The organism is Staphylococcus taiwanensis (genome assembly GCA_020544305.1).
Classification (GTDB): domain Bacteria; phylum Bacillota; class Bacilli; order Staphylococcales; family Staphylococcaceae; genus Staphylococcus; species Staphylococcus taiwanensis.
Genome location: CP058667.1, coordinates 461,370 through 519,040, shown reverse-complemented (window position 1 = coordinate 519,040; position 57,671 = coordinate 461,370). Strand labels below are relative to the sequence as shown.

Here is a 57,671-nt window from a genome sequence, read left to right as displayed (position 1 = left end):
ACCCAATGCTTTTAAACGATATAACATACTTTTATTAGTTATATTTATTTCTTTGATTTTATAATTTCTATTTTTAACGCCAGTTGTTAAATTTTGCATAAACTCACGCTTTCTACATTCATTTGATAATCATTATCATCAAAGTCATCTTATACCTCCCTTATCTTTTAAACAATATCTATTTGATTGAAAATTTGTCGATTTAATGAAAATAATTCTCAATATCATCATTTTAGTCAATTAAAATAAAAAAGCCATACAAGGCATGCATATTTTGCAACATGCTTTGCCTTGTATGGCTCGTGATCAAAAATTTAATTTAAAATTTTAGAACATTTCTGAAACTACTTTTTGTTCTAAGAAGTTTAATAAGTAATCAGGGCTACCTGTTTTAGCATCTGTACCTGACATTTTGAAACCACCGAATGGATGGTAGCCAACTACGGCTGCTGTACAACCACGGTTAAGATATAAGTTACCTACATCAAATTCATTTACTGCTTTAATCCAGTTTTCACGATTATTTGTGATTACTGCACCTGTTAAACCGTAATCTGTATCGTTAGCAATTTCAATTGCTTCTTCAAAGTTATCAAATTTAGTGAAACCTACGACTGGACCGAAGATTTCTTCACGCATTACTTGGTCAGATGATTTCAATCCTGAAATGATTGTTGGTTTAATGAAGTATCCAGTTGAATCGTCAGCATCACCGCCGATTTCAATTTTACCTTCTTTACCACCAATTTCGATATATTTTTTAATTTTATCGAATTGTTTTTTATTAATAACAGGACCCATAAATGTATTATCTACAGTGTTACCAACTGTTAATTCTTTTGTAAGTTCAATTGCTTTTTCTAACACTTCGTCATACACAGAACTATGAACAATCGCACGTGAACATGCTGAACATTTTTGTCCAGAGAAACCGAATGCTGACGTTACGATTGATTCTGCAGCTAAGTCTGTATCAATATTTTCATCTACGACAATCGCATCTTTACCGCCCATCTCAGCGATAACACGTTTTAAGAAAGTTTGGCCTTCTTGAACGACAGCACTGCGTTCATAAATACGTGTACCAGTTGCACGAGAACCAGTGAAAGTCACAAAGTGTGTATGCACAGAATCTACTAAGTAATCACCTATTTCTTTAGGATCACCAGGTACGAAGTTTACAACACCTTTAGGAAGACCTGCTTCTTCTAAAATTTCGATTAATTTATAAGCAGTTAATACTGTGTCTTCCGCTGGTTTTAATAATACTGTGTTACCTGCTACTACAGGAGCTAGCGTTGTTCCTGCCATAATTGCGAATGGGAAGTTCCAAGGTGGAATTGTAACACCTGTACCAATTGATTTGTAGAAGTATTTATTATGTTCACCTTCACGATCTAATACTGGTTTACCATCAGCTAAATCCATCATTGAACGTGCATAATATTCGATAAAGTCGATACCTTCTGCAGCATCACCAACTGCTTCATCCCAAGGTTTACCTGCTTCGTAAACCATTACTGCTGAGATTTCTTCTTTACGACGACGAATAATCGCAGCGACACGTAATAATAACTCCGCACGGTCTCTGTGTGACCACTTGCTCCATGCTTTGTATGCTTTATTTGAAGATTCAAAGGCTTTATCCACATCTTCTTTTGTTGCTTTAGAAACTTTAGCAATTAATTCAGATGTATTCGCCGGATTAATTGAATCGAATGTATCATCTTTAGTGATATGTTCTCCGTCAATCACGATTGGAAGTGTTTGACCTAATTCGCTTTTAACTTGTTCAAGCGTTTTTTGAAATCTTTCTACATTTTCTTGTACTGAAAAATCAATCCCAGGTTCATTCTTGAAAGGTACTACCATTCTTAATTACCCCCTATGTATTTGTGAGAATTATAAAATCAGTAAAACATTGACTTACTTAGAATGATAATTTGTATCATTAATTTTATTCTACTATGCTTCGGGTTGTTTTTGCAATCGCTTACATCTATATTATCTGAAAAGTTTTACTTTTTAATTTAACTGTATATTCAATCTAAATACGTCGTTAGCATTTTATATATTGATAAGCCTTAAATTGATTCAATAATTTTAAATACATTATTTACTCGATAAACACAAATAAACCTTTAAGTGTTTGCCTAAATCTTCATTGGCAAATGCTTAAAGGTTGGTCGTAAAATGATTAAATTTAATAATTAGGTGCATCATCTTCATTTATTTCTCTAATCACTTTGGCTGGTACACCTGCAACTAAGCTATTAGGTGGTACATCTTTAGTGACGACTGACCCTGCTGCGATAACAGAACCATCACCAATGGTTACACCAGGCGTCACTACTACATTGCCACCAAACCAAATATTACTGCCAATCGTAATAGGCTGTGCTAGTTCTAAACCTTGATTGCGTTCTTTATACGTAAGCGGATGATGTGCTGTATAGAAACCACATGATGGTCCAATAAAAACATCATCACCAATCGTAATACCTCCACCGTCCATAAAGTAGCAATTACTATTTACAAAGACATTCTTTCCTAGTTTAACATTCCATCCATAATCGGTATCAAACGGACTATTAATGGCTATATTTTCTAATTCATACCCAAATAATTCAGTTAATATTTCGGTACGTTTCTCTGCTTCGCTAGGTCTCGTTTGGTTAAAATCAAAGCATAAATCTTTAGCACGAACGCGATCTTGGCTTAATTCGTCATCGAAATTGGCGTCATACCAGACATTGGCTAACATTTTATCTTTTTCAGTCATCACTATCCCTCATTTCTATATACTATATAACTTAATTTTAAATAAAGTTAATTTTATTCGCACGAAAAAAGGTCATTCATAAATAGGCTATATATTAAAATATGCCCCCTACATAACCGACTGTCTTCGTAGGGAGCATACTATATAATCCTATTCAATTCGGTTCATTGCTACTTAATGGCAATACTTACGTTGTAATGTAGTCGCCACCATTTACATGAATAATTTGTCCTGTAATATAAGAACTATCGGCATTTGTAGCTAAAAAGACATAGGCAGGTGCAAGTTCAGCTGGTTGACCTCGTCTACCCATAGGCGTATCTCCGCCTTGGTTTTCAACTTTCTCTTCATCAAATGTGGCTGGAATGAGTGGTGTATAAATCGGACCCGGCGCTACGCCATTGACACGAATATTTTTCTCCATTAACGTTGTAGCTAATGAACGTGTAAATGATACGATGGCACCTTTCGTTGATGAATAATCGATTAAGTGTCCTGAACCACGGTAAGCTGTAACACTTGTTGTGTTGATGATTGCATCATTTTCATGTAAATATGGAACAGCCGCTTGTGACAAGAAGAACATACCAAAGATATTCGTTTCAAATGTTTCTTTAAACTGTGCTGGTGTAATGTCCATAAAACTATCCTGTGGAAATTGCACTGCACCATTATTTACTAGAATATTTAATCCACCAAAATCATTCACCACGTTTTCAACTAATTGTTTAGATTGCTCGGCATCTTTTAAATCATGTGCATAGGCTTTAGCTTCTACGCCAATGTCTTTTAAGCGATTGACAGTATCTTCAGCGTCTTCATGTTCATTATAATAACCAATAGCAACATTTGCGCCTTCTTTCGCAAATAAAATCGCAACTGAGCGGCCAATGCCAGAATCGCCTCCAGTTATTAAAGCTACTTTCCCTTTTAATTTACCTGCCGCTTTATATTCATCCAACTCTGATACAGGTTTAGGGTTCATATCCTTTTCTGTACCTGGTTGATGCGCTTGAGTATAACCTTTAATTTGTTTGTGAAATTCTAATAAATTCATTCATACTCACTCCTCTATTGTTTACTTAACCGTTCCCATTAAAGTTCATTTTGAAACAAATCATTCAGTTATTATTTGTAATTGACACATTTAAGTCTGCACTATTCAAAGTTATAAGCAATCGTTTTGATTCCATTTTTTTATACTTTTTTAATCAACATCTATTTACAACTTTAGAACCATTGAATGTCGGTACTCTAGACGCATGATATTTCACTATAAACACTTTATAATTGAATTAAATTCCCAATATTTATAGCCCAAACGACATTCGCGAGAAAACATAGATAAAGGAGTGCAATTTTAAATGAGAGGTATTATAAAAGGTATTATCACTTTACTCATTATTCTTGGCATCGTTAAAACTGTCCAAGATCACGATATTATAAATGAAGCAAACAACTACTATAATCAAGCCAAAAGCGGTGAGCTTGTTCAAACGATAAGTAATCATGAATTTAATAATTTTAAAGATTTGAATTTAGAGCACTTCAAACCTTCAGACTTTTTTTAATTAAGTCATTCACATTCTTTTATATCAAAAGTTTATAAATTTGATAGTTATTAAGTATCTAGAAAACAATAGGAACAAGACAGCATTCATCTCGAATTCGTTGTCTTGTTCCTTTTTTAATTTCACTTATTTGTGTTTATACGTACCTCTTTTCAAAATAAAAACATAATCATTGACTCCAATACCCTAAGGGGGTATATTGATAATGAAATGTATCGGAGGTGTAATGATGAGTGAGCGACGTAAAACAACTTTAGACATTACTGGTATGACTTGTGCGGCTTGTTCTAATCGTATTGAGAAACGATTAAATAAGATGGACGATGTAACGGCTCAAGTCAATTTAACGACTGAAAAAGCAAATATTGAATATGATGCTAATGAGCATTCCGTAAGTGACTTCGTCAATACAGTTCAAAAATTAGGCTACGACGTCGCAACGGATAAAACTGAACTAGACATTACTGGCATGACTTGTGCAGCTTGTTCTAATCGTATTGAAAAAGTGCTTAATAAAACGGCTGGCGTCAAACAAGCTTCAGTTAACTTAACTACTGAACAAGCATCTATCGACTATTATCCTAGTCAAACCAATATTGATACGCTCATCGAACGTATTAGAAAGTTAGGTTACGATGCCCAACCAAAACAAACTGAAGCTGAACAAGCCTCACGTAAAGAATTAGAATTAAAACACAAACGAAATAAATTAATTGTTTCTGCTATATTAGCATTACCATTGCTTATGACCATGTTTGTTCATCTTTTTAATATGCACTTACCAGACATATTGATGAATCCGTGGTTTCAATTTGTACTTGCCACACCTATCCAATTTATCATTGGTTGGCAATTCTATGTAGGTGCCTATAAGAATTTACGTAATGGTGGTGCCAATATGGACGTCCTCGTTGCTTTAGGTACGAGTGCAGCGTATTTCTATAGTATTTATGAAATGGTTAAATGGCTTATGGGTACTACTCATATGCCACATCTTTATTTTGAAACAAGTGCTGTATTAATTACGTTAATTCTTTTCGGAAAATATTTAGAAGCACGTGCAAAATCACAAACTACCAATGCACTAAGTGAATTGCTCAATTTACAAGCTAAAGAAGCACGTATTATAGCTGAAGATGGTAGCCAACAGATGATTCCATTAAATCAAGTTAACGTTGGTGATACTTTATTAGTTAAACCAGGCGAAAAAATTCCCGTTGACGGTCAAATTATTAAAGGCGAAACTGCAGTAGATGAATCTATGTTAACAGGTGAATCAATGCCAGTTGATAAACAAATGGACGATAATGTTATTGGTTCAACGATGAATACAAATGGTGCCATCACTGTCAAAGCTACAAAAGTAGGGAAAGACACTGCTCTATCAAATATTATTAAAGTGGTAGAAGAAGCACAAAGCTCTAAAGCACCTATTCAACGTTTAGCAGATATAATCTCAGGCTATTTTGTACCCATTGTCATTGGCATCGCATTGTTAACGTTCCTCATATGGATTATATTCGTACATCCTGGACAATTTGAAGATGCGTTGATTGCTTCTATTTCTGTACTTGTCATCGCTTGCCCATGTGCGCTTGGTCTTGCTACACCAACGTCTATAATGGTAGGTACAGGACGCGCTGCTGAACATGGTATTTTATTTAAAGGTGGCGAATATGTGGAACGTACACATCAAGTTGACACTGTTGTATTTGATAAAACAGGTACGTTAACACATGGCAAACCTGAGGTAACTTATTTTCAAGGAGAAAAAGACATGCTAGCCTTCGTCGCGTCTGCTGAAAATAACTCAGAGCATCCTTTAGCAATGGCAATCGTCAATTATGCTAAAGATCAAGGCGTTGATTTCGTAGATGTAACGAACTATCAAACGATGCCTGGTCATGGCATTCAAGCAACAATTCATCACCAAACATTGTTAGTTGGTAATCAACAATTAATGCTTAATAATGATATACCTATCGATAACATTCAATCGCAAAAAGAGCATATGGAAAGCAATGGCCATACAGTAATGTTAATTGCTTATAATGGCCAATTAAAAGGTATGGTAGCTGTAGCAGATACTGTTAAAGCGTCTGCGAGAGAAGCCATCCAAACGTTAGGACATATGAATATTCGTACCGTGATGTTAACGGGTGATAATCAACGCACCGCTCAAGCGATTGCTCAAGAAGTCGGCATTGATCAAGTCATTGCTAACGTCTTACCTGAAGACAAAGCACAACATATTGCACACTTGCAAGAAAATGGTCATAAAGTTGCCATGGTTGGCGATGGTATCAATGATGCACCTGCACTAGTCAAAGCAGATATCGGCATCGCTATGGGTACTGGTACAGAAGTCGCTATTGAAGCAGCTGATATTACCATTCTTGGTGGCGATATCAATTTAATTCCAAAAGCAATCCATGCAAGTAATAAAACGATTCGCAACATTAAGCAGAATTTATTCTGGGCATTCGGTTATAATGTTGCAGGCATTCCGATTGCAGCAATGGGCTTATTAGCACCGTGGATCGCAGGTGCTGCGATGGCTTTAAGTTCCGTCAGCGTAGTAAGTAATGCGTTACGTTTAAAACGCATGAAATTGTAGAATTTAGTTTAATAATTTTAAAAAAAGAGTAGAATATGGGTATATAACTAATGAGGTACTTCGGAGGTGACAATGATGATTAATGAAGTAATTAACGTAGAAGGTATGAGCTGCGATCATTGCAGAAATGCTGTTGAATCAGCATTAGCTAAATTAAATGGCGTAACTTCAGCAGAAGTAGATTTAGATAAAAAACAAGTTAGAGTTGATTATGATGAAAATAGAGTTTCTTTAGAACAAATGAAAGAAGCCATTGAAGATCAAGGCTACGATGTAAAATAAGGTCTGGACTAATGAGGTTTGGATTTGGACGAAACCGAAAAGTGAGCAAAACTGCTTTTCAAGTTTTGACGAACTTTGAGTGCTTTCGACAAAAATCCTGCATTAGGTAAGCCGTCAATAAGGTCTGAACTAATGCGGTTTGGATTTGGGCGAAACCGAAAAGTGAGCAAAACTGCTTTTCAAGTTTTGACGAACTTTGAGTGCTTTCGACAAAAATCCTGCATTAGGTAAGCCGTCAATAAGGTCTGGACTAATGCGGTTTGGATTTGGACGAAAATGAATGGAGTGGAAGTAGGATGATGAATTCTATATGAGTTCAGTCCCACTTCCACTCTATTTTTTAATTTACTCTTAATTGAGTCGTTCCAGTCTCAAGCACTTCAATCGTTGCATCTAAAGCATCGACAATTAAATTTTTCACAGCTGCATCAGTATAAAAAGCAATATGTGGCGTTAACCATATATCCTCACGTGCAATTAACTCATCTAATAAATCATCATTTAATGCTTTGCCTCTGTAATCTCCTGGGAATAATCCTCGTTCATATTCATACGTATCGAGTGCTGCGCCTTTGATATGTCCATTATCAATGGCTGCGAGTAACGCTTTTGTATCAACAATAGATCCTCTCGCTGCGTTGACAAATACTGCATCCTTTTTAAATTGTGCAAACATCGTTTCATCAAATAAATGTGGATTATATTTTGTAGCTGGAATATGTACTGAAACAATATCCGCTTCAGCTAATGCTTCAGTAATGGTATCTTTATAGTCCACGTATTTTGCTACATTTTCATTAGGAAAAGGATCATAGGCTACTACTTTACTATCATAACCTTTAGCAAATATCTTAGCCGTTATAGAACCAATGCGTCCTGTGCCAATCACAACAACGGTTAAATCACTAATCGAACGTGAAAGAATTGACGGTTCCCATCGAAAATCATAGTCATGGAGTTTACGTTGAATATCATTTTGATTTCTTACAATATTAATGGCTTGTGTAACTGCAAACTCTGCAATTGAACTTGGTGAATATGACGGAACATTAGATATGATGATGTCATATTTCGTAGCAAGGTCTAAATCATACGTATCAAACCCCGCACTGCGTTGGGCAATTTGTTTAATCCCAAAGCGTTGTAACGTCGCAAATACCTCTTCTGAAATTGGATGTTGTTGCGATAAAGATAAACCATCAAATCCTTGTACACTGTCAACATTATCTTCTGTTAAGATGTCTTTATTTAATTCTACTTCTACATGATGTGTCTCCGCCCATTCTTCAATATATGGAATATCTTCATCTCTTACACTCATAATTTTGATTTTAGTCATAACTTATCATCCTTTCTCATGTTGCCTTTTTATTGCTCATTATATAAATATGATAGTGAGGCTAATCGTTTAGCCGCTTCTGCCAATTGTTCATCATCTAATGCGAGCGAAATGCGTACATAATGACGGCCATTTTCACCGAATGGTATACCTGGTGCAACTAATATCGATTGTTCTTTTAATAAGTATTGTTCAAATTGCTCGCTATCATAACCTGGTGGCGTTTGGAGCCATGAGTAAATACCACCTTTAGAATGCACAAATGGTAGCTTGGCTTCGCTTAAACGTTGTTCAAACGTATCTCGTCTACGTTTAAAAGTAACGTTCTGCTGCTCTAAGAAGTCATCATAATGGTTTAAGGCGTATGTGGCAGCATCTTGTAAAGCACCAAACATACCTGCGTTCGTATGTGTTTGATACTTTTTCAAAGCTTGAATCATCTCTTTGTTGCCTACCGCAAATCCCACGCGAAATCCTGACATATTATAACCTTTAGATAATGAAAAGATTTCAATCGCGACGTCTTTGCCATGTTCAGAAGCTAAAATACTTGGATTTTTGGCATCAAAGCCAAAGGCACTATATGCAAAGTCATGTACAATTTTGGTCTTAGTATTCCTAAATTTCTCAATTGCCTCATCAAATACTGCTTGTGTTGCAGTTGAACCGGTTGGATTATTAGGGTAAGTTAAATAAACTAATGCTGTATTTTCAAGTATATCTTGATCTAATTGATTCCACTCAGGTAAATAATCCGGAGGCGCTAAGTTAAGTGGTATTGGATGTGCATCTGCCAACATGACCCCAGCTAGATAGTCTGTATAACCAGGATCAGGTAATAATACATTCTCTCCTGGATTGACAACGCATGTCGGTAATGCGACTAAGCCATTCTTAGTTCCATAGAGGATACATACTTCTTCATCTTTATCTAACGTCACACCATATTGACGTTGATAAAAATTGACAATGGCTTCTTTAAAGGATTCTTTTCCATGGAACGCACCATATTTCTGATTCTCTGGAATACGGATCGCTTCTGCAAAATGATCAACAATACCTTTAGGTGTTTCGCCATCAGGTATACCTACTGCCATATTAATAAGTGGTAATGGACCGTGCTCGACTTTACGTCCCATTGTTTTACCAAAATAACTATCTGGAATCGCTTCTAATCGTTTTGAAATTGACATGCTTTACCTCCTTAAAATTTAAAAAAGCTATACACCACTTTCTCATAAAAGTGACATATAGCTTAGCTATGTATATGACACTTATCTTTGAGGTACAACCTCTTTGGAATTAGCACAGTGCTTTTATCTTTTAAGTCTGTTGCTGAAGTTTCATCGGGCCAAATCCCTTCACTTCTCTAGATAAGTCTATCGAATTAATATTCATTGTATCAGTTCGACAATTATTGTCAATATTTAAAATTTTCTGATATATGTATAATCGTAGAGATTACACCCTACGATTAATATCTTCTAGCATTGCTTCTGCAGTAATCTTGGCACTTGTTAAGACAATCGGAACGCCTGCCCCTGGGTGTGTGCTTGCCCCTGCAAAATATAAATCTTTATATTCTTTTGAAACATTTGCTGGTCGATAATAATTACTTTGTGACAGTGTTGGCATTAAACCAAAGGCAGTACCAAATTTCGCATTATAGCGGCTTTCAAAGTCTAGCGGTGTAAAGATTGTCTCTGATACAACATCTTTTCTCACATCTTTGAGTGCCTCAATAGTCTCAATCTTGCTATATACAATGTCTTTAGCTTGTTCAATCGTTGCTGGATTCGTCCAATCAATGTCGCCCGTTTTCAATTCAGGTACTGGCATAAGCACGTACATCCCTACCTGTCCTTTAGGTGCTAATGCTTCATCTTCTACCGCAGGGAAATAAAGATATAATGAAGGATCATGTGGCATTTTACCACCAAAAATATCATCTATATTACCTCTAAAGTCTTCAGCAAAGACGACATTATGTACATGTACTTTATCACGTAATTCTCTATCAATGCCTGCATAAATTAAGAATGCAGAACATGAATAATCCATATTATCTACCTTTTCAGGAGGATATTGTTTTAAAGGTGAGTGAGCTGGCATTAGATGTTGTGCCACATATGGAAAATCAGCTGTACATAATACTTTATCAAAGCGGTGAATATTATCATTAACACGCAATCCATCAGCACGTTTGAATTTAGGATCGATGATAATTTCTTGAACATCTGCATTTAACTGCACTTTAACACCTAAATCTTGACCCAGTTTAAGTAAACCTTGCGCAAATCCATACATACCGCCTTTAATATAATGAACACCATGTACCATCTCAATCATTGGAATAATTGAGTAAATGGATGGACCTTGCTTAGGATCAATACCGATATACAACGTTTGGAATGCAAGCAGTTTACGAATCTTTTCATTTTCAATGTAATTATCAATCAGCTGATTCGCTTTATTAAATGTCTTTAATTTTAGCCCTCGATATAAAGTAAGCGGATTATAGAATTCACTTGGTTTACGAAATGTGCGTTCTAAAAAATACTTACGTGCGACTTCATATCGTTTATACACATCCGTTAAGAATTGCATAAATCCTTGTGTCGAACCTGGCTCAATTGCTTCTAACGTTTGACTTAATTGTGCCAAGTCAGTCGATACACTTACTTTATCTTTATCTGAGAAATAAATATCAAAGATATGTGTGAGCGGTCTCATATCAATATAATCTTCGTAATGCTTACCACTTTCTTCAAACACTGCTTTATACACATCTGGTACCATAGCAATGGTTGGACCCATATCAAAGGTGAATCCATCCTTTTTAAATTGACTCATACGTCCGCCAACTTGTTCATTTTTTTTGAAGATTGTTACTTGATGACCTTGAGAAGCTAACCTTGCAGCCGCTGCTAAACCAGTCACACCTGCACCCACTACAGCTATTTCCATATATGACCCACCTATGATTTATATTTTTTCTTTAATTTGCGGTTGATTTTATGTTTCTTCCATTTTGAGACATATACACGCTCGTTTAGTGTATAATTCGCTTTTCGCACTTCTGTCAAAATGCCTCGATATACTTGAGCTGCTAATTCAATAATCATGCGTGATTCTTCATTATAGACATACAAATGGTTAAGTACCTCATCATAATCATTGTCAGCTAACGTAGCATAGTATTCCCATATTTTAATATAATTATCAGAAGGCTTATCTCTTTGAACTTCTTCTTCAATCGATACATCGAACTCATTTAAACGTTCAATACTAAAGTAAATACGTCCATTATGATAATCTTCACCGACATCTCTTAAAATATTTGTTAATTGCAGTGCTTCACCGAGTTGTTTACCATAGTCATAAGCTTCATCTGTAGGCGGCGTAGATAAAATAGGTATTAGTAATACACCCACTGTACCAGCAACACCATAACAGTAATCTAATAACCCACGATCTGTCTCAAACATTTCGAAATGTTGATCCGCTTCGACCGTATCAATCAAGTCGTAGAGGGCCTGATAATTCATTTGAAAATGTGTAGCAGTATCGGCAAACGCCGTCATTATACGTTCATCACTTTCAAATGTAGTAGGCAAATGGGTTTGTTGTTCTATTGACTGAACATCTCTACGAATTTTATGTAAATAGTCCACATCTTGATGAATATCGATACTGTCATCAACAATGCGACATACGGCATAAATCGCCCATACAGCTTGTCGTTGTTGCTCTGGTAGCATATCAAAGGCATATGAAAAACTTTTCGAATATTCTTTCATAATTTGATGACAATATTGATAACTTTCTTCTAATGTTCTCATGGAGAACCCCCTGTTAAACGTTAATTAATAGTATATATTCGTCCCTTCCATTTTACCTGTTTTGTAAGATGAATGTGACGAAATGAATTGATAAATATTAAAATAAATACTATAAACAAAATTGGATTAACTGTTAAATACATCAGTGAAAATCGGCCAACCCGTCGATGTAATTTTATAAATTGTAATGTGTATAATCCATATGATACACATAATCGTCTCGTTGACAATGATTTCACTTTTAAACTCGTGATGATTGCAATGGTTGAAGTGACAATACCTAACATCCATATAATAATAAGCATCATAATACGACTTTGCGTTTCAGTAGCTCCTACCGCTAAATGCTTAGTCCAGCCTTCAATGAAAGATTTTGGTCCTTCTTCATACATTCTAAAGCCTACATAACCTTGACCTTCATATCTTGTGACTGGCAATTGATGTTGATGAAACGCTTGTCCTAGGGCAAAACCTTCAATAATATGTGCTTGAGCATTAAGATGCCCTTGCGTGATAGTATAATCGGTTTGGTTCATAACAGTAACCGGACCAAACGCTAATGTTTGTGACGCTTTACACGCGACCGATGAAAATGTATTCATCCCTACAATGGTCATTAAATTAAATAAAGCTGACATTTGTTCATATGGTTTATGTACAATGTGATATGGTTGAACACTAAGTAACCCTCGATATTGTTGTTCAGCATAGGTTTGTATGATTGCTTCAAGTGCATAGTGACTTAATAATTCTACATCCGCATCCATAAATATCAATATGTCTGAAGTAGTGTACTTTACACCTTGATAACAGGCATACGATTTGCCATACCATTTCTCACCTTTTTTATTAGAAGGTACACGGTATACTTGAGCACCAAATTGTTGTGCAATTTTTGCAGTTTCATCTTGTGAATCATCATCCATAACGATGACTTCTGCTTGTACTGTTTGCTTAGTTAAGCTTTGTAACAATCTATGTATCCGCTGTGCCTCATCTCGAGCAGGAATAATCACACTAACGGCCTGTGATTTACTTTTTATTTTATCCTTTTGAAAATGTAACAAATGACGTCTATTATACATCAAATAGCCACTTAAACATGAAACGCCTATCGCACCATGTAGCAGTGCTTCTAATTTTCTCATAAGCGACTCACCCCTAGACCACTAATCCTTATTATTATTTTGTTCAAGACTATTTATTTTATCTGCTACTTGTTGACCACTGAGCGTTACCATTGGCATGCCACCTCCAGGATTTACAGACCCACCAACAAAAAATAAATTTTTGAAATACTGACTTTGTTTTGGAAATTTGAAGCCTTTATTCTTCTTTCTATCAGCTACAACACCGTATATTGCACCTTTATTCGAACTATACTCATTTTCAATATCATGTGGCGTCCAGACATCTTCATAAACGATATGATGGCGCAAATCACTAAGGCCCATATATTCCAACTTATTTAAGACACGTTCGCGAAATTCTTTATATTGCATTTCTGTAAATGGTTGCTCCTGAATATATGGAATATGTGGTAATATTTTCAAATTCTCATGCCCGGATGGTGCTTGCGTTTTATCCGTTTTATTCGTATTCACTAAATAAATAGTTGGATCTTGAGGTAATATTTTATCATGAAAGACTTCATGGTAATTTCGCTTAGAATCACTAGAGAAGAAGAAATTATGATGCGCAAGTTGAGGATACGCTTTATCAACACCTAAGTGCATGACATAACCTGAACTAGCCGGTTCGTACTTTTTCTCTAATTGTGCTAATTTTTTCTCGGAAAAATGGAGCAAGTCTCGATACGTAGGTATCACTTCTCTATTTGAAACAATATAGTCCGCTTCAACATGAGCGCCATCATTTAATCTCACACCTATAACTTGATTGAAATACGTATCAATGCTTTTAACATCAGTATTAAAATGTATCTCAACACCCTCTTCTCGTGCTAAACGTTCTAATGCTTCTGCAAGTAAATGAATACCACCTTTAACGTACCATAATCCTTGTTCATGTTGCATATGAATTAACATTGTTAATACGGCCGGTGCATCATAAGAAGATGAGCCTACATATTTGATAAAATAACCTAACATATCTCGTAACGTTTGTTTTTTGACGTAACGATTAATCGCTTGTTGCATAGTTGAAAAGTAATCTACACCTTTTAGTGAACGAAATGGACCTTGATATTTAATAACCTCAGATACTGTATCAAGTCCTAGCGCAAAATAGCCTTTTTCAGTGAAACGATGAATATGCGCTGCATAATCTAAAAATTGTTGTATTTGATTGATATCCTCTTCCATTAAATTAGTGTTGTTCGAAAGCATTTGACCTAAATCTTCATATAAGTCTATGACTTCACCGTTTGTAAAAAAACTACGCCATTGCAATGGCAAACGTTCAATTGATACATAATCTGACATGTTTTTATTGCTGTAATGGAATAATTTTTCAAAAATGTAAGGCATCGTGAGTATAGAGGGACCTAAATCAAAACCGAATCCACATTCTTCAAGGCGATTGACCTTTCCACCAATATGACTATTTTTCTCATACAGTTTAACGTTATAACCACTTTGTGCTAGACGAATAGCAGCTGAAATACCACCTAATCCGCCACCAATAACAACGATATTTTTATTAGTCAGAGTGCTCGCCTCGTTTCTTTCTTAACATATAATACTTTTCTAATCTCGGACGATTATAGCGTTGTGCTATTATGATTGGTCCATTAGATAAAACGACATAACATAAATTAATAACTTTAATATAGCGTGGTGCCTTAATAAAGACACCGATTGGTAACATTGAAACCCAATGCATACATCCTGCACGTCGCATTTCTACAATCATATGATGTATATCTTTCATTTTAAATGAAGTTAAGTGCTTTTTATTATAAATATTAGGATTCAAACGACTACCTTCAGGAATATATTTTTTCCATTTATTAATATGACATATCTTATTCCATATGGTCCCGTTCTTTTCCCAAGCATACGTTTTAAATAGAAAGTGATATTCACTAAATAACGTGGCTGGAATTTTATTGAAAAAATGGGCTAAAGTTAATTGTGTCAAAGACCAAAATAGGCTATGAAATAAACTTAACTTTAATATTTTATTAACCATATAACGACAGCACTTCCATAATAATAGTATTTCATATTTCCCTAATAAGTACTTTCGCAAACGTGATATAAAGCTTTTTACAACAAAAAAAGAGGCCGACAAATGTCGACCTCTCCTCTCGATAACTCGATGTACTATCCAGTTATCTTAGTAAATCCTACCACCAACCGTGGCTAGCACGGAATGCAATTGCTGCATCTAATGAACCGTAACGGCTGTTAGCGTAGTTAATCATACCTTTAGTTTGTTGAGCTACTGAACCAGTACCCCATGATTCCATAGTTTGACCTAAACCTCTGTAACCAGCTGGGTTAACTGCGTTAGGGTTACCGCCTGATTCTGGCATTACGATTGCGTTCCAAGCAGCTTCAGTACCACCATTAGCTAAGAACTGTTGATAAGTTGAACCACCAGTTGAAGCTGATGATGAAGCACTTGAGTATGATGTAGTTTGTGGAGCTGAGTATGAGCTAGTGTTAGAAGTATTGCTTGTTGGAGCAGATACTGCTTTCACGTTAGTGTTGCTAGCTTGTTGGTTTGAACTTACTGATTGGCTTGAAGCTTCGTTGTTGTAAGAAGCTGAGTAGTCAGTAGTTTGAGCTGATTGTGAAGCTTGAGTAGTTTGTGTAGTTGAAGCTGTGTCAGCTGCACCGTTTGCACTAGTGTAGTTCCAAGACCAGTTTTGACCATCTGAAGTGAAAGTATATTTGAAACCATCTTTAACGAATGTGATGTTGTATGCACCAGCTTGTACTGGGTGAGCATTTAATTCTGATGGGTTGTTTTGAGCTAAGTTAGCTAATTGATCATAGCTTGTGTTTGATTCAGATGCGTGTGCACTGTTATCTGTAGTTAATGCATAACCTGTTACTCCTAATGCTACTGCTAATGACGATGCGATTACTGTCTTTTTCATAATAAATAATTCCTCCAAAATGTGATTTTATATTTTCGTAAATTAAATTCTTGAGTTATTGTGTTTTGTTCTGTGTTTAACTTTTGACAATAAGTACTATATCATAAAAAAACCAGAATAGTATTACGCTTATCTTACAAAAAATTACAATAGATACCCATATTTGTAACATTGAAACATTACTGTCGTCTCTTGTAACAATCATTTTGTGGGTTGAATGTTTAATTTTTCATTATGGTATAAGGTTTTACATTACTTTTTTAAGAAATTTACAATCGTTTTACACTAATCGTAATATTACAAATTGCCATTTCGTTACAATACTGTAATATTTCTAACTTTTTAGAACCATTGATTTTCTTTATATAAAATAAGAAAAACCAAGAAATTTATTTATAAAATAACTTCTTGGTTTTCATTTCAATTATTTTTTTCGATGCAATTTTAGCACGTCAACTAAAAAATGCTTTTAATGAATGATAGCGATTTTCTATTTTCTTCTATATTAATAGTCTTTAACGCCCCATAATACTTGTTCACATTTACGGATAATGTATTTTAGTATTTCAATACGAGAAGTTTTCTTATGATCTGCTGGCACGACAAGCCATGGTGCATAATGTGTATTGGTTTCTTTAACCATATCGTGACTGGCTTCTACATATAAATCCCATTTTTCACGATTTCGCCAATCTTCATCAGTAATCTTCCATTGTTTGTCTACATTTTCTTGTCGATCTTTAAATCGCTTTAATTGTTCTTCTTTGTCTAATGTTAAGAAGAATTTTAGAATGATGGCCCCTTCATCAGTCCACATCTTTTCAAAGGAATTAATCTCTTGATATGCACGAGACCATTCTTTAGTCGTCGCGAAACCTTCGATACGTTCTACTAACACACGTCCATACCAACTTCTATCAAATAATTCAATGTGTCCACTTCTAGGCATATCTTTCGCAAAACGCCATAAATAATGATGCTTGACTTCTACGTCTGTCGGTGCACTAATACCATTCACTTCATAGCCAGTAGGATCTAATTTTTCTCTTATCCGTTTAATGTTACCACCTTTACCTGCAGCGTCCATACCCTCAAAGACTAAAATCAATGGAATCTTTCTATCATATAATGCAAATTGTATTTCTCGCATTCGTTTTTGTAATTCTACTATTAAAGACTTATATTCTTTTTTAGAAACTTTATCAACCTCAACATTAAATAAATCTGTTTCAAAATGAGATGAAAATGCGCCATCACGTTTATCTTCTTTCTTATTATATCGTTTAATAGCATGTTCTAAACGTTCTATTATATGTTCATACATTTTTTCAATTGCATTTTGTCTATCCGTGTAATCAATAGTTTTCCATTGTTTATCATTTTTAATAAATTGATGCATGTCTTTCAAGTATACGTTTGTAGATAAGACTTGTTCATACTCTTGAACTTTCCATCGCATTAGCGGATTATCTTTTGTCTGCTTAATATGTTCTTGACGTTTATCTTCATTAATTTCTATAAAGAACTTAATGATTTCATAGTTATCATCTTGTAACATACCTTCAAATGACGCTATTTGATCTTTTAATACATTATAGTTCTTATATTTATCATGTTTAATTTCATTCTCACGATAGTCTAAGTAATGTGAGTACCAACTTCTGAAATAAACATTAATGTCTCCTTTTTTAGGCACAGTATTCCAATATTTTTGTAAAAATTGATAACGTAAATCTTCCTCTTGTGGTGATTGCGTTGCGATAAAGTGTGTATATTTTGCATCAAAGTTTAATAATAATTCATTTGATAAACGTGTCTTTCCTGAAGCTGGAATACCTTCGAATAGAATCATCACTGGAATCCCTAATTCATGTGTTTGTCTAGTTAATCTTGCAGCCTTTAGTGCCAATTGCTCAATTTTGTCTGACATCTAACTATCACCCTTTATGTATCGTATTATTTCATTTTTATTGTAACACTAATTATTTCTTTTCTATTCGCTATTTCAGCAATTTTTATTTTCAAAAAACAAAGGAGTGGAACATCAAACTTTGCCCCACTCCCATGCATCAAGTGATTAAATTCTAACCCATAAATTTATAAATATCATTAGAATATAAGCGTAATACTTTTCTCAAAATAATATCTAAAATAAATGCGGTTAATAACGGTACTACAAAAAATCCTAAGATAATCAATAAAATACTAATGACAGCTGAATCAATATGTAAAAATTTAAATGCACTAATAGGTCCAATCATACCAATAAATCCAAATCCAGCTGATTCTTTTGTTCCAGCAATGCCAATTAAGCTACCGGCAATGCCAGATATCGCCGCGGTAATTAAGATAGGTAGCATAATAATTGGATACTTAACCATGTTAGGCATCATCATTTTTACACCACCAAAGAAAATTGAAATTGGTACCGCAACTCGATTCACTTTGCTTGTACCGATTAAGAGCACAGCCTCTGTAGCTGAAATGCCGATAGAAGCTGAACCAGCAGCAAGTCCTGTGATTCCAATGGCAATTGCAATGGCCACAGTAGATAATGGCGAAATAATGATAAAACTAAAGACCATTGAAATGAGCATACACATTAAAATTGGTTGCAATTCAGTGAAACTATTAACCATATTCCCAATACCAGTCGTAATCATATGTACATAAGGTAAGATGAGTACGCCGATAGTAGCCGATGTACCACCTACCACAGTTGGATAGACAATAAGTGCCATACTTCCTACGCGCTTTTCAATTAATAAAATAAATAAAACAGTGATTGCTGCTGTAATCATCGTATTAATTAAATCACCAATACCGGCAATTACCCACGCCCCATGTTTAAATTGAGCTGCGCCACTACCTACATAGGATGCACTTGCAACAACCGCAATCGCAAGGGGTGTCATATCAAACTTCAAAGCAATTAATGCCCCAATTAAAGCAGGCACAGTAAATTGCATGGCTTGTACGACATGTAATAATGTTCCAAAGAATGGGTGGTGATGCATTAAAGCTTTAAAAATTTCACCTAAAATCGCATTAGGTACTAAGCCTACAACGATACCAATTGCTACACCCGAAAGTACTCTGTAAGTAAAATCTTTAACGCCTATGTTTCTAAGTGATGTTGTCATTCTAAGACCTCCCATTGTGTTTGTTTCACACTTAAAAATTAATTGTCTTACTTATAATTTAAGGACGTATGATTTGCAAAATGGATTACATGTCCCTTCAAATAAGTAATGATAGATTTTACTATATCATAAATTCTAAATTTTCAGAATATTATTTTTATTTTTTTCTTCAAAAATTAGTACAATTTACGCACAACTGGAAAATAGTAAGAAGCATATTAGAAACCAACCTATATTTAGAAGATAAAAAGTATGTATGACGTCGTGTCGAATCCAAAAAAGACGAGTCCGGGACATAAAGTTCTTGGATAAGTGAATAAAAGACAATTTCTATTGAAATAATATAGAAATTGTCTTTTTTATAAATTTTTTGATTATTTTCAGCTCGTTGAGCTACTACTTTTCTTATATTAAGTGCCATTAATACAAAACCAAGTTCTCTTTTGACTTTATTGAGTCCTCGGACAGACATCCGAGTGAAACCCAAAATAGCCTTCATAAATCCAAAAACAGGTTCCACATCAATTTTTCTTTGACTGTAGATATTTTTTGTTTTTGGTTCTGAAAGCTTTTTGTTAATTTGGGATTTAAAATATTCCCAGTTATAATTCTTCATTATTTTTTTGTTTGTTTTTGAATTGAAGTTCATACATTGATTTTTCAGAGGACATTCTGAACAATCGTCACATTCATATAATTTGAAGTCTCGCTTGTAACCATACTTATCATGACGATAGGCATATCTTTTAAAACCTAGCCGTTTATTATTCGGACAAATGAATTCGTCATTAATTTCGTCATAGTCCCAATTTTGAGTATTAAAGATGTCACTTTTATATTTTTTAGTTTTATCTTTTATAAACATTCCATATGTTATGAGTGGCGTTCGATTAAAGTCATCTATAATTGCCATATAATTTGATTCACTACCATAACCTGCATCAGCTACAATATATTCAGGTAAATGACCGTAGGTCTCTTGAATTGAATTTAAAAATGGAATCATCGTTCTAGTATCCGTTGGATTTTGATACACATTATAAGATAAAACAAATTGGGAATTTGTCGCTATTTGTAAATTATACCCTGGCTTAAGTTGTCCATTTTTCATGTGATCTTCTTTCATTCTCATAAATGTCGCATCATGATCTGTCTTAGAATAACTATTTCTATCCTTTAAAATAGATTTTTGAAATTCGTATCGATACTTTCGCTCAGAATAATCATTGATTTGCTTTTTGTATTTTTTGATTTTAGTTCTTTTGAGACGTATTTGTTTTCTTGTTTTAGTACATTTTTCATTGTTGATATGTTGGTTTAAATCTTCGATTTCTTTATCTAAATGACTACCAATCAAATCTATTTCTTCTTTTGTTAATTCATTATCATGATCTTCTTTGATTTCCGGTATGATTTTATTGGTTACCAATTCATGGTAGAGGGCTTTAGAATCCTCATTCATCTTTGATTCATGGTTTTGAATACTCTTTTTCCATACAAATGTATATCGATTGGAATTTGCTTCAATTTTTGTACCATCAATAAAAATAGCTTTATCATCTATAAGATTTTGTTTTATACACTGACTGTAAAATTGAATAAATAAAGATTCTAATAAAGCATCTACTTTTGGATTTACTCTAAATCGATTAATTGTTTTATAAGAAGGTTTTTGATTTTGTGATAGCCACATCATTCGGATGCTATCATTAAGCATTTTTTCTATTTTACGACCTGAGAATACAGATTGTGTGTAGGCATATAGAATCACTTTTAACATCATTTTAGGATGGTACGAAGTTGCACCACGGTGATGTCTGAATTCGTCGAATTCATTGTCAGGAATTGTTTCAACAATATCATTTACATGTCGTGAAATATCATTTGTGGGGATAAGAACTGAAGTTTCCATTGGTAGAGTAAGTTGAGTCATGTTATAATTTTTATACATAAGGCACCTCGTTAATTTAGTTTAGTGATGTTTATTAAATTATACGAAAGTGCTTTATTTTTTTAAAGTATTACAATGTAAAATTACATATAAATACAAAGTATTTTGGCGAGACTCTTGAGGGAACAGGACAAGCTGAAGACTACAGGCTGAAGCTGTCCCCTAAGAAAGCGAGCCAACAATACGGAGTATTGTAAATAAAGAAGCCAGTAAATGAATTTGTTAAAACTCATTTACTGGCTATTTCTCTAGGAATTATGTCCCAGACTCGTCTTTTAGAGTTTTATAATCAACTCATTACTTTTATTTAATCCTCTGGAAGTGGCTTTTTAGCTTCTTCATCTAAATCAATACCTTCTTTACGTTTTTCTTTTTTATAACGTAAATACATTAGGCATAGTACTGCTAACCATGCTGGTGCTACTAAAACCCCAATTCTAATATCTTTATCTAATGCTAACACGATAAAGATAAATACGAAGAAAGTTAAAATAACATATGCCGTTCCTTTTCCACCTGGTAATTTAAATTCACTTTGTTCATGTAATTCAGGTTTATTTTTTAAGAAACCTAAATAAGCAATCATGATGATTGTCCAAATAATAATATTAAGCACCGTTGATACAGTTGAAATATAAACAAATACTTCGGTAGCGTTAGGAATTGCGTAATTAAGGACTACGGCAATAAGTAATAACCCACATGTAATTAAGATAGAGTAGTAAGGAACACCATTTTTATTTGTTCTTTGTAAAAATGGTGGTGCTTGTTTACGTGCAGCAAGCCCATACATCGTTCTACTATCTGCAAAAATACCACTATTACACGCTGAAGCAGCAGCAGTAAGTACTACAAAGTTAATTACACCTGCTGCAAAAGGTAACCCCACTAAACCAAATAATTTAACGTATGGGCTATCTGCAGGGTTTAATTTATCCCACGGCACTACTGACATGACTACAGCTAATGAACCCACATAAAAAATTAATATTCTGTATGGTACATTATTAATCGCTTGTGGAATTGTCTTATGAGGATCTCTTGTTTCTCCAGCTGTAATACCAATCAATTCAATTCCTATAAATGAAAAGATGGCCATTTGAAATGATAATAAGAAACCTGTACCCCCATGTGGGAAGAATCCACCGTGATTCCAAATATTTGATAATTGTGCTATACCACTTGAAGTATGCATTCCCATAATAATCATGACAATACCTACAATAATCAACGCAACAATGGTCGTAACTTTGATTAATGCAAACCAAAATTCCATTTCACCAAATATCTTAGCACTCATTAAATTTAATGTCATAAGCACTAAAACTGTAAATAATGCAGTTAACCAACTTGGAATAGATGGCCACCAAAAATTAACATATTTCGCAACTGCTGTTACTTCTGCCATACCTGCTACAATCCACGTAAACCAGTACGTCCAACCAACAATAAAGCCTGCAAGCGGACCAATATAATGATGTGCAATATCTGCAAATGATTTAAAACCTAAATTCGATAGTAGCATTTCTCCCATCGCTCTCATGAATAAAAAGAGGACTAAACCTACTATAATGTACGTTAATAATATCGAAGGTCCGGCTAGGTGAATTGATTGTCCAGCACCTAAGAATAAACCTGTCCCGATTGCACCGCCAATTGCAATTAACTGAATGTGTCTGTTCATAGTCTTCTTCTCCATCCCCTGGAGTAAGCTATTCAGTATGATTATCCCTAGTTGTTGTAGTTAAACAACATACCCCTTTGTTATTTTCAAAGTGCTAAGATACACAAAATATTAAATATTCTACTTCTTAGTTTAATAATATACTTAAATTTATCTGAAAAATCAAACTTTTTTATTTTTAATTTAATTTCCTCAAATCTTCTGATTTTAAATTCAGAGCTTTTATCATACCACTTTGATAAATTTCTATTATAAATTGGCCAATCTCTTCTACATCGATTTCATCCTTATTTTGCGCCCAATATTCAAATGTGTTAACAATGATCGCAATAAGATATTCCTTGCCTAACTCTCTTCTTAGCTTCGAACCATAAGATATATGACTTAAAAATTCAAAACGCTTTGATATAAGATTTCTAATTTTCATTTTAAAGCTAATGATACCGGCATTCGTAAGTAACACTTTTAATACTTCTGAATAAGGTTCAAGTTTTTCGAATAAATTCACAATACTTCTAATCTCAAAAACCTCAATGTTTTCATCGCTTTTTAAATCGAATTCTCTTTGTTCTTTAATAAAATTCAACATCTCATCTTCAATATCAGATAATAACTCGTATTTATCATCATAGTATCTGTAAAAAGTACTTCTTGTTACATAAGCTTCTTGAGCAATCTCATTTATCGTCACTTCTTCAAAATGCTTGTGTTTCAATAAATTAATTAGTGCCTGTTTAAGTAAACGTTGTGTCAATTGCGTTTTTCGACTATACGTCATCCCATCATCCTTTCACTTAGTAATATAATACATTTTAATACATGTTGTCTTATTTTAAACATCACATTTTATTTTGTTCTCCTTTTTCTCTTTAAAAGTTGTTACATTTAACCAGTACTTTTAAAGGAAGGTTATTATGTCAGAGAATATAAATACTAAATTTGACTTAGATCAACATGGCAAACCATATAATAAAATAATGGTCATGTTTGTCATTTTACTTGCAACGTTTGCAGGTGCCTTAATGCAAACGTCATTAGGTACTGCACTACCAACATTAATGAAAGATTTTAATATTGATTTTAGTACCGTACAACAAGCAACTACGTGGTTTCTATTAGCTAACGGCATAATGGTCCCATTATCTGCCTACTTAGCTACTCGTTTTTCAACAAAGTGGTTACACGTTATTGCATATGCCATTTTATTAATTGGTTTAATACTAACTGCCATTGCACCGTCAAATAGCGATAGTTGGATTATTTTCTTAGTCGGTCGAATTGTTACCGCAATCGCAGTTGGTTTAATGATGCCATTGATGCAAATCATCATCATTAACATGTTCCCACCAAACAAACGTGGTACTGCGATGGGGTTGAGTGGTTTAGCTGTTGGATTAGCGCCAGCACTTGGACCAACATTTGCCGGTTGGATATTAAATAAAGAACATACGATGCTCGGACTCACAATAAGCGATTCATGGCGTAACATTTTTGTGATTCCAATTATTATTGTAGCGATTGCTTTTATACTAAGTTTTATTTTTATGAAAGATGTCATACCAAATAGAAAGGTTAAACTAGATATTTGGTCACTTATTTTATCAAGTCTTGGTTTCGGATTATTTTTATGGAGCTTTTCAAATGTTTCTAGCGAAGGCTGGGGAAGTTTCAATTACGTCATATTACCGCTTGTCATTAGTGTTATGATTATCGGTTGGTTCTGTATGCGTCAATTTAAATTAGATGATCCGTTCTTAGATTTGCGTGTATTTAAATCTAAAGGATTTGTCATTGCAACGATTGGCCTTATTGTTGTGACAATGGCTATGTATGGGGTTGAAATGATGCTACCTACTTATTTACAAAATATTCATGGGTTCTCACCATTTGAGTCTGGTTTAACCTTACTTGCTGGTGCCTTAATGCTAGGCTTCATTTCACCAATTTCTGGATCACTGTATAACAAAATAGGTATTAAACGTTTAGCTTTTGTTGGCTTTGTAATTTTAGCATTAGCTTCATTACCTTTTGGATTTTTAACTGATACGACATCACCGACGCTTATTTTAGTTTTATACTCAATACGTATGTTTGGTGTGGCTTTAATCATGATGCCTTTAACAACAAATGCAATGGATGCCTTGCCAACTAGAATGGGTACACACGGTACAGCAGCAAACAACACTGCTAGACAAGTTGCCTCTTCTATAGCAGTCGCATTGCTAACATCTATTACGCAAAATATGATTAACAATCATATGCCAGCTAAAAGTTTAAAAGATGCAAATCCATTACTTTATGCTGAACATGCACAACAAGCATCCATTGATGGTTTTAATACTGCATTTCTAATCGGCGTAGCATTTGCCGTCATTGGATTAATTATCGTTCCTTTCTTGAAAATGAATCACTCAGAAAGCGAGGAAGAATAAATGATTATCTTAATAATATTAACCATTGCCGTATTCGCATCATGGACATTAATACCACATAAACTTACACGTTATGTCGTAGGTACCTTGTTGACTATTCTATTCACAGTATTAATCATTGGTATCGTAGCAAATATGACACACCATTTTGGTATGGAGAAAGAAACTATCAATGAACCCGAAAAACAAATTTATTCTGCTGGTTCATCAAAATCTCCCACTAACATGTTAATTGCAAATGAAATAGGTAATGATTCTTTTAATTATGTCATGGTTTATAAAACACATAAAAATGATGACAAACCATCTACACATTTTAAACCAAGTACTAAAAAAGAAGATTTATCAGATTCAATAAAGAAGCAAGCTTTCTATAGAACAGCAGATGTAGACCAAGCGACAGTTAAAACAACTAAAACATATTGGTCTTGGAAAAACGACTTCTACCGTTATCTGTTTGATTTTGGAAACAATAAAAAAGAACTTATAAAACAAACATCTATTGTTACAGTACCTAATGATACATGGGTCGTACTAGATGCAAAACAAGCGAAGCAACTTCAAAAAAATCAAATGGCATCATCAAAATCACAAAATAGAATTAAAAAAGAACTGCAAAATAAAATGATGGCCTATAAACAATCACACCCTAAAGCATCTGAGAAAGAACTTAAAAATTATATAAGCGATGAAAAACAACGTCTTGCTACAAAACAAATTAAAGAAATGCTTAAATAACCAACAAGCGTGAACTTTGACAACCCTCTCTTTTCGACAGATAATTTAATGTAAGTGATATGTCATCAAGGGAGGTGTCTGTATTGTCTACGACTAAAGTTGATCCTCGAATTATTAGAACAAAGAAATTACTGGTAGAAGCGTTTCAAGAGGTTTCTCGAGAGAAAAGAATGTCTCAAATTACTGTAAAAGACATTACTGAACGTGCTACAGTGAATCGTGCAACATTTTATGCACATTTTACTGATAAATATGATATTCTCGACTACACTTTATCTGAAACGATTCTGAAAGATTTGAATGACACTTTATCAATTTCTGACGTTATAAATGAAATCGTTATTTCTAATCTATTTGTTTCAATTGCACATTATATGGTTGAAGTTCAAGAATCATGTAAGCTAAACAGTGAAACATTTTGTAATCAAGCACATAAACGTATTAATAATGAGTTAGAAGATATCTTTACAATTATGTTGCGAAATAGCTATCCAGATCATGATATTGAGATACTTGTTAATAGTGCAAGTTTCCTTGCTGCAGGTATTTGTGGACTTGCCCGACATTGGCTCGATACAAGTTCACTTTCTGCTGAATCTTTTATAGATAAAAATTTACCTTTCTTAATTCATCATATAACACACTTATAATTCAACTTCTGAGGCATAGCCTTGGAAGTTTTTTTATGGAAAATCCAAACAAAACAACACATCGTTAACATTGTTGTCTAAACAACATGTTTCATAAGCATGTATGTTGTATAATATTCAAATAGGGCGTATATTACATTTATACAACAAGTGTTAGTTAAATAATACATGTTGTTTTAATATTCAATTGAGTTAGGAGGGAAAGACATGTCAGATATCGATGAACATGAGGGATTTAAACGAACGTTTAAAAATAATAAATTGACGCTAGGTTTATCCATACCATTTGATAATAAACAACAAAATAATATAGATTTTGATGCGCAAGTGAGACTCGCTCAAAAAGCGGAGTCTTTGGGATTTACAAGTTTATCTGTGAGAGATAATCCACTGTACAGTCCTCATTTAGGCAATGTTACAACGAATTATGATCCGTTCGTCTTTTTAACCTATCTGAGTGCCTTTACCTCTAAGATTGCACTAGGTACGGGTAGTACCGTAGCAACCTTACGACATCCTATCCACCTAGCTAAATCAGCAGCCTCACTTGATCTTATTTCCAATCAACGTTTATTACTTGGTATGGCTACCGGTGATCGTTCTTTCGAATTCCCTGCATTTAAAGTAAATGAAAGTGAATTAACAGAACGTTATCAAACAACCATTCAATCATTAAGAGCACTTTGGCAATCACATTCTCCCAACATCTCAAATTCAATTTTTGAATTATATGAGGATTCAGGGTTACAAGCATTGCCTAAGTATCATACGATTCCTATGTTTGGTACAGGCTACTCAAGACAGTCTATGTCCTGGTTACAACAACATATGGATGGTTGGTTATTTTACGCCCAACCTTTTCAAGATCAAAAGAAACTCGTAAATGAATGGCACAGTGGCACTGACCGCTTCAAACCGTTTATGAATATCTTAATGATTGATTTATCCCGAAATCCAAACGAAATTGTTAAACCAATCAAAGGTGGTTTCCGTACTGGACGTAAAAATTTATTACAAATATTAAAAGCTTATGAATCAATTAATACAAATCATATTATCTTAAGATTTACAAATGATGATCGTGATATCGAAGAACTAATAGAAGAAGTTGGAACGTATATTGTACCGCACTTTCCAGCTCATACAAATTAGGAGGAATAAATAATGAGAGAATTATTAGATAGAATTAATCAATTAGCAAATAAAGAAAAAGTTGAAAGTTTGAGTGTTGAAGAAAAACAAGAACAACATCAATTAAGACAAGAATATTTAGGTATGATTAGAGGTCAAGTGCTCCATACTTTCTCAACGATGAAAGTTTTAGACCCACTTGGTCAAGACGTTACACCAGATAAAGTGTATGACTTAAGAGAAGAATACGGCAACATTCAAGAAAATTAGTTGTATACAAAGTAAGGCCCTCGAAATTGATTTTTCGAGGGCTTTTGATTTTTAGCTAACAAACTAAGAAATTGTATTTATGTCCATCTGGGTCTGCAAAAGTTGCACCGTAATATCCTTGAGAAGTCTTAGGTTCATCAATCACCTTACCACCTAATGCTTCCACTTTATGCATTAACTCATCTACTTCATCATTCGTTTTTACACCTAAAGATATGATGACTTCATTTGGTTGTTTTGAAACTGATTCATGTGTCACCTTTTCGAAATGATTATTTTCAATTAAGATCACAATTGTTTGTCCGATTTGGATACCAACCATTTTATCTAGCATATCTGGATTTTTATTAATTTCAAAGCCTAAATTTTTGTAAAATTGCTCGCTACGTTCTAAATCTTCAACATGTAAATTAAACCACATTGATTGAATCATAGTCTCCCCCCTCATTTTCTAAAAAATTAAAAATTCACTTCACTAATCCATTGTTCTAACGTTAAACGATTAGGATTAATCTCATCCATTTGATTAAAATCAATCACATAACCTTTCTCTTCTAGCCAACCACGTTCAGCAGTGCCACTTGAAAATGAACCTTTAATTTCTGTAGGTTTACCTGTCACCGTAGCAAATGTTTTCACAACGTCTTTTAACGTAAGTTCATCAGAAGCGATTTCAATCGCTTGGTGATTATATTTTTCAGTGTTCGCAAACACATTGGCTGCAATTTTAGCGATATCGATTGAAGAAATCATCGCAAATTTAATATCTCTATCGATAAATTCAGGGATTACAATTTCGCCATTTTCTACTTTAGTAATTCTTAAGAAGTTATCCATAAAGAATGACGGTTTAATAATCGTATAATTTAATGAACTCTCTTTAAGTTCATTCTCAATATCGGCTAAGGCTTCGAAATGCGGACCTGTACGGTCACGATTGACACCACCTGCAGTGCTGTAAACAATGTATTCAATACCTTGTTGTTCCGCTGTTTGAATAATCATCTTACCTTGACGTAATTCTTCTTCTACATTGTCTACAATAATAGGTTGAACACTATAAACACCATATTGTCCTTCCATAGCCTTTGTTAAGCTATCTTGATTACTTAAATCGCCTTCAAATATTTCTAAATTGTCACTATCGATTGAAGTCAATTTTTCATTATTTTTATTACGTGTAAAAGCACGAACTTTCCAATCATCTTTCAATAATTGCTTTACTACAGCGTTACCTTGTTTACCTGTAGCACCAATAACTAATATACTTTTACTCATTATTTATCTCTCCTATTGTAAAAACCAATAATCTTCTTTCTCACCTTTTAAATACGTATAGTCTTTAGGTTGATCGCCGTTTTGTCTAATATTATCATTGATTAAATCACGAACATCCCATACTAAGTGTATAAATTTTTGTAATTTATTGCCAAAGAAACCATTTGGGGCATCCATGTTTAATACTCTTTCCACTTCTTCTATAGAAATATTCATTTCTTGGGCAATATTTTCAATACTCAATGTTGATTCATGGAAATGTGCTTTTAACTCTTCACTCGTCACTTGTCTTTGTTCTTTATTTAATGACATACTTACCCCTCTTTTCAAAAAATAAATTGATTAACCCTTTATGTTTGTAATCATCATTAACAAGATTTATAATAAACGGACAGTTATCCGTTTGTCAATAAAATAAATTTAAGAGGTGATATGATGCGTAAAGATGCATTAAAGAATCGACAGCGTATAGAAAACAAAGCATTAGAATTATTTAATTCTGAAGGCGTTGAAAATGTAAGTATGAATAGAATTTCTAAGGAATTGAATATTGGTATGGGTACACTATATCGACATTTCAAAGATAAAAGTGACTTATGTTATCGCATTATCGAACATGATTTTGATGACATTATGACGCAAATGTTAGAAATTAAAACGCAATACGTTGCTAAGAAAGACATCATGGCGCATTCTCTTGATATATTTTTAAAATTTAAAACGGATAATAGTGGTTTACTAAATTGTATTGAAGGTAAAGACAATGCCCAGTTGTTCCGCGAGAGTGACTTCTTCAAACATTTAAATCAATATTATTTTGATTTATTTAATGATTATAATGATGAATCCTGGGCAATATTTAAAACAGATATGCTATTAAAATCTTTGACAACCAATACATTTGAATTTCAAAAAAATGAACGACAACTTTCTAATGAAACATTTAGAAATAATTTAATCAAACTATATTTGCCAAATGAGGTGACAAAATAATGGAAAGAATCACGTTAATCACTGGCGGTAACAAAGGGTTAGGCTTTGAAACTGCTAAAGAAATAAAAGAACGAGGTCATAAAGTCTACATTGGCTCTCGAGATGCTGACCGTGGACGCAAAGCTGCTGACGAACTCGGTGTCGAATTTGTTCAATTGGATGTCACTGATGATATTTCAGTCCAAAATGCTTTTAAAACCATTCAAGAACAAGAAGGACGTTTAGACGTATTAGTCAATAATGCTGGTATCTCAGGTGGATTTAAAAGACCAGCAGAATTAACCGTAGAAGATGTTCAAAATGTCTATAATACAAATGTCTTTGGCATTGTCAGAATGATGAACACCTTCATACCACTTCTTGAACAATCTGAACAACCAGTGGTAGTCAATGTAAGTAGCGGTTTAGGTTCATTTGGCATGGTAACTAATCCAGATACGCAAGAATCAAAAGTAAACTCATTAGCTTACTGTTCATCTAAATCAGCAGTAACAATGCTGACAGTACAATATGCGAAAGGATTACCGCATATTCAAATCAATGTTGCTGATCCTGGTTCAACCAACACGGATTTAGTTGGAGACTTTAGTAACAACTCTAAACCAGCATCAGAAGGTGTTATCCCTATCGTTAAACTTGCAACTATCGATAAAGATGGTCCTACAGGTACCTTTATTGATGGTAATGGAACTATGCCTTGGTAATTTTGAATAATTATTTAAATTTTAGGAGGCTTTTCTAATGAAAAGTATTAACTTTGAAGAACATTATGTTGTAGAAGATATTCAAAAAGAAACAATGAAGTATATGTCTGCTGACCCTAAAGGTGTACCAATGAAAACAATGCTTGAAGGTCTCGAACAAAAATCTGGTTTCACAGATGCTGATGAAATCTCACATCATGATAAACGTATCCATTTTATGGATAAACATGATGTTGAAATGCAAGTTTTATCCTATGGTAATGGCGCACCATCAAATTTAGAAGGACAATGTGCGATTGATTTATGTAAAAAAGCGAATGATACATTAGCAGACTATGTTGAAAAATATCCAGAACGCTTTGTTGGATTTGCGACGTTACCTATTAATGAACCACAAGCTGCAGTTGAAGAATTCAAACGCTGTATTAATGATTTGGGGTTCAAAGGCGCATTAATCATGGGACACCCTAAAAACGGTTTCCTTGACCAAGATGAGTACGAACCACTTTTTGCTGCTGCAGAAACATTAAACGCACCGATCTATCTACATCCATCTCCAGTACAAAGTGATGTATATCAAGCTTACTATAAAGGTAACTATCCTGACGTAACAGCTGCTACATTTGCTTGTTTCGGTTATGGTTGGCATGTTGATGTAGGTATTCACGCAATTCATTTAGTGCTTTCAGGTGTATTTGATCGTCATCCAAACTTAAATATTATTATTGGACACTGGGGCGAATTTGTACCATTCTTCTTAGAACGTATGGATTCTATTTTATTTGCAGATCACCTACAACATCCAATTAGTCATTATTTCAAAAATAATTTCTATATTACACCAAGTGGTATGTTAACGAAACCACAATTTGATTTAGTTAAAGAAGAAGTCGGTATTGATAGAATCTTATATTCAGCTGACTATCCTTATGTTGAACCGGAAAATTTAGGCACATTTTTAAATGAACTAGGTTTGACTGAAGAAGAACAAGAGAAAATTAGTTATACCAATGGCGCTAAATTATTAGGCTTAGATAAATAATAAAGTTAATACAATCTAAGCTTAAATCATATCGATTCAATATTTTAATCCTAAAATTAATTTTTATCGGAGGTTTTATAAATGGAAACATTAGAATTACAAGGCGCTAAATTACGTTATCACAAAGTGGGCAATGGTCCTGTTATCATCTTCATCCCTGGTGCAAACGGTACTGGAGATATCTTCATGCCACTTGCACAACAATTAAAAGATAAATTCACTGTTGTCGCTGTAGATCGTCGTGGATATGGCCAAAGTGAATTAACTGAGCCACTACCTGAAGAAGCAATCAATCCAGATAGTCGTTACCGTGTTAAACGTGACGCACAAGATATCGCTGAATTAGCGAAATCATTAAGTGATGATCCTGTCTATGTATTAGGTTCAAGCTCAGGTTCAATCGTGGCAATGCACGTTTTAAAAGAACATCCTGATGTCGTTAAAAAAATCGCATTCCACGAACCACCAATTAACACATTCTTACCAGATGCAAAATATTGGCAAGATAAAAATGCTGAAATCATTGATATTGCGATTAATGAAGGTATGCCTCAAGCAATGAAATTATTTGGCGAAACGTTACAAATTAGTAAATTAGACCAACAATACATGTCAAAACCAGCTCAAGCTGAAAATGATGCTGACAGTAAAAAACGTTTCGATGAAATGTTAGGTTGGTTCAAATATGAAATTCGTCAATATACAGAATCTGATATTTCAATTGATGATTTCAAAAAACATAAAGACATCATTACTTTATTAAATGGTACAGCTTCAAAAGGTTCATTCCCTCAAGAAGTTAACTTCTTCATTTCTGAAGAAACTGGTATCAAAATCATCGATATTCCAGGTGGTCACTTAGGATACGTTCAAGAACCTGAAGGTTTCGCTAAAGTATTACTTGAAATGTGGGGTTAATTTGAATTAAAGGAGTGTCATTTTAGTGCTTTTCACGAGAAATAAACCTTATACTAACGAAACGTTACTAGCCAAAGAAGATATTCTTGAGCTTATTCAATTTGAACGTTTCTGTCGTGATAATGCCCTATGGGAAAGCATGGAAACATGTTTCGCAGATGATTCTTATATCAATATTTCATGGTTTAAAGGTAATGGTAGTGAGTTTGTCGCTTCATCTAAAGCAATGAATCGCTATGCCCCTCATCAAATCCATCATTCTCAAATTTGGATTAATGACACACGTGCTGTAGCAATTATGCAAGCGACTATTCAAACACGCTTTTCAATTCAAAATGTTGAAATGGAATTACAATCAGATGCCAAATTAGTATATTGTCTCGAACAAGATAATCAAGGCGTTTGGTATATTACACGTCTTGAATGTATATATGAGAAAGATAGCCTAACACCGGTTAAACCGACGACGATTAATTTGCCAAAGGATGACTTTGCGGATTATCGTCCAAGCTATGCTTGCTTATCTTATGCATTAAATGCCATTGGCTATGATGTGAACAGTGAGCTACAAGGCATTGATAGACCGAACGAAGTCAATGCCTATTATGCTGAAATTGATGATTGGCTAACTTTTAAAGAAGAAGAGAAAGAAGCGTAATAAAATATGAAGAAAATTGATTTACATGCACATTATATATCACCTGGGTTCTCGAAATTTCTAGATGATTATTTCGATGGTAAAGGCGATGGTGTGGCAACACCGAAGTTCTCACCTGAAGGTTATTTAGAATTAATGACACGTATGGAAATTGAATATGGTGTGCTATCTATTTCGAGCCCACATATCAGTGTGGCGCCAGATGAAGAAATGATTGACTTATCTAAAGAAGTCAATGCGTATGCATCTGAATTTACGCACAAATATCCAGAGCAATTAGGTTTCTTTGCGACGTTACCAATACCATTGGTTGAAGAAAGTATTGCCACGATTGATACCGCATTAGATCAACAAGGTGCTTTAGGTTTCACTTTACCTACGAATGCACGTGGTATTTATATTGGTGATGACCGCCTAGATAAAGTCTTAGCTAAATTAAATGAACGTCATGCCGTTGTGGCACTCCATCCAAATGAGCCTAAACCGAATATTGAAGCAATGAGCGACGTTGTTCCTGCACCTTTAATGGAGTTTATTTTTGATACAACACGTACAGTCATCTACATGAGTCAAAACAATGTGTTTAGCAAGTATCCGAATATTAAATGGATTATTCCGCATTGTGGTGCATTACTCCCTGTCATTGCACAACGAGTTGCAATGGGTAATAAGATGTTTGGAAGTGAGCGTCAACCTGATGATTTAGAACAAGTTATGAAAGAGTTATACTTTGATTTAGCTGGAAAAGTCTTACCTTATCAGCTTCCAAATATCGCTCAATGTGTAGATATGAATAAAATTGTATATGGTTCAGATGCACCTTATACAACAGATCAAGTTGTAACGATGTTAGCAGATGAATTAGAATCAACTGAATTAATCTCACGACATGAACTTGAAAAAATGTTATATGATAACGGCAAACAGTTATTAAAAACAATTAATGAAGATTAAAAATTATGGAGGCATGGTTATATTGATACCTATGCCTCCATAATTTTTATCTTTATGCCAATATTTCATCCATTGATCGATTTACGCTACTTGCATACATTCCACCAAATTTGAGTAAATGGACCATAAATAAATATAATCTATAAAATTCTAATCGCTTACGTGCACCTTTTCCTAGAGGATAATGTTTCTCATATTCGTCATAGAATTCTTGGGTAAAGCCGCCAAATACAGTCGTAATACCTAAATCAAACTCTCTATCACCATAAAATGGTGCTGGGTCGAATAACGCTGGACTTCCATCCGTTAAGAACATGTAATTGCCACCCCATAAATCTCCATGTAATAATGATGGTTTACTATGATGCTCAATTAATTCATTTATCATCACCGTACGTACTTGTTCGTAAACTTTATTATCTTCGTCATTCCATAAGCCTTTACGCATCAATTCATCTCTCAAATGATCCATGCGACGTTCGACAAAGATTTCAATCCATGAATCTGACCATGAATTATCAAATGAAATATCCCCACCCTCGTGAGGCAAATCGAAACCAAATTTCCCATCGTGTTGTTGCTGACGATGCATTTTTGCTACTAACTGACCTAATTCACGCTGGCTACCACTTGTTCCTTCATCTAAATAACTTAATATCAAGAAAGCATCCCCATTTATTTCACCACTATCTATCACACGTGGTGCCGTTACACCTGCTTGTTCAAATGCATCGAGTCCAGCTATTTCAGCTGCATAGAATGACTTATCTCGATTGCGTTGAACTAACAAGAAATACGCACCATCTTCAGTCGTTACTTTGAATGCTTCGTTGACATCTCCACCACTCACTGGTGAAATATCACTGATATGGTCTAATGGTAGCTGTGCTTGCCATTCTTTTTTCATGATGTTTCCTCCTTCTAATACCTCTCTCTTTATTATTATATTTCCTGAAAATGTGTTAACTAATCGTTCGTTCTTATATAGATTTAAGTTGAGGCAAATTTTCAAACAGTGATTAAATTAACTATGCAATTATTGTTGAACATGCTAGTCTTAGAGAGGAATGTTTTTTCAATGATATTAAATGAGGATAGTAAGCCTCAAATACAATGAAATAGGAGCATTATTATGTATAAATTAATTAAACCACTATTATTTAAATTTGATCCTGAAAAAGCACACGGTATGACGATCGACGCTTTAAAACTTGCACAAAAGCGCCCTTTCTTATTACCTGTGATGCATAAAATATTTAATTATGAAGACCCATCATTAACACAAACGATTAAAGGTATTACATTTAATAATCCAATCGGCTTAGCTGCAGGCTTTGACAAATCTTGTGAAGTCCCTAAAGCACTTGAAAATGTTGGTTTTGGTGCACTTGAACTAGGTGGTATTACACCTAAACCTCAAGATGGCAATCCTAAACCACGTATGTATCGTTTAGTTGAAGACAATGCACTAATTAACCGTATGGGCTTTAACAATATTGGTATGAACCGCGCGTTATGGAATTTACGTCGTTATGCTTATAACATCCCAGTTGGACTAAATGTTGGCGTCAATAAAACGACGCCATACAACGATCGCTATCAAGATTACATTAAGGTGATTGATACGTTTAAAGCAGATGTATCCTTCTTTACAGTTAATATAAGCTCACCAAATACTGAGAATTTGCAAAGTTTCCATGATAAAGATGAATTTTCTATGTTATGTAAAGCATTGAAAGATTTCAAAGCACATACAGAAGTGAACGTCCCTATTTTCTTAAAATTAACTTCAGATTTAGAGCTTGATGGTTTTAAAACGATTTTACCTGCGATTACAGAAACATTCGATGGTATGATATTAGCGAATACGACACGACAACGTGATGGTTTAACTTCTTCAAATAAAGTAGAAGATGGCGGATTAAGTGGTCAACCACTTTTCAAAAGAAACTTAGAATTAGTGAAATGGGCCTATCAACAAACTAAAGGCGAATTCTTAATTATTGGAACAGGCGGTATATTCAGTGCGAAAGATGCGATTCAAATGATGCGTAATGGTGCATCTCTTGTTCAAATTTATTCTTCTTTAGTCATAGAAGGCCCCGGATTAACAAAGAAGATTAATAAAGACATCGCTACATATTTAAAACAACATCACTATCATAATGTAAGTGAAATTATCGGTTTAGATGCGAAATAGTCCATATTAAAATACTTTACTTAATTGTATAATGCACTATACTATAACCAAAGATAACAAGATTATCGGGGGATTATATCAATGACTGTAGAAGATAAAAATAAACATTCAGATTCAAAGTCAGAAGAAACTAGCGAACCGTCTACGAAAGAAGATACACAACATCATAATGACGACAATAGTATTGGTTATAATGGAGAGAAAAAAACAGCATTAGACTTAGAAATTGAACGTGAGTTATTAGAAATGATGGAAAAAGGCGACCCTGAACCTGAAAAACAGAAAAAAGGGTTAAAAATCGCAGGCGTACTTTCAACTTTTGTCATTGCCGTGCTAGCGATTATACGTTTTATCCATCGAACAATCTAAATTCCAACTCCTAATTTGAAGTACTGAAACTCAAATTAGGAGTTTTTAGTTTTTATTTAAAATTGTTGTAAGAAGTCTTTCGCCTCTTGATTAATCACTTTGAAATCAATCCCCTGTGCCATCGCAGCGAAGACACATCCACAATAGCATTGTCTAAATATATGATAGTCATTGCACATTTCAATTGAGCGTTCATAGCCCTTATTCTTCTTAAAATCACTAGGTAAATAATTTACATCGTAAATATTTTGAACTTCTAGACCAAGTTCATTAATCAATTGTGCATTCTTTTTAGGTGACAATGTTAACGCACTACCAAAGTAATCATAACCATATTTTACTGCTGCTTCGGCCACAAGCTCTAAACGCATTTCAAAACATGCTGTACAACGTAGGCCGCCTTCAGGTTCTTCAGTGAGTCCTCGCGATTTCGCCATCTTCATAAATTCATGTGGTTTATATTCCGCTTCAATATATTTAACACTTTGTCCTGTTCTCTCATTAAAGTCAGTAACAAATTGTTCTTGGACTTTTGCACGTCTTAAATATTCATTTTTAGGATGAATATTGGGATTAGCAAAGTAAATAGCAATATCTGCATACTGTGTTAAGTATTCCAAAGTATACGTACTACATGGTGCACAACAACTATGCAAAAGTATCTTAGGTCGTAATTCTTCTCTTTCCCATTGATTAATTAATTTTTTCAGTACACGATCATAATTAATTTTTTGATTTTTCATTTTAGCAATGATTGGATCCGCTTTTAACATAAAAATGACTCCTTAGGTATTATATAAATTAATTATATAATAATTAAGGAGTCGAATAATAGTTAATATTCTTTTTTTAACATAATCATATAATAAACAAACATGATACCACCGAATAGCACGCCAGAGATAACACATTGAATTAATTGCGCTTTAAAGTGAAATCCGTCATTAAAAATGTAGGGGAAGATAACGCCTGTCATAATGAACATGACTACTATAAAATATACGACGGAAAATATACATTTTAAAGCAAGTTTCTTCACCCAATTTTTATACTCTTCAGCAGAGGTTGCTTTTAATTCATCTAAACGATTTCTTCTATTAACCCATAGAGATACAAACGTTAAAATAACACTCATGGCTAACAAACAAATTGTTCCGAAACTCATAGTGTCATTCTTTATATCCACGATTAAACTTATCGCTCCGAGCACTATGATACTTATATAAGTAAAGATAAAAAGTAATGCTAACTTGTGTTCAAGTACACCTTGTTCACGTTCATCACGGCCTGTTGGATTTTGAGTGAACCAATTAAATAATATATTACTAAATTTATTCATTGCTTAATCCCCCTCGCCATATTCTTTAATAATTTTTCTTTTACCGAAGAAATATGATAAAACACCAAAGACGATTGTTGAAAAACTCACATTTAATATTAAGAAGCCTATGTCGATAGGTTGATGAGAAAAATACAGTCCCATTAAATTAAAAATCGTTGTCATAACACCAAACATAATACCTGCAAAAATACAACTCATCTTATGCTTTCTCAATAAAATCTGATACTCTTTTTGTGAATAAACATAATCCTTATCTAAGTTATGTTTACGAATACCGATTAATAATGAAACGTTAGCAATAAAAAATAAAAGAAATATGCCAATAGTAGGAATCGTAACTTGTCGTACAAACATGTCATTGATTACGCCCACAATCGCCAAAACTAATAACCCAAAATAGGTAATTAGGAACGCTGAAGTAAATTGTGTGTATATTTGTTCTTTCTCACGTTCATCACGTTCAGTCGTTGTCCCGATGATTCGATTAATCATTTTATCTCTAAATTTTGTCATCTTTGATCACCTCTATGTCATTGATAACGATTTATGTCAAATATAAACGACATTTCTGTATGTGTCAAATATAGCCGACACAAAGATTCTATTTAGTTTGCTTAACATCAAGTGTTATGCTACAATAATTGTAATAAAAAACACCTAGACCGTTTGAGATTTGGAACTAGGTGTAAAAATAAAGGACATATTACTGACTTATAGCTAAGCCAATATGTATCTCCAATTTCTATTATTGGGTTAACGTTTTCTTAATTGTGGTTTAAGAAAACGTTATTTTTTATGCTTAATTTTAAATATTAAAATAAATGTATAACCCAAGATTAATAGAATGTCAGTTAATGGGAGATGAACCGTTATATCTATTATCATCATGCTCTCCCCCTCTCTCCCAATTGGATTCATAGAGTTAGAAATACATAACAACATAATAGGTTCCCTCATTTTTATGCGTTTCATTATACATCGTATGCCATTATATAAAACTCAATAATATATGCTTAATTCAACGGTATATAATCCTTTTTCTAAAATGAAAAAGCTCCTAATCACCATGATCAGTAATTAGAAGCGATATATTATTTATTAATTTCTCTTTGTATAATGGTAGCTGGACCGTTATTAACAATATCATAAAAATATTGGATTAAATCTTCTTTAGGGATACGGTTACCATCTTCTACCCAATGTCTTAAAAATGATAATCCTGCACCTGATACATAACTCATAAAATATGAGAATGGAATACCACTAATTTCACCTTCTATATTGGCAAAACTATTCAAATAATTATTTAATACCCCATATAACTTTTCATGTAACATGGACTCTTTACCAATTTTAAACATTAGACGATAAAACTCTATATTATCTTCAATATGTGCGATAAGGAATTCCATTATTTGTCTTAAATCTTCGGTTGAGAACTTTCCACCACTACTATTTTTACTATCTATAATAAACTCACGCACAATATCTACATGTTCGTCTTCCATTTTTTCTAATAAGTCATATTTATCTAAATAATGCGTATAAAATGTGCCACGATTGATATCCGCTAAATCTGCAATTTGTTGCACAGTGATATCAGCAAACTGATGTTCATGTAGTAATTTTATAAATGCATCTTTAATTGCCTGTTGGGATTTTCTAATTCTACGATCTTGAGTCATGGTCTAGACCTCACTTTTAAGTATCTATTTTTATACAATTATATCGATTTTGTTGGTTTTCGTACAACTGACAACGCATTGCTCGTTGTTTCCCATGTCATTTGGTTTTACTATGAAGTTGTATTCATTAGACATGTAAAAAAGAGAGGATGACTAACATGGTACAAAATAATTTAGGTAATCCACAATTAGAAGTTACAAATGTTGAAGAAGTCAAAGATGGTTTAAATCATATCGTAGTAGATAGCATCCAATATGGTAACCAAGAAATGATTATGGAAAAAAATGTATCAGTAAACATGAAAGATGGCGAACAATTATATATTAATATTTTCAGACCTGATAAAGAAGGCCAATTTCCAGTTGTCATGTCTGCTGACACATATGGCAAAGATAATAAACCTAAAATTACAAATATGGGTGCTGCATGGCCTACATTAGGTGCAATTCCTACTTCAAGTTTTACACCAGAAGAATCTCCAGACCCTGGTTTCTGGGTTCCAAATGATTATGTCGTAGTCAAAGTCGCATTAAGAGGCAGCGCAGGTTCAAACGGTGTACTATCTCCATGGTCAAAACGTGAAGCTGAAGATTACTATGAGGTCATTGAATGGGCAGCACAACAAAATTGGAGTAATGGTAATATAGGTACAAATGGCGTGTCTTATTTAGCTGTCACTCAATGGTGGGTCGCTTCACTTAATCCACCACATCTTAAAGCGATGATTCCATGGGAAGGCTTAAATGATATGTATCGTGAAGTAGCCTTTCACGGTGGTATACCAGATACTGGATTTTTCCGTTTCTGGATAAAAGGTATCTTCGCGAGATGGACAGATAATCCAAATATTGAAGATTTAATTCAAGCTCAAAAAGATCATCCATTATTTGATGAATTCTGGAAACAACGTCAAGCACCACTTGCTCATATCACTACACCACTATTAACTTGTGCAAGTTGGTCTACTCAAGGACTACACAACAGAGGTTCTTTCGAAGGATTTAAACAAGCTAACTCTGAAAATAAATGGCTATATATACATGGTCGTAAAGAATGGGAAAGTTATTATGCACGTGAAAATCTTGAACGTCAAAAAGAATTCTTCGACTATTATCTAAAAGAAGAAGATAACGATTGGTTAGAAACACCACATGTCATTTATGAAGTGCGTGACAAATTATATCGTGGTGAATTTAAAAGCGCGACTCAGTTCCCGCTTCCAAACGCAAATTATCAAGCACTATATTTAAATAACTCAGATATGTCACTTAATAATCAATCTATATCAACAGGTACAGTAGCAAGTTATAACTCAGAAAGCAATGAAGATGAATTACGCTACACTTATACTTTCAATCAAGATACAGAACTCGTTGGTAATATGAAATTAAAATTATGGATAGCTGCCGAAGAGGCTGATGATTTAGATATATTTGCGGGCATTAAAAAGTTAGACCGTAAAGGTAATGAAGTACATTTCCCAGATTTCAACCATATTGAAAAAGGACAAGTCGCAACAGGTTGGTTACGTGCTTCTCATCGTGAACTAGATGAAACAAAATCTACAATTGCACAACCATGGCACACACATGCACATGAACAAAAAGTTACTCCAAATGAAGTCGTGCCAGTGGAAATAGAGTTATTACCATCTGGTACATTATTTAAAAAAGGTGAAACGTTAGTCGTTGTTGTTAAAGGTAATGAAATTATAAAAGGCAATAGTACACCTTTACCTAATATGAAAACACGTTATGAACATGAAGATACTGTAAATAAAGGCAATCACCTAGTTTATACAGGTGGCGATTTTGATTCACACTTAATTATTCCAGTAATTGAATAACTCCTTTATTGAACCATTACAAGACACGATTTAATATAATTAAAAAGAGCGATAAGACAACGTTTGATTATAAAGTTGCTTCTTATCGCTCTCTATTTATTTAAAAATTATGTGCTGCAAAACCATGTGCATCTTCTTCTGAGACATCACCAGTATCATAAACGTAATAAACATAAACCAGTTTACCTTTATCATCTACCAATTTAACTTTAAATGTAAATGTATTAAGTCGTTCTACATCCTTCGCATGATATTTTTTCAAATCGCTATAACCTTTTTCTTTTTCATATTCTTTAATTTTAGACATTACTTTTTCTGATGTTTCTTTATTTACTTTATTATCATCAAAATGTTTAGTGCCATCATCTTCATCAGAATGATGTTCTGATTTATGTTTCGTTGTTGAATCTTGTTCGTCATTATCCGCTGAATCACTAGACGTTTTTTGTTCTGAATTGTCGTCAGATTTTTCATTATCATCCTTGCTCTTATCTTCTTTATCATCGTTATCTTTCTCTTTATTCTTGATGTAATCTTCAATTTCTTTGTCGTTAAATGTTAAAGTCATTTCTACAAGCCCATTTAAAACCTCATTTCCTTTAAAGTTCTTTAGGTTTACAATATTTGTTTTAAAAGACTTATCTTTGTCATATTTGCCAATCGCATAAATGTTAACATCTTCATTTGCACTAAATGGTCCAAACGTTTTTGAACTATCATACGCACCTTGATTTTTATCATTAATATAAATATGAATGTCATCACTATCAAATTTACTACTATTTTCTATTTTAGAAATGGTTACACGCTTTTCTCCAAAGCTTTCTTTAACTATTGTACGTACGCCACTCATATTTAAATAGAGCTTTCCTTTACGCGCTTCCCCATTTACTTTTTTAACTGCAGGTATATCATAATTTCCCATAGTGAAATTGCCTAAATCCACGACACTATCCTTTTTCAACTCAATTTTATGTTCCTTACTATTATGTGTATAAGTCAATGTCCCCTCATTTTCAGAATACATTGCGACATTTAATTGAGGAACCTCATATACGTAATGATCAAACACCAAATACTTTTTACCCCTTTTTTCAGCACTAAAGAGTTGCGTCTTTAGTTCAGTAGTTACAATGGCGCCATTTGAATGTCCCTTTTTAGCTTCTAATATAGCCTTACCTATCTTGTCCGCATAGCTATCAAGTTGTTCATTTTGATTTAATAAATCTATAAATGCCTTTGATTCTTCAACAGTTAAATGTTTATCCTTAGCCGTTAAATAATGCGATAAGGTCTTAGCATCCTTGTGTTTAATAGCTTGAACGATTTGGTCTGCATCCTTTTCAGGTGATAATTGATGTTTTAATACTAAGAAGGCGGCTATTACTGAAATAATTAGTGCCACAACGATGAGCGACAAGATAATGCTAATCTTTTTTGACTTTTTAGGTTCTTTTTGAAAAGGCGGAACCAAACGAGTATCTATGTCTAGTTTCGTTCCACATTGTGTACAAACCTTTTGATTCGAAACAATCACACTACCACAATGTTTACAATATTTCATTAGAACCACTTCCAAAACAATCTAGGCACAATATCTAATTCATCAAATTGATTGATTAAAGTAGAACCACCTAAATGAAGTGCAAATCCAATAATCACAAAAAAGATGACAATACTATAAAAACTTGGTAAACGTAATGTTTGGTTCACGCTATTTTTAGTAATTAAATAGACACATGATGTAAATAATAAAATAATTGAAAATACTACTAAGATGCCACTAAGAATATACATTTTCAAAAATAAAACGAATAAACCGATATATAATACCAGTACTGAAATCGTATTAACTAAAATAAAATCTGAAAATACTTTCTTAAATCGTATAGGTTGTACTACAGTCAGTCTAATTACGCCAAAAGTAACGATGAATAAAAAACCTGTTGCAAAAGCAATGCCTAGAATAACTCTTAAAATAATTGAAGCAATGCCTGTAATATAATTGCCGAAATTATCTGCTATGTATAAATGAATAAACATTCCTAAAATTAAAAGGCCTACTATGATTAATGATGCTAACAAAGCATAACTGAATGAATGATTACCTCTAATCGTAACATCGTGAGAACGAAATGCTTGTTTAAAGAATTGCTTACTCTCATTAAAGATTGATTTCACTTTATTGCTAAATTCACCTTGTGCATAACGTTGTTCATATGACGGATACGTTTTAGCATATTTTTCACGGTCAAAGTCAGATTGATTCATACTTTGCTGAGTGTCATTATGAGTAACATGCGTTTCTAACTTATCTTCTGAAGAAAATGTAGAAATAGCCTCTGATTCAGAATGGTTACTACTATTATGTTGACTATGATTTACTACACTATCCAAGTTTAATGATTCTGATGTTGAGTGTGATGTGGCTGTACTTAATTTCGTGCCACATTCCCCACAAAATAAATCTCCATGTTGATAGGTCTGACCACAATTTGGACATTGCATTATGAATACCTCCATAAATATAAAATTTTAAGTTATTATACCACTAATTCATATTGCGTAAAATATTATTTTATTGATTTTAAATTCAAAAAAAGACTGAGATAGAATTCTTTTCGAATTCATCGTCTCAGTCCAATATAACCACTCATACTACAATTTAGTTTACTCAGCTTCTCTGATTTCAGCATCTACATCCGCATAATCAATTTCTGTTTCAGTAAATGTTTTATTATTAACCGGGAAATGTTGTTCAAATGTTTCGAAATTCTGTATTTCTACAGTGACATCGTCCACTTCAAAATCTAGTACATGACCACCAAAGTTGCGATTATCATTAGCAAAGTGAATATGGAAACCAGCTGATCCAATACCATGGAATAATTCTGGCGTAAAGAATCCAATAATTGTACCTTTAATATCTTCACGTGTTTCCTCAGGTTGTCTACGTGCTGAATCAATTAATCTCGTGTATGGTGGCTCTTGTTTAGGCATCATACGTACATGCATTTTTTTGAAAGTCCCACTAATTTTTACAGCAGAGAATAGGTTATCACTTAACATATGTTCTTTAACTTCATTTAACACATTTTCAGAATCTTTATCTGCAGTTTGATAAGATTTGTCCGCTTCAAAACGTGTGATGGTTGCATATGGTGTCATTTCATCACCATTTAACTTTTTAAATTCTTTATGTTCATTAGCATGGAATGCTTCACCATTTAAAAAGATAACTTCACCATTAGAACCTGTTAATGTAGCTAGTCCTGAATCTCCGTGTTCTAATAGTTCATTGATTGTAGCAGTACCTTCCAATAAACCTGCCATTAATGTACCTAATGTACCATGTTGATATAATACATGACTCATTTAATATTCACTCCTGATTATTATTTTTTAAACATTAGTTTAAAGAATCTGGTAAAACGTTTGTTGATAGTTTGATATTATCTTTATAATTGACTGGAATATCAATGACTACTGGTCCTTCAGTTTCATATCCTTCTTTAATTGCAGCTTCTAATTCAGCTTGACTAGTAACACGTAACCCTTTAGCACCAAATGCTTCCGCATATTTAACATAATCCACTGGACCAAATTCAACACCAGATGAACGATTGTATTTCATTTCTTCTTGGAATTCTACCATATTATATTTACCATCATTCCAAATCAATTGAATGATGTTTAATTTTTTACGAACTGCAGTTTCTAAGTCTTGTGCAGAGAATAAGAAACCACCGTCTCCTGCAACTGATACAACTTGTGTATTAGGACGAACCAATGCTGCTGCGATTGCCCATGGTAAAGCAACACCTAATGTTTGCATACCATTACTGAATAGTAAGTGTCTTGGGTTATAACTTCTAAATTTACGTGCCATCCAAATGTAATGACTGCCGACGTCTACTGTTACAGTTGTGTCATCAGTTAAAGTTTGTTGCATTGTTTCAATGATTTCTAACGGATGCATAATGCCATCTTCATGTGTATATTTAATACCAGTTGCTTCAATAATATCTGCTCTTAATTGTTCTAAATCGTCTAAGTGACTTTGTTCAATAATTGTTTCAGTCACATTATTTGATAATAACTCAATTGTACCAGCAATATTACCTACTAATTCTTTTTTAGGACGGAAGAAATTAGTAATTTCTGCTTGTTCTTCATCGATTGCAATAATTTCAGTTTCTAATTCTTTATTCCAGTTACTTGCTTCATATTCGATTGGATCATAACCGATTGTAACAACTAAATCTGCTTTTCTTAATAATTCATCGCCGACTTGGTTTCGGAATAAACCTACACGGCCAAAGAAATGATTTTCTAATTGGCGATTAAGTACACCAGCACCTTGGAATGTTTCAACCACTGGTAAATTTGTTTTTTCAACTAATTGACGAATCGCTTCAGTTTCCTTTTCACTTGAGCTTCTCATACCCGCAAGTAATACAGGGAAATCTGCTTTTTTGATTGCTGTAATGACTTCGTTGATGTCTTCAATTGCAGGAACACCTAAACGTGGTTTTTCACATAAATCAATTGCATTAGATTTAACTTGTGCTGAAATGACATCTTGAGGAATACTGATAAAGCTTGCACCATTTTTACCTGAAGTTGCCACACGAATTGCATTTGTCATAACTTCTGATAATGATTCTGGGTCTTGAACTTCTGCGCTATATTTTGTTGATGATTTCAATAATGAAACGTTATCTACTGCTTGATGCGTTTGTCGTAATAAATCATTACGTTTAACTTGACCACCAATTGCCAATACAGGGTCGCCTTCTGATGTAGCTGTTAATAAGCCTGTAGTTAAATTACTTACACCTGGACCACTTGTTACTAAAGCAACACCAGGATTACCAGTGATACGACCTACACCTTGTGCCATCATAGCAGCGTTTTGTTCGTGACGTGTAACGATTAATTCTGGACCGTCATCTTCTAATGCGTCGAAGAGATAGTCAATTTTAGCGCCCGGAATACCAAATACATAGTCCACATTATTATTTTTTAAAGTATCAATAACCATATCTGCAGCAGAATAATTATCTTTAGCCATTACATTCATATCCTTTCAAATACCTATATACTAAATTTTTATATTAAAAAAGAAGCCACACACATGTCTATTTTTTTAAGGGAAAAAGAGGGAAAGACTTAGTCACATGTTGTTTGCGGCTTCTTTATATTTAAAGTTACTTCATATTTCGATGTTGCGATGTAATCTCAGTTATTTAAGCATATTCAAATGTGAGATGGGAGTCTTCTGTTTATATGTCTTTATTGTGTATACAATTCGCTTCTCGTTAGCGACTATTGCTTTGACAATCTTTAGGGGAATGATTGCTACACAACACATTAAGAGAATTGTTTGAATTTGAATATGTTGTAACTTTATTACGTGATTAATTATAGTATGGGCTTTAATATAAATAAAATACATATTTTCGATAGAACCGATTCCATATTGGAATAGGTCAACTTTGTTTCATTTTTTATGAAAATCAGCCTCAAAAAAGGTCTAATCACTTGACTTATCCTTATTTATTAAGGTGCTAATGTTGACATAATATCTACTTTTTATATTTATAGTATAATTTTACTCTTTTTAATTGTTTTTATTTCACTTATATCTGTTATAATCAAATCTATCATTTAAATTTTCCTTGTTGCGTACCGTCATTTTATAAAAAGTAAGAAAACTTAAAATTTTCAGAAATTTTAGACAAAAACATAAAGTTTTGTGCTAATATTATAAATGTTCATTCGTTAACAAGTTGATCTTATAAAAGATTAAAATATAAAGTGGAGGTTCATCATTATGGCCAGTTTTTTCAAAAATTTAACACGAAAAGAAGATCCCACTATCTACCAAAATAAAGATGGTCATTTAAAACGTACATTACGTGTTCGAGATTTTCTTGCATTAGGTGTAGGTACCATTGTATCAACAGCTATCTTCACGCTACCTGGCGTGGTTGCTGCTGAACATGCCGGTCCTGCAGTAGCGCTATCTTTCTTATTAGCAGCCATTGTAGCTGGTTTAGTAGCATTCTCATATGCAGAAATGGCATCCACAATGCCGTTCGCAGGTTCAGCTTATTCTTGGATTAACGTTTTATTTGGAGAATTCGCTGGATGGGTAGCAGGTTGGGCACTTTTAGCTGAGTACTTTATCGCCGTAGCCTTTGTAGCTTCCGGTTTCTCAGCAAACTTACGAGGACTCGTTTCCCCATTAGGTATTGTATTACCGAAAGCATTGTCTAATCCTTTTGGTTCTGATGGCGGCGTTATCGATATCATTGCTGCTATCGTTATCATTATCACTGCGGTTATCCTTTCTCGTGGTATGACTGAAGCAGCACGTGTAGAAAATGTCTTGGTTATACTTAAAGTATTTGCGATTGTATTATTTATCATCGTTGGTTTAACTGCAATTCATGCATCAAATTATGTACCTTTTATTCCTGAACACAAAGTAACTGACAACGGTGACTTTGGTGGATGGCAAGGTATCTATGCTGGGGTTTCAATGATATTCTTAGCTTACATTGGCTTTGACTCAATCGCTGCAAACTCTGCAGAAGCCATTGACCCTCAACGAACAATGCCACGCGGTATTCTTGGTTCATTAGGCGTAGCACTCGTATTATTCGTAGGGGTTGCATTAGTATTAGTAGGTATGTTCCATTATTCTGAGTATGCGGATAACGCTGAACCAGTAGGTTGGGCATTACGTCAAAGTGGACATGGTGTTATCGCAGCGATTATCCAAGCCATTTCAGTTATGGGTATGTTTACTGCTTTAATTGGTATGATGTTGGCAGGTTCACGTTTACTTTATTCATTCGGACGTGATGGTTTATTACCACCTTGGTTATCTAAATTAAACCATAAACATTTACCAAACAGAGCGTTATTAATTTTAACTATTATTGGTGTGTTAATTGGTTCAATGTTCCCATTCGCATTCTTAGCACAGCTTATCTCAGCTGGTACATTAGTAGCATTTATGTTTGTATCTCTTGCAATGTATCGTTTAAGAAAACGTGAAGGTAAAGACTTACCAGTACCATCATTTAAAGTACCATTCTTCCCTGTATTACCAGTGATTACATTTGTTTTAGTATTACTTGTATTCTGGGGATTAAGCTACGAGGCTAAACTATATACTGTCATTTGGTTCTTAGTTGGTATCGTCATCTATTTACTCTATGGTGTTCGCCACTCTAAGAAAAATGAAGAAAAAGACTATATCGTTCCTAAAGATTAATATAGACATAACAAAAAGCACTTATCTCATCAAATTAAATGAGATAAGTGCTTTTAAAATTCAACATTAAATAGGACTGATGACAAAAATCATCAGTCCTATTTTCATGGCATCTTTTTTCTTATTACCAACCTTGTCCGTCTATATTATAGTTATCTAATTGTCCCTCTTGTAATGCTTGTAAAGCATCTTCTATTGTATCTAAAGCATAATCTAATTGCTCATACGTAATCACTAATGGTGGTTGGAAGCGAAGCACATTACCTGCAACTGCGATTAATACCAATCCATGATCAAAACAGTAATTACATATTTTCAAGGCTTCTTCTGAGGCTCTCGTTTTAGCTTGCTTGTCTGATACGATATCAATACCAATTGATAATCCTTTGCCTCGTACATCTCCCACGAATTCATATTGATCAGTCCATTGATCCATTCGCTTACGGACGTATGTCCCCTTTTCAGAACTAGCAGTTAGTAAATCTTCATCTTCAATCATACCTAATGTAGCTAAAGCCGCTTCACAACTCACTGGATTGGCACCTGTAGTAAAGAGATGTGCCGGTGCCTCAAGTGTCTCTATGATTTCTTTACGACCAACAATAGCTGACATAGGTAAACCACCTGCCAACGATTTACCAAACGTCACTAAATCAGGTGTAAAGTTATAATGATCGATTGAACTCCAAGTACCTGTTCGTCCTAAACCTTGTTGAATATCGTCCACAGCAATTAAAATGCCATGTTCATGACACAACGCTTCTAACGCCTCAAAATATCCATCAACAGGTTCTAGCAATCCACCATCTCCTTGAATGGTTTCAACAACGATACATGCAACTTCTTCTGCTGGTACATATTTCGCAAACATCTCTTTAAGTGGCGCAAGATATTCCTCTACTGTATTAGGATTCGGTTGTTCATACATGCCTCTATATTTATCCGGAAAAGGAATATGATAAAAGCCATTTAATAAAGGCCCATAATGCTTACGCATATTTAAACTAATAGCAGACATAGATAGTGAACCGAATGTTGAACCATGATACGCATTTGTAAAACTAATGATATACGGTCGCCCTGTATAAGCACGTGCAAATTTAATAATGCCATCATTCGCATCGGAACCACTCAGACCAAAAGTCACACGTTTCTCATAATCGCCAGGGGCAATTTCGCAAAGTTTCTTCGATAATTTCACAGCTGGTTCATGATACATGTAGGCTGGTGTATAGTGGATAAATTTCTCTGCTTGCTTCTGAATCGCTTCAGTTACAGGCTTAGGTGCATGCCCTACATTTTGTGAGCTTGCACTAGACAATAAATCAATATATTCTTTACCATCTACATCGACCAATGTCGCACCATATCCGTGGTCAATGGCTAATGGATAATATTTAATTCTTCCAGATGCCGCAAAGTATTTCCCGTCTTCATTAATCAATTGCTCTGCCTTACTCACTTGTACTCATCCTCCCAAGTGTAGCCATCCCTAACATTCGCTACACAAATAAACATTTTGAAGTAATAAGTACCAATATACTAATAATTGTCAGATTTGTAAATATTTTCTGAAAAATTAAAAATCTTAAACTTTCACTGTATCTTGCATTCGTTCTTATAGATAAAACAGACATGACTAAACGTAAATGTGTTAAATCATACTCGTCATGTCTGTAGCATTTCGATGATCAATATAATTATAAATTTCAAACTGTGCGTTACACTATATAATTATAAGATTCAGTCATTTGGAATTATTTACTTTCATATGGAATCACGTCATCGCCATATTCTTTCTTAATGTAATCTTTAATTTCTTTTGATTGCATTACTTTTAATAATTCTTGGAATTTTTTATCGTTTTTATGGCCTTCTTTAACAGCGATAATGTTTGCGAAAGGAGAAGATTTGCCTTCCATTACAATGGCATCTTTAGACGGTTTCAGACCGTTATCAATCGCATAGTTTGAATTCATTATAACTGCTGCCCCTTCACCATTTTTGTATGTTTTAGGTAGAAACTCAGCACCTTGTTGATGATTAAATTTTAAATTTTTTTTATTCTCAGCAATATCTTCAAATTTGGCATCTTCGATTTTGACACCTTTTTTAAGTTTAATTAAACCGGCATCTACAAAGAAAGATAAAAATCGCCCTTCTTCTGCTGGATTATTAGAGACATAAATGGTTGACCCGTCTGGAATATCTTTTAAATGTTTATATTTCTTACTGTAAACGCCCATGGGTGTTGTAAACACTTTACCTAATTCTTCTATTTTATAACCGTGACTTTTCTTTTCAGCATTTAAATAAGGTACATGTTGGAAGAAATTAGCATCAACATCACCTTTATCCAAAAGTTTATTAGGTACTTTGTAGTCATTGACTTCTTTGACCTCTAAGTCATACCCTTTTTTCTTTAATTGTTCTTTAGCTTTCTTTAATACATCACCATGTGGTGCGGGAGATGCAGCAACAGTAATCTTCTTGCTATCTTCTTTATCTTTACCACACGCTGTTAATACGATAATTAAGACTAAAATACTAACGATACTTAAATACTTCTTCATGTATATCGACACCTCTTTGAATAGATTCTTCAATTTCAGAACAACTCTTAAATAGTTAGAAGACATAAAAAAATACTTTCTATTATTTAAGAGAAAGTATCGATGCACTTTCTCTTATCTCTTAAAGTATTGTCTACTTTATGTGAATTAGCACCATTTCGTAAAACGACGGTTGCCGGGCTTCTTAGGGCACATCCCTCCACCACTCTTGATAAGAGTTTGTTAGCTATATTGAATTGTTTTTATCTTAGCATGCAGTTATATTAAGGTCAATATTATTTTTAGAATTTTCTAAAAATAATAAAAGTGTACATTCTAGATAATACGGGAATATACATTGCAACACGAATATTAAGGATGGGTGTCCATGATACGTTATCGCTATCATCTTATAAGTGCCATTGTCATCAGTACGATTTTATTAATCACAATGGCTATGATGGATGTTTTTATGCAACACACGCACCTTACACTACTATTAATTAATATTGATTTTTTAGTTGATCCAAGTAAGACGCCACTTGCATTAGAGATACTCATTCATATTATGATTGGCATATCGATTTATATTATATTTTTAATCATTTATCATATATCAAAGCTAATTTATCAGTTAAGTTATCTGTTTTTAATGATTACTTTCATATTATTATATCCATTATTAAATTTTATCGCTCAACGTTCTATATTCCAGTTTAGTTGGATAGAGTATGGTTTGTGGATAATTGCACATATTATTTTTTCTTGTTTAATGGCTTGGGCTATTCCCTTCTTTTCGAAAAAGAAACACTAAATGGCTAATTTCATATAAACTTTAATATTATTAAGATATCTTTACAAAGACGCCATTTTTTAAGCTGGATTAAAGTTTAAATATCGTTTACTTTAAGCCCGTATTCAAACCAATGATGCGTGTTAAACTAAGGTTGTAAATGATAATAAATGAAATGGGGTTTTCATTGTGAAGAAGATTTCTATTATCGGTTCAACGCTTTTAACTAGTACTGTTATTTTGACTTCTCTAGGTTCAAATCATGCTTTGGCAGCTGATATTGTAACGAAAGACAATGCACAACAAGTTGCTTCAGAGGCATTATTAAATAGCGGAGGCAACCCTGATTTACAAAATTTAAATAAAGCGATTGATAAAGGAAATTATTTTGAGATTAAAAGTCACAATAAAGCTAATGCCGGTTTAGGTGTTTATAAAGTTTATAAAAATGGTGAAGTCGAATATAAAAATGATAAATTCAGTAGCTATAATCAATTACAAAGTGGCGTAACTTACGCTGAACACGGTATTGCCAATGCGGCTGAAGTTGATAACCAAGAACATAATAACTCAAAAGTTCATTCTGTAGATTGTGCACGTGAATTAAATTCATATTATGTAGGTAATGTTAAATCTTCTGAAGTTCCGTCATCTCATAAACTTAAAAACAATGACTATAACCCATCATCCGCTTCAATTAAAACTTTACCTCAAACGGGTGAAGCTGATAACACGCCATCAGCACAAGTACTTGGTAGTATCTTTTTATTATTAGGTGGTACTTTAGTAACTAGACGATTAAATAAAAAAACATCATAGCATCATGTTGAAAAATCAATTTAAGCATGAAATTTATCTTATAGTCCATAAAAAATCAACTCAGTGCCACTTTCACGACACTAAGTTGATTTTTAATTACTTTAATTATTATTTTTGCTATCTTTATTGTCTTTGCTGTCTTTTTCTTTACTATCTTTGTTATTAGAATTTTGTTCTACACCCTCTGGATCACGTTCTTTAGCACTACCCTTTTTAGGATTGTAGTTGGCACCTTTAGTATAATCATTACCAGCATTCCATAATAAGAATTCATTTACGCCATTATCTTTTAACGCTTGGACTTGTTCAGAAACTGCTTTAGCATCATAGTCAATGTAATTACCATCTCCTAAATATGAAGCAGTGAAGTCTTGAATCCAAGGACGAGAAATGGGTTTCTTCTTACCTAAAGTATCCAATAAGTTATTTTCTTTTTGAATATAACGGTTTACCGTTTTGTATGGTTCTGTATCTGGTGCATCTAAACCGAAGTCACCGTTACTCCAGTGTGACGGATAAATCATAGATGAGATTGCATCTACATTTTCAGACATTTTAGGGAAACTTTGTCCAATACCTGGTGCATTTTTCACTAATGCTGAGTACCCAAATACGTCTGCAGACACATTTACACCCATTGGTTTCAATTCTTTATTTGCATGTTCCAAGAACTTAGTAATTGTATCAACACGTTGATCACCAGAACTTAACTTACTGTTTTTATAATCATCTTTATTATAAGTTAAATTATCTGCTTCATTTTCAAAACCTTCTGGGAAACGGACATAGTCGAATTGAATATCTTGGAATCCAGCTTTAGCTGCCGCTTTAGCAATGGTAATATCATAATCCCAAACTTCTTTCATAAATGGATTAATAAAACTATCGCCTTTACCATTCGTCCAAACAGAACCATCACTATTTTTGAATGACCATTCTGGATGTTCGTTCGCCAATTTCGTATCTTTAAACGTTACAATACGTGCAATTGGATAAATATGGTTGTCATGTAATTTTTTTAATAATTTCTTACCATCAACAATATCTAATGTATTTTTGTCTACTTTTTTATTACCAGTATTCAACTTCATCGTGATGTTACCTTCATCATCTTTAACGTCGATAACCATCGTATTTAATTTTGAATCTTTGATAAATTTAATTAACTCATCTAATTTCTCACCTTTAGTTGAGTTACTCGTCACATAAATACCTTTAACACCATCTTTAGGATAGTCTACTTTGTTTTCATTCTTGTTCTTGTCATTTGTTTCTTTTAATTTGTCACTTTGACTATTACTACTTGTTTGTTCATTCTTCTGGCTGTCCCCTTTTTGCCCGCTGTTAGATGAATTATCCCCATTACTACACGCAGCGAGTAACAAAGCACTTGTTGTTAATACAGCAAATATTTTGTTCTTTTTCATTCCCTGAGCCTCCGAAAACTTTTTATATGTATAATTAGGTTCTCATTATTTAGAATAGTAAGCGATTTTTAAGGTTTAAAATATCCTAAATAAGAGAACCTAACTTGCCTCTAGAATAGCATACTTTTAACAAAAATATTCACTACCGCAAAATTTTATAATATAAATTAACTAATGTTTGTATGTTTTTAAATACATTTTATATAAATCGTGTGCTCATAGGTTTAATTTTGAATAAATTAATTGCGTATCACCAATCATCCATTGAATTTGATGTTTTGTTTGATGATAATGATTTACTACGTTGTCGTCATTATTTCTAGGGAAATCCCAAATATATTTGAGAAATTCTATACTTATTGTCTTAGGATTGGGAGTGGGACAGAATTCTTTTTAAATTCGTCGTCCCACCCCCGCAAGGATGACTAGAACTGAAAAAAGCTTGATTTAAGCGCATTTTCAGTTCAGTCAGCTACTGCGAAATTGCAAAATAGCATATTTATATTATTTATGTCCCAGTCTTCTTTCTAAATATACTCTTAAGATATCGTTTGATAACACGGTATATACATTTCCACTTGGGTTCTTTTATCCAAATCACTATCGTTGCTCGTTCTAATCTCATGGGTAAGGTATTTGAATAATGACCATCAATAATCCAAGATGGCGTCGCTACAATTTCTTTCAACTGAGCGTGTAAGGATTCCGGCGTTACAGTCTCTTTATCGTTAAGCCATTGTATTTTATCGATGTGATACAAAGGTATCTTATAATTCTGTTGCAAACGCATGGCTAACGTTGATTTCCCTGAACCTGGACTACCAATAATTAAGATACGATGTTCCATTTTATTACCTCGCATATTTTAATTTTTGAAAATGAGTTATACAACAAATGAGTACAATTTATGAAACTATAAACTGTAAAATATGAATTTTCAATAAATATAAGTTTTATAACTTGAGAATGTGCTTAATTTTTATCATAATAAATATGAAAGTTAATTAAAGGAGTGGAAAGAGTAATGAATAAAGAACAATTAGAAAAAATGACTAATGGGAAAGGTTTTATCGCAGCATTAGACCAAAGTGGCGGTAGTACTCCTAAAGCATTAAAAGAATATGGTGTAAACGAGGACGAATATAGCAATGATGACGAAATGTTCCAACTTGTACACGATATGCGTACTAGAGTTGTAACTTCACCTTCATTCTCTCCAGACAAAATTTTAGGTGCTATCCTTTTCGAACAAACAATGGATCGTGAAGTTGAAGGCAAATATACTGGTGACTACTTAGCTGACAAAGGCGTTGTTCCTTTCTTAAAAGTCGACAAAGGTTTAGCTGAACAACAAAATGGTGTTCAATTAATGAAACCTATCGATGATTTAGACGATACGTTAGACCGTGCGGTTGAACGTCACATCTTCGGTACTAAAATGCGTTCTAATATCTTAGAATTAAATGAACAAGGTATTAAAGACGTTGTTGAACAACAATTTGAATTCGCTAAAAAAATCATCGCTAAAGGTTTAGTACCAATCATTGAACCTGAAGTTAACATCAACGCTAAAGACAAAGCTGAAATCGAAGAAGTATTAAAAGCTGAACTTAAAAAAGGCTTAGATTCATTAAATGATGATCAATTAGTAATGTTAAAATTAACTATCCCAACTAAAGCTAACTTATACAAAGAATTAGCAGATCATCCAAATGTTGTACGCGTGGTTGTATTATCAGGTGGTTACAGCAGAGACGAAGCAAACAAATTATTGAAAGACAACGACGAATTAATCGCAAGCTTCTCACGTGCATTAGCAAGTGACTTACGTGCTAGCCAATCACAAGAAGAATTCGATAAAGCATTAGGCGACGCAGTAGACTCAATCTATGACGCATCAGTAAATAAAAACTAAGGTGCGAAGAAAAGCGTTCAGGTCGCGAGCAATAACGAGCTATGAGCAAAAATCGTTCTTTGATTTTAGCGATTAGCGTATTATTGTCGAACGACCTGCTTTTCGTAGCCCGTTTATCACTAGGTGCGTAAGTGAGCGCTTAGGTTTTGAGCAGAATCGAAAAGCGAGCAAAACTGTTCTTCAAGTTTTGTCGAGCTTTGAGTATTTCTGCCGAAAAACCTGCTCACTGTAGCCCGTTTATCACTAGGTGCGTAAGTGAGCGCTTAGGTTTTGAGCAGAATCGAAAAGCGAGCAAAACTGTTCTTCAAGTTTTGTCGAGCTTTGAGTATTTCTGCCGAAAAACCTGCTCACTGTAGCCCGTTTATCACTAGGTGCGTAAGTGAGCG

Annotated in this window: 53 protein-coding genes, 1 pseudogene and 2 riboswitches (1 of these 56 only partly in view); of the genes and pseudogenes, 21 read left to right on the top strand and 33 right to left on the bottom strand. The window is 33.8% G+C overall.

Going from position 1 to position 57,671, the window contains the following annotated elements:
* The 4 genes from HYI43_02340 to HYI43_02325 form a co-directional block, all read right to left on the bottom strand.
* Window positions 1-99, bottom strand: the 5' portion of a protein-coding gene (locus HYI43_02340; GenBank protein ID UDI77442.1) for a ferrous iron transport protein A. It extends 129 nt beyond the left edge of the window; the window shows 99 of its 228 coding nt (coding positions 1-99); its start codon is at window positions 97-99; its stop codon lies off the left edge, out of view.
* A gap of 228 nt (window positions 100-327) precedes the next feature.
* Complete coding sequence (gene pruA / locus HYI43_02335) at window positions 328-1,872, bottom strand: L-glutamate gamma-semialdehyde dehydrogenase (protein UDI77441.1); 1,545 nt, start codon at window positions 1,870-1,872, stop codon at window positions 328-330.
* A 331-nt stretch (window positions 1,873-2,203) separates the two neighbouring features.
* Window positions 2,204-2,782 (bottom strand): sugar O-acetyltransferase, encoded by a 579-nt coding sequence (locus tag HYI43_02330; protein UDI77440.1) that lies wholly within the window; start codon window positions 2,780-2,782, stop codon window positions 2,204-2,206.
* A gap of 187 nt (window positions 2,783-2,969) precedes the next feature.
* Window positions 2,970-3,839, bottom strand: coding sequence for an SDR family oxidoreductase (locus tag HYI43_02325; GenBank protein UDI77439.1), 870 nt, complete (start codon window positions 3,837-3,839; stop codon window positions 2,970-2,972).
* 307 nt (window positions 3,840-4,146) lie between these two features.
* On the opposite strand from HYI43_02325, the gene HYI43_02320 reads away from it, so the two are divergent.
* From HYI43_02320 to copZ, 3 genes are all read left to right on the top strand, one after another.
* Complete coding sequence (locus HYI43_02320; GenBank protein UDI77438.1) at window positions 4,147-4,353, top strand: hypothetical protein; 207 nt, start codon at window positions 4,147-4,149, stop codon at window positions 4,351-4,353.
* A gap of 229 nt (window positions 4,354-4,582) precedes the next feature.
* Window positions 4,583-6,970, top strand: coding sequence for a copper-translocating P-type ATPase (locus HYI43_02315; GenBank protein ID UDI79255.1), 2,388 nt, complete (start codon window positions 4,583-4,585; stop codon window positions 6,968-6,970).
* Between the two features lie 75 nt (window positions 6,971-7,045).
* Window positions 7,046-7,252, top strand: coding sequence for a copper chaperone CopZ (copZ, locus tag HYI43_02310; GenBank protein ID UDI77437.1), 207 nt, complete (start codon window positions 7,046-7,048; stop codon window positions 7,250-7,252).
* 340 nt (window positions 7,253-7,592) lie between these two features.
* On the opposite strand, the gene HYI43_02305 is transcribed toward copZ, so the two are convergent.
* From HYI43_02305 to HYI43_02245, 13 genes and pseudogenes are all read right to left on the bottom strand, one after another.
* Window positions 7,593-8,591: a D-lactate dehydrogenase gene (locus tag HYI43_02305; GenBank protein ID UDI77436.1), complete on the bottom strand. Its 999-nt coding sequence runs from the start codon at window positions 8,589-8,591 to the stop codon at window positions 7,593-7,595.
* 29 nt (window positions 8,592-8,620) lie between these two features.
* On the bottom strand, window positions 8,621-9,784 hold the full coding sequence (locus tag HYI43_02300) for an aminotransferase class I/II-fold pyridoxal phosphate-dependent enzyme (protein UDI77435.1): 1,164 nt from the start codon (window positions 9,782-9,784) through the stop codon (window positions 8,621-8,623).
* Between the two features lie 78 nt (window positions 9,785-9,862).
* Window positions 9,863-9,971, bottom strand: a riboswitch (SAM riboswitch).
* Window positions 9,972-10,052: 81 nt separating this feature from the next.
* On the bottom strand, window positions 10,053-11,558 hold the full coding sequence (gene crtI, locus HYI43_02295; protein ID UDI77434.1) for a phytoene desaturase: 1,506 nt from the start codon (window positions 11,556-11,558) through the stop codon (window positions 10,053-10,055).
* An 11-nt stretch (window positions 11,559-11,569) separates the two neighbouring features.
* On the bottom strand, window positions 11,570-12,433 hold the full coding sequence (locus HYI43_02290) for a phytoene/squalene synthase family protein (protein ID UDI77433.1): 864 nt from the start codon (window positions 12,431-12,433) through the stop codon (window positions 11,570-11,572).
* A 20-nt stretch (window positions 12,434-12,453) separates the two neighbouring features.
* Window positions 12,454-13,581 carry a glycosyltransferase family 2 protein gene (locus HYI43_02285; GenBank protein ID UDI77432.1) on the bottom strand — a complete coding sequence of 376 codons (1,128 nt, stop codon included), beginning with the start codon at window positions 13,579-13,581 and terminating at the stop codon, window positions 12,454-12,456.
* Window positions 13,582-13,602: 21 nt separating this feature from the next.
* Window positions 13,603-15,102 carry an NAD(P)/FAD-dependent oxidoreductase gene (locus HYI43_02280; protein ID UDI79254.1) on the bottom strand — a complete coding sequence of 500 codons (1,500 nt, stop codon included), beginning with the start codon at window positions 15,100-15,102 and terminating at the stop codon, window positions 13,603-13,605.
* Window positions 15,095-15,586 carry a glycosyl-4,4'-diaponeurosporenoate acyltransferase gene (locus tag HYI43_02275; protein UDI77431.1) on the bottom strand — a complete coding sequence of 164 codons (492 nt, stop codon included), beginning with the start codon at window positions 15,584-15,586 and terminating at the stop codon, window positions 15,095-15,097. The genes HYI43_02280 and HYI43_02275 overlap by 8 nt, the downstream gene beginning before the upstream one ends.
* 157 nt (window positions 15,587-15,743) lie before the next feature.
* Complete coding sequence (locus tag HYI43_02270; protein ID UDI77430.1) at window positions 15,744-16,502, bottom strand: transglycosylase; 759 nt, start codon at window positions 16,500-16,502, stop codon at window positions 15,744-15,746.
* 505 nt (window positions 16,503-17,007) lie between these two features.
* A complete protein-coding gene (locus tag HYI43_02265) occupies window positions 17,008-18,432 on the bottom strand; it encodes a phosphate--AMP phosphotransferase (GenBank protein ID UDI77429.1) in 1,425 nt (474 codons plus the stop codon).
* 154 nt (window positions 18,433-18,586) lie between these two features.
* Window positions 18,587-19,645: a PTS transporter subunit IIC gene (locus HYI43_02260; GenBank protein ID UDI77428.1), complete on the bottom strand. Its 1,059-nt coding sequence runs from the start codon at window positions 19,643-19,645 to the stop codon at window positions 18,587-18,589.
* A 316-nt stretch (window positions 19,646-19,961) separates the two neighbouring features.
* Window positions 19,962-21,596, bottom strand: a pseudogene (locus HYI43_02255) (IS1182 family transposase).
* Between the two features lie 307 nt (window positions 21,597-21,903).
* On the bottom strand, window positions 21,904-23,295 hold the full coding sequence (locus HYI43_02250; GenBank protein ID UDI77427.1) for an amino acid permease: 1,392 nt from the start codon (window positions 23,293-23,295) through the stop codon (window positions 21,904-21,906).
* Window positions 23,296-23,458: 163 nt separating this feature from the next.
* Window positions 23,459-24,058 carry a TetR/AcrR family transcriptional regulator gene (locus tag HYI43_02245; GenBank protein ID UDI77426.1) on the bottom strand — a complete coding sequence of 200 codons (600 nt, stop codon included), beginning with the start codon at window positions 24,056-24,058 and terminating at the stop codon, window positions 23,459-23,461.
* A 136-nt stretch (window positions 24,059-24,194) separates the two neighbouring features.
* Here HYI43_02245 and HYI43_02240 point away from each other — a divergent pair, with 136 nt between their 5' ends.
* The 5 genes from HYI43_02240 (at window position 24,195) to HYI43_02220 (ending at window position 28,501) form a co-directional block, all read left to right on the top strand.
* Complete coding sequence (locus HYI43_02240) at window positions 24,195-25,712, top strand: multidrug efflux MFS transporter (GenBank protein ID UDI77425.1); 1,518 nt, start codon at window positions 24,195-24,197, stop codon at window positions 25,710-25,712.
* A complete protein-coding gene (locus HYI43_02235; GenBank protein ID UDI77424.1) occupies window positions 25,713-26,450 on the top strand; it encodes a DUF4811 domain-containing protein in 738 nt (245 codons plus the stop codon).
* Between the two features lie 59 nt (window positions 26,451-26,509).
* A complete protein-coding gene (locus tag HYI43_02230) occupies window positions 26,510-27,100 on the top strand; it encodes a TetR family transcriptional regulator (protein UDI77423.1) in 591 nt (196 codons plus the stop codon).
* A gap of 207 nt (window positions 27,101-27,307) precedes the next feature.
* Window positions 27,308-28,252: an LLM class oxidoreductase gene (locus tag HYI43_02225; GenBank protein ID UDI77422.1), complete on the top strand. Its 945-nt coding sequence runs from the start codon at window positions 27,308-27,310 to the stop codon at window positions 28,250-28,252.
* A 12-nt stretch (window positions 28,253-28,264) separates the two neighbouring features.
* The gene (locus HYI43_02220) at window positions 28,265-28,501 is read left to right on the top strand and encodes a DUF896 domain-containing protein (GenBank protein UDI77421.1); all 237 of its coding nucleotides are present in this window, start codon (window positions 28,265-28,267) and stop codon (window positions 28,499-28,501) included.
* A 55-nt stretch (window positions 28,502-28,556) separates the two neighbouring features.
* Here HYI43_02220 and HYI43_02215 read toward each other — a convergent pair whose 3' ends face one another.
* The 3 genes from HYI43_02215 to HYI43_02205 are packed head-to-tail and all read right to left on the bottom strand — an operon-like array spanning window position 28,557 to window position 30,091.
* Complete coding sequence (locus tag HYI43_02215) at window positions 28,557-28,934, bottom strand: VOC family protein (GenBank protein UDI77420.1); 378 nt, start codon at window positions 28,932-28,934, stop codon at window positions 28,557-28,559.
* A 26-nt stretch (window positions 28,935-28,960) separates the two neighbouring features.
* Entirely contained in the window at window positions 28,961-29,779 is an 819-nt protein-coding gene (locus HYI43_02210; protein UDI77419.1) for an NmrA/HSCARG family protein, read from the bottom strand.
* Between the two features lie 12 nt (window positions 29,780-29,791).
* Complete coding sequence (locus tag HYI43_02205; GenBank protein UDI77418.1) at window positions 29,792-30,091, bottom strand: DUF2316 family protein; 300 nt, start codon at window positions 30,089-30,091, stop codon at window positions 29,792-29,794.
* Window positions 30,092-30,214: 123 nt separating this feature from the next.
* Between HYI43_02205 and HYI43_02200 the strand changes: the two genes are divergently transcribed.
* The 6 genes from HYI43_02200 to HYI43_02175 all read left to right on the top strand — a co-directional run bounded on the left by HYI43_02200 (window position 30,215) and on the right by HYI43_02175 (window position 35,048).
* Window positions 30,215-30,772 (top strand): TetR/AcrR family transcriptional regulator, encoded by a 558-nt coding sequence (locus HYI43_02200; protein UDI77417.1) that lies wholly within the window; start codon window positions 30,215-30,217, stop codon window positions 30,770-30,772.
* The gene (locus HYI43_02195; GenBank protein ID UDI77416.1) at window positions 30,772-31,476 is read left to right on the top strand and encodes an SDR family NAD(P)-dependent oxidoreductase; all 705 of its coding nucleotides are present in this window, start codon (window positions 30,772-30,774) and stop codon (window positions 31,474-31,476) included. Before HYI43_02200 ends, HYI43_02195 begins: the two co-directional genes overlap by 1 nt.
* Window positions 31,477-31,513: 37 nt before the next feature.
* Window positions 31,514-32,518, top strand: coding sequence for an amidohydrolase (locus tag HYI43_02190; GenBank protein UDI77415.1), 1,005 nt, complete (start codon window positions 31,514-31,516; stop codon window positions 32,516-32,518).
* Window positions 32,519-32,599: 81 nt separating this feature from the next.
* On the top strand, window positions 32,600-33,436 hold the full coding sequence (locus HYI43_02185) for an alpha/beta hydrolase (protein ID UDI77414.1): 837 nt from the start codon (window positions 32,600-32,602) through the stop codon (window positions 33,434-33,436).
* Between the two features lie 25 nt (window positions 33,437-33,461).
* Entirely contained in the window at window positions 33,462-34,094 is a 633-nt protein-coding gene (locus HYI43_02180; GenBank protein ID UDI77413.1) for a bile acid 7-alpha dehydratase, read from the top strand.
* Between the two features lie 6 nt (window positions 34,095-34,100).
* Window positions 34,101-35,048 carry an amidohydrolase gene (locus HYI43_02175; protein ID UDI77412.1) on the top strand — a complete coding sequence of 316 codons (948 nt, stop codon included), beginning with the start codon at window positions 34,101-34,103 and terminating at the stop codon, window positions 35,046-35,048.
* A 52-nt stretch (window positions 35,049-35,100) separates the two neighbouring features.
* Here HYI43_02175 and HYI43_02170 read toward each other — a convergent pair whose 3' ends face one another.
* Window positions 35,101-35,955: a fructosamine kinase family protein gene (locus HYI43_02170; protein UDI77411.1), complete on the bottom strand. Its 855-nt coding sequence runs from the start codon at window positions 35,953-35,955 to the stop codon at window positions 35,101-35,103.
* Between the two features lie 225 nt (window positions 35,956-36,180).
* Here HYI43_02170 and HYI43_02165 point away from each other — a divergent pair, with 225 nt between their 5' ends.
* Both HYI43_02165 and HYI43_02160 read left to right on the top strand, forming a co-directional pair.
* A complete protein-coding gene (locus HYI43_02165; protein UDI77410.1) occupies window positions 36,181-37,248 on the top strand; it encodes a quinone-dependent dihydroorotate dehydrogenase in 1,068 nt (355 codons plus the stop codon).
* A gap of 81 nt (window positions 37,249-37,329) precedes the next feature.
* Entirely contained in the window at window positions 37,330-37,617 is a 288-nt protein-coding gene (locus HYI43_02160) for a hypothetical protein (protein UDI77409.1), read from the top strand.
* 56 nt (window positions 37,618-37,673) lie between these two features.
* Here HYI43_02160 and HYI43_02155 read toward each other — a convergent pair whose 3' ends face one another.
* From HYI43_02155 to HYI43_02140, 4 genes are all read right to left on the bottom strand, one after another.
* Complete coding sequence (locus tag HYI43_02155; protein UDI77408.1) at window positions 37,674-38,390, bottom strand: epoxyqueuosine reductase QueH; 717 nt, start codon at window positions 38,388-38,390, stop codon at window positions 37,674-37,676.
* 62 nt (window positions 38,391-38,452) lie between these two features.
* Complete coding sequence (locus HYI43_02150) at window positions 38,453-38,956, bottom strand: DUF3278 domain-containing protein (GenBank protein ID UDI77407.1); 504 nt, start codon at window positions 38,954-38,956, stop codon at window positions 38,453-38,455.
* 3 nt (window positions 38,957-38,959) lie between these two features.
* The gene (locus HYI43_02145; GenBank protein UDI77006.1) at window positions 38,960-39,472 is read right to left on the bottom strand and encodes a hypothetical protein; all 513 of its coding nucleotides are present in this window, start codon (window positions 39,470-39,472) and stop codon (window positions 38,960-38,962) included.
* 578 nt (window positions 39,473-40,050) lie between these two features.
* The gene (locus tag HYI43_02140; GenBank protein UDI77406.1) at window positions 40,051-40,644 is read right to left on the bottom strand and encodes a TetR/AcrR family transcriptional regulator; all 594 of its coding nucleotides are present in this window, start codon (window positions 40,642-40,644) and stop codon (window positions 40,051-40,053) included.
* 158 nt (window positions 40,645-40,802) lie between these two features.
* Between HYI43_02140 and HYI43_02135 the strand changes: the two genes are divergently transcribed.
* Entirely contained in the window at window positions 40,803-42,491 is a 1,689-nt protein-coding gene (locus HYI43_02135; GenBank protein ID UDI77405.1) for a CocE/NonD family hydrolase, read from the top strand.
* Window positions 42,492-42,591: 100 nt separating this feature from the next.
* Here the strand turns inward: HYI43_02135 and HYI43_02130 are convergent, their stop codons facing one another.
* The 4 genes from HYI43_02130 to alsS form a co-directional block, all read right to left on the bottom strand.
* Window positions 42,592-44,055 carry a zinc-ribbon domain-containing protein gene (locus tag HYI43_02130; protein UDI77404.1) on the bottom strand — a complete coding sequence of 488 codons (1,464 nt, stop codon included), beginning with the start codon at window positions 44,053-44,055 and terminating at the stop codon, window positions 42,592-42,594.
* Entirely contained in the window at window positions 44,055-44,999 is a 945-nt protein-coding gene (locus tag HYI43_02125; protein ID UDI77403.1) for a zinc ribbon domain-containing protein, read from the bottom strand. Before HYI43_02125 ends, HYI43_02130 begins: the two co-directional genes overlap by 1 nt.
* 162 nt (window positions 45,000-45,161) lie before the next feature.
* Window positions 45,162-45,866, bottom strand: a complete 705-nt coding sequence (gene budA, locus HYI43_02120; GenBank protein ID UDI77402.1) for an acetolactate decarboxylase — start codon at window positions 45,864-45,866, stop codon at window positions 45,162-45,164.
* A 34-nt stretch (window positions 45,867-45,900) separates the two neighbouring features.
* Window positions 45,901-47,565 carry an acetolactate synthase AlsS gene (gene alsS, locus HYI43_02115; GenBank protein UDI77401.1) on the bottom strand — a complete coding sequence of 555 codons (1,665 nt, stop codon included), beginning with the start codon at window positions 47,563-47,565 and terminating at the stop codon, window positions 45,901-45,903.
* A gap of 762 nt (window positions 47,566-48,327) precedes the next feature.
* Between alsS and HYI43_02110 the strand changes: the two genes are divergently transcribed.
* Window positions 48,328-49,779: an amino acid permease gene (locus tag HYI43_02110; GenBank protein UDI77400.1), complete on the top strand. Its 1,452-nt coding sequence runs from the start codon at window positions 48,328-48,330 to the stop codon at window positions 49,777-49,779.
* Between the two features lie 124 nt (window positions 49,780-49,903).
* Here the strand turns inward: HYI43_02110 and HYI43_02105 are convergent, their stop codons facing one another.
* On the bottom strand, window positions 49,904-51,241 hold the full coding sequence (locus tag HYI43_02105) for an aspartate aminotransferase family protein (protein UDI77399.1): 1,338 nt from the start codon (window positions 51,239-51,241) through the stop codon (window positions 49,904-49,906).
* 295 nt (window positions 51,242-51,536) lie between these two features.
* The gene (locus tag HYI43_02100; protein UDI77398.1) at window positions 51,537-52,352 is read right to left on the bottom strand and encodes a methionine ABC transporter substrate-binding protein; all 816 of its coding nucleotides are present in this window, start codon (window positions 52,350-52,352) and stop codon (window positions 51,537-51,539) included.
* 111 nt (window positions 52,353-52,463) lie between these two features.
* Window positions 52,464-52,570: riboswitch (SAM riboswitch) on the bottom strand.
* A 143-nt stretch (window positions 52,571-52,713) separates the two neighbouring features.
* Here HYI43_02100 and HYI43_02095 point away from each other — a divergent pair.
* Both HYI43_02095 and HYI43_02090 read left to right on the top strand, forming a co-directional pair.
* Entirely contained in the window at window positions 52,714-53,145 is a 432-nt protein-coding gene (locus tag HYI43_02095) for a hypothetical protein (protein UDI77397.1), read from the top strand.
* 168 nt (window positions 53,146-53,313) lie between these two features.
* Window positions 53,314-53,943, top strand: a complete 630-nt coding sequence (locus HYI43_02090; GenBank protein ID UDI77396.1) for an LPXTG cell wall anchor domain-containing protein — start codon at window positions 53,314-53,316, stop codon at window positions 53,941-53,943.
* A 101-nt stretch (window positions 53,944-54,044) separates the two neighbouring features.
* On the opposite strand, the gene HYI43_02085 is transcribed toward HYI43_02090, so the two are convergent.
* Together HYI43_02085 and HYI43_02080 are read right to left on the bottom strand one after the other, a co-directional pair.
* Entirely contained in the window at window positions 54,045-55,370 is a 1,326-nt protein-coding gene (locus HYI43_02085) for a putative glycoside hydrolase (protein UDI77395.1), read from the bottom strand.
* 508 nt (window positions 55,371-55,878) lie between these two features.
* Entirely contained in the window at window positions 55,879-56,217 is a 339-nt protein-coding gene (locus HYI43_02080) for an ATP-binding protein (GenBank protein ID UDI77394.1), read from the bottom strand.
* Window positions 56,218-56,394: 177 nt separating this feature from the next.
* Between HYI43_02080 and HYI43_02075 the strand changes: the two genes are divergently transcribed.
* Window positions 56,395-57,285: a fructose bisphosphate aldolase gene (locus HYI43_02075; GenBank protein UDI77393.1), complete on the top strand. Its 891-nt coding sequence runs from the start codon at window positions 56,395-56,397 to the stop codon at window positions 57,283-57,285.
* Window positions 57,286-57,671: the final 386 nt, after the last annotated feature.

Coding starts and splice junctions, on each gene's coding strand:
- HYI43_02305 (UDI77436.1), bottom strand. CDS start 8,591: ATGACTAAAATCAAAATTATGAGTGTAAGAGATGAAGATATTCCATAT.
- HYI43_02185 (UDI77414.1), top strand. CDS start 32,600: ATGGAAACATTAGAATTACAAGGCGCTAAATTACGTTATCACAAAGTG.
- HYI43_02200 (UDI77417.1), top strand. CDS start 30,215: ATGCGTAAAGATGCATTAAAGAATCGACAGCGTATAGAAAACAAAGCA.
- HYI43_02130 (UDI77404.1), bottom strand. CDS start 44,055: ATGAAATATTGTAAACATTGTGGTAGTGTGATTGTTTCGAATCAAAAG.
- HYI43_02265 (UDI77429.1), bottom strand. CDS start 18,432: ATGTCAGACAAAATTGAGCAATTGGCACTAAAGGCTGCAAGATTAACT.
- HYI43_02080 (UDI77394.1), bottom strand. CDS start 56,217: ATGGAACATCGTATCTTAATTATTGGTAGTCCAGGTTCAGGGAAATCA.
- HYI43_02215 (UDI77420.1), bottom strand. CDS start 28,934: ATGATTCAATCAATGTGGTTTAATTTACATGTTGAAGATTTAGAACGT.
- HYI43_02150 (UDI77407.1), bottom strand. CDS start 38,956: ATGAATAAATTTAGTAATATATTATTTAATTGGTTCACTCAAAATCCA.
- HYI43_02230 (UDI77423.1), top strand. CDS start 26,510: ATGTCATCAAGGGAGGTGTCTGTATTGTCTACGACTAAAGTTGATCCT.
- budA (UDI77402.1), bottom strand. CDS start 45,866: ATGAGTCATGTATTATATCAACATGGTACATTAGGTACATTAATGGCA.
- HYI43_02170 (UDI77411.1), bottom strand. CDS start 35,955: ATGAAAAAAGAATGGCAAGCACAGCTACCATTAGACCATATCAGTGAT.
- HYI43_02165 (UDI77410.1), top strand. CDS start 36,181: ATGTATAAATTAATTAAACCACTATTATTTAAATTTGATCCTGAAAAA.
- HYI43_02125 (UDI77403.1), bottom strand. CDS start 44,999: ATGCAATGTCCAAATTGTGGTCAGACCTATCAACATGGAGATTTATTT.
- HYI43_02275 (UDI77431.1), bottom strand. CDS start 15,586: ATGGTTAATAAAATATTAAAGTTAAGTTTATTTCATAGCCTATTTTGG.
- HYI43_02155 (UDI77408.1), bottom strand. CDS start 38,390: ATGTTAAAAGCGGATCCAATCATTGCTAAAATGAAAAATCAAAAAATT.
- HYI43_02260 (UDI77428.1), bottom strand. CDS start 19,645: ATGACAACATCACTTAGAAACATAGGCGTTAAAGATTTTACTTACAGA.
- alsS (UDI77401.1), bottom strand. CDS start 47,565: ATGGCTAAAGATAATTATTCTGCTGCAGATATGGTTATTGATACTTTA.
- HYI43_02285 (UDI77432.1), bottom strand. CDS start 13,581: ATGAGAAAATTAGAAGCACTGCTACATGGTGCGATAGGCGTTTCATGT.
- copZ (UDI77437.1), top strand. CDS start 7,046: ATGATTAATGAAGTAATTAACGTAGAAGGTATGAGCTGCGATCATTGC.
- HYI43_02245 (UDI77426.1), bottom strand. CDS start 24,058: ATGACGTATAGTCGAAAAACGCAATTGACACAACGTTTACTTAAACAG.
- HYI43_02205 (UDI77418.1), bottom strand. CDS start 30,091: ATGTCATTAAATAAAGAACAAAGACAAGTGACGAGTGAAGAGTTAAAA.
- HYI43_02300 (UDI77435.1), bottom strand. CDS start 9,784: ATGTCAATTTCAAAACGATTAGAAGCGATTCCAGATAGTTATTTTGGT.
- HYI43_02325 (UDI77439.1), bottom strand. CDS start 3,839: ATGAATTTATTAGAATTTCACAAACAAATTAAAGGTTATACTCAAGCG.
- HYI43_02235 (UDI77424.1), top strand. CDS start 25,713: ATGATTATCTTAATAATATTAACCATTGCCGTATTCGCATCATGGACA.
- HYI43_02075 (UDI77393.1), top strand. CDS start 56,395: ATGAATAAAGAACAATTAGAAAAAATGACTAATGGGAAAGGTTTTATC.
- HYI43_02110 (UDI77400.1), top strand. CDS start 48,328: ATGGCCAGTTTTTTCAAAAATTTAACACGAAAAGAAGATCCCACTATC.
- HYI43_02140 (UDI77406.1), bottom strand. CDS start 40,644: ATGACTCAAGATCGTAGAATTAGAAAATCCCAACAGGCAATTAAAGAT.
- HYI43_02320 (UDI77438.1), top strand. CDS start 4,147: ATGAGAGGTATTATAAAAGGTATTATCACTTTACTCATTATTCTTGGC.
- HYI43_02175 (UDI77412.1), top strand. CDS start 34,101: ATGAAGAAAATTGATTTACATGCACATTATATATCACCTGGGTTCTCG.
- HYI43_02250 (UDI77427.1), bottom strand. CDS start 23,295: ATGGAGAAGAAGACTATGAACAGACACATTCAGTTAATTGCAATTGGC.
- HYI43_02225 (UDI77422.1), top strand. CDS start 27,308: ATGTCAGATATCGATGAACATGAGGGATTTAAACGAACGTTTAAAAAT.
- HYI43_02190 (UDI77415.1), top strand. CDS start 31,514: ATGAAAAGTATTAACTTTGAAGAACATTATGTTGTAGAAGATATTCAA.
- HYI43_02160 (UDI77409.1), top strand. CDS start 37,330: ATGACTGTAGAAGATAAAAATAAACATTCAGATTCAAAGTCAGAAGAA.
- HYI43_02085 (UDI77395.1), bottom strand. CDS start 55,370: ATGAAAAAGAACAAAATATTTGCTGTATTAACAACAAGTGCTTTGTTA.
- HYI43_02290 (UDI77433.1), bottom strand. CDS start 12,433: ATGAGAACATTAGAAGAAAGTTATCAATATTGTCATCAAATTATGAAA.
- HYI43_02145 (UDI77006.1), bottom strand. CDS start 39,472: ATGACAAAATTTAGAGATAAAATGATTAATCGAATCATCGGGACAACG.
- HYI43_02315 (UDI79255.1), top strand. CDS start 4,583: ATGAGTGAGCGACGTAAAACAACTTTAGACATTACTGGTATGACTTGT.
- HYI43_02270 (UDI77430.1), bottom strand. CDS start 16,502: ATGAAAAAGACAGTAATCGCATCGTCATTAGCAGTAGCATTAGGAGTA.
- crtI (UDI77434.1), bottom strand. CDS start 11,558: ATGGAAATAGCTGTAGTGGGTGCAGGTGTGACTGGTTTAGCAGCGGCT.
- HYI43_02100 (UDI77398.1), bottom strand. CDS start 52,352: ATGAAGAAGTATTTAAGTATCGTTAGTATTTTAGTCTTAATTATCGTA.
- pruA (UDI77441.1), bottom strand. CDS start 1,872: ATGGTAGTACCTTTCAAGAATGAACCTGGGATTGATTTTTCAGTACAA.
- HYI43_02210 (UDI77419.1), bottom strand. CDS start 29,779: ATGAGTAAAAGTATATTAGTTATTGGTGCTACAGGTAAACAAGGTAAC.
- HYI43_02135 (UDI77405.1), top strand. CDS start 40,803: ATGGTACAAAATAATTTAGGTAATCCACAATTAGAAGTTACAAATGTT.
- HYI43_02240 (UDI77425.1), top strand. CDS start 24,195: ATGTCAGAGAATATAAATACTAAATTTGACTTAGATCAACATGGCAAA.
- HYI43_02220 (UDI77421.1), top strand. CDS start 28,265: ATGAGAGAATTATTAGATAGAATTAATCAATTAGCAAATAAAGAAAAA.
- HYI43_02195 (UDI77416.1), top strand. CDS start 30,772: ATGGAAAGAATCACGTTAATCACTGGCGGTAACAAAGGGTTAGGCTTT.
- HYI43_02330 (UDI77440.1), bottom strand. CDS start 2,782: ATGACTGAAAAAGATAAAATGTTAGCCAATGTCTGGTATGACGCCAAT.